47 protein-coding genes are annotated in these 42,260 nt (G+C 59.4%); 24 read left to right on the top strand and 23 right to left on the bottom strand.

What is annotated here, in order from left to right:
* Positions 1-125: 125 nt before the first annotated feature.
* On the bottom strand, positions 126-794 hold the full coding sequence (locus PQU92_RS02980; protein ID WP_272746725.1) for a YqgE/AlgH family protein: 669 nt from the start codon (positions 792-794) through the stop codon (positions 126-128).
* Positions 795-861: 67 nt separating this feature from the next.
* On the opposite strand from PQU92_RS02980, the gene PQU92_RS02975 reads away from it, so the two are divergent.
* The gene (locus tag PQU92_RS02975) at positions 862-1,344 is read left to right on the top strand and encodes a peroxiredoxin (RefSeq protein ID WP_272746724.1); all 483 of its coding nucleotides are present in this window, start codon (positions 862-864) and stop codon (positions 1,342-1,344) included.
* Between the two features lie 133 nt (positions 1,345-1,477).
* Here PQU92_RS02975 and PQU92_RS02970 read toward each other — a convergent pair whose 3' ends face one another.
* Together PQU92_RS02970 and PQU92_RS02965 are read right to left on the bottom strand one after the other, a co-directional pair.
* Positions 1,478-3,262, bottom strand: a complete 1,785-nt coding sequence (locus PQU92_RS02970) for an acyl-CoA dehydrogenase C-terminal domain-containing protein (protein ID WP_272746723.1) — start codon at positions 3,260-3,262, stop codon at positions 1,478-1,480.
* A 49-nt stretch (positions 3,263-3,311) separates the two neighbouring features.
* Positions 3,312-3,725, bottom strand: a complete 414-nt coding sequence (locus PQU92_RS02965) for a MerR family transcriptional regulator (RefSeq protein ID WP_272746722.1) — start codon at positions 3,723-3,725, stop codon at positions 3,312-3,314.
* A gap of 178 nt (positions 3,726-3,903) precedes the next feature.
* Between PQU92_RS02965 and PQU92_RS02960 the strand changes: the two genes are divergently transcribed.
* Entirely contained in the window at positions 3,904-5,574 is a 1,671-nt protein-coding gene (locus tag PQU92_RS02960) for a lysine--tRNA ligase (RefSeq protein ID WP_272746721.1), read from the top strand.
* Positions 5,575-5,692: 118 nt separating this feature from the next.
* Here the strand turns inward: PQU92_RS02960 and PQU92_RS02955 are convergent, their stop codons facing one another.
* Positions 5,693-7,366, bottom strand: coding sequence for a methyl-accepting chemotaxis protein (locus PQU92_RS02955; protein ID WP_272746720.1), 1,674 nt, complete (start codon positions 7,364-7,366; stop codon positions 5,693-5,695).
* A 283-nt stretch (positions 7,367-7,649) separates the two neighbouring features.
* Here PQU92_RS02955 and PQU92_RS02950 point away from each other — a divergent pair, with 283 nt between their 5' ends.
* The 6 genes from PQU92_RS02950 to rpsD all read left to right on the top strand — a co-directional run bounded on the left by PQU92_RS02950 (position 7,650) and on the right by rpsD (position 13,241).
* Positions 7,650-8,759, top strand: a complete 1,110-nt coding sequence (locus tag PQU92_RS02950; protein WP_272746719.1) for an S-(hydroxymethyl)glutathione dehydrogenase/class III alcohol dehydrogenase — start codon at positions 7,650-7,652, stop codon at positions 8,757-8,759.
* On the top strand, positions 8,759-9,298 hold the full coding sequence (locus PQU92_RS02945) for a hypothetical protein (protein WP_272746718.1): 540 nt from the start codon (positions 8,759-8,761) through the stop codon (positions 9,296-9,298). Before PQU92_RS02950 ends, PQU92_RS02945 begins: the two co-directional genes overlap by 1 nt.
* A 37-nt stretch (positions 9,299-9,335) precedes the next feature.
* Positions 9,336-10,097, top strand: a complete 762-nt coding sequence (locus tag PQU92_RS02940; protein ID WP_272746717.1) for a GNAT family N-acetyltransferase — start codon at positions 9,336-9,338, stop codon at positions 10,095-10,097.
* An 11-nt stretch (positions 10,098-10,108) separates the two neighbouring features.
* The gene (gene fghA / locus PQU92_RS02935; RefSeq protein WP_272746716.1) at positions 10,109-10,990 is read left to right on the top strand and encodes an S-formylglutathione hydrolase; all 882 of its coding nucleotides are present in this window, start codon (positions 10,109-10,111) and stop codon (positions 10,988-10,990) included.
* 141 nt (positions 10,991-11,131) lie between these two features.
* Positions 11,132-12,454 (top strand): hemolysin family protein, encoded by a 1,323-nt coding sequence (locus tag PQU92_RS02930; protein WP_272746715.1) that lies wholly within the window; start codon positions 11,132-11,134, stop codon positions 12,452-12,454.
* Positions 12,455-12,623: 169 nt separating this feature from the next.
* Entirely contained in the window at positions 12,624-13,241 is a 618-nt protein-coding gene (rpsD, locus tag PQU92_RS02925; RefSeq protein ID WP_272746714.1) for a 30S ribosomal protein S4, read from the top strand.
* A gap of 182 nt (positions 13,242-13,423) precedes the next feature.
* Here the strand turns inward: rpsD and PQU92_RS02920 are convergent, their stop codons facing one another.
* From PQU92_RS02920 to PQU92_RS02905, 4 genes are all read right to left on the bottom strand, one after another.
* Complete coding sequence (locus PQU92_RS02920) at positions 13,424-15,031, bottom strand: DUF1570 domain-containing protein (RefSeq protein WP_272746713.1); 1,608 nt, start codon at positions 15,029-15,031, stop codon at positions 13,424-13,426.
* Between the two features lie 120 nt (positions 15,032-15,151).
* On the bottom strand, positions 15,152-15,493 hold the full coding sequence (gene grxD / locus PQU92_RS02915; protein ID WP_272746712.1) for a Grx4 family monothiol glutaredoxin: 342 nt from the start codon (positions 15,491-15,493) through the stop codon (positions 15,152-15,154).
* An 85-nt stretch (positions 15,494-15,578) separates the two neighbouring features.
* Complete coding sequence (locus PQU92_RS02910; RefSeq protein WP_272746711.1) at positions 15,579-16,508, bottom strand: aldo/keto reductase; 930 nt, start codon at positions 16,506-16,508, stop codon at positions 15,579-15,581.
* Positions 16,509-16,517: 9 nt separating this feature from the next.
* The gene (locus PQU92_RS02905; protein ID WP_272746710.1) at positions 16,518-16,748 is read right to left on the bottom strand and encodes a BolA/IbaG family iron-sulfur metabolism protein; all 231 of its coding nucleotides are present in this window, start codon (positions 16,746-16,748) and stop codon (positions 16,518-16,520) included.
* 163 nt (positions 16,749-16,911) lie between these two features.
* Between PQU92_RS02905 and PQU92_RS02900 the strand changes: the two genes are divergently transcribed.
* The 3 genes from PQU92_RS02900 to PQU92_RS02890 are packed head-to-tail and all read left to right on the top strand — an operon-like array spanning position 16,912 to position 18,692.
* The gene (locus PQU92_RS02900; RefSeq protein WP_272746709.1) at positions 16,912-17,376 is read left to right on the top strand and encodes a hypothetical protein; all 465 of its coding nucleotides are present in this window, start codon (positions 16,912-16,914) and stop codon (positions 17,374-17,376) included.
* Complete coding sequence (locus PQU92_RS02895) at positions 17,377-18,147, top strand: tetratricopeptide repeat protein (RefSeq protein WP_272746708.1); 771 nt, start codon at positions 17,377-17,379, stop codon at positions 18,145-18,147.
* A gap of 2 nt (positions 18,148-18,149) precedes the next feature.
* On the top strand, positions 18,150-18,692 hold the full coding sequence (locus PQU92_RS02890) for a hypothetical protein (RefSeq protein ID WP_272746707.1): 543 nt from the start codon (positions 18,150-18,152) through the stop codon (positions 18,690-18,692).
* Between the two features lie 255 nt (positions 18,693-18,947).
* Here PQU92_RS02890 and purL read toward each other — a convergent pair whose 3' ends face one another.
* The 4 genes from purL to purC form a co-directional block, all read right to left on the bottom strand.
* Positions 18,948-21,155 carry a phosphoribosylformylglycinamidine synthase subunit PurL gene (gene purL / locus PQU92_RS02885; protein ID WP_272746706.1) on the bottom strand — a complete coding sequence of 736 codons (2,208 nt, stop codon included), beginning with the start codon at positions 21,153-21,155 and terminating at the stop codon, positions 18,948-18,950.
* A 65-nt stretch (positions 21,156-21,220) separates the two neighbouring features.
* Positions 21,221-21,892 (bottom strand): phosphoribosylformylglycinamidine synthase subunit PurQ, encoded by a 672-nt coding sequence (purQ, locus tag PQU92_RS02880; RefSeq protein ID WP_272746705.1) that lies wholly within the window; start codon positions 21,890-21,892, stop codon positions 21,221-21,223.
* 1 nt (position 21,893) lies between these two features.
* Positions 21,894-22,145 (bottom strand): phosphoribosylformylglycinamidine synthase subunit PurS, encoded by a 252-nt coding sequence (gene purS / locus PQU92_RS02875; protein WP_272746704.1) that lies wholly within the window; start codon positions 22,143-22,145, stop codon positions 21,894-21,896.
* A gap of 63 nt (positions 22,146-22,208) precedes the next feature.
* Positions 22,209-22,970 carry a phosphoribosylaminoimidazolesuccinocarboxamide synthase gene (gene purC, locus PQU92_RS02870; protein ID WP_272746703.1) on the bottom strand — a complete coding sequence of 254 codons (762 nt, stop codon included), beginning with the start codon at positions 22,968-22,970 and terminating at the stop codon, positions 22,209-22,211.
* Between the two features lie 236 nt (positions 22,971-23,206).
* Between purC and PQU92_RS02865 the strand changes: the two genes are divergently transcribed.
* Both PQU92_RS02865 and PQU92_RS02860 read left to right on the top strand, forming a co-directional pair.
* Complete coding sequence (locus tag PQU92_RS02865) at positions 23,207-23,530, top strand: DUF1476 domain-containing protein (protein WP_023464069.1); 324 nt, start codon at positions 23,207-23,209, stop codon at positions 23,528-23,530.
* A 51-nt stretch (positions 23,531-23,581) separates the two neighbouring features.
* Positions 23,582-24,058 (top strand): hypothetical protein, encoded by a 477-nt coding sequence (locus PQU92_RS02860; protein WP_272746702.1) that lies wholly within the window; start codon positions 23,582-23,584, stop codon positions 24,056-24,058.
* Here the strand turns inward: PQU92_RS02860 and PQU92_RS02855 are convergent.
* Positions 24,055-24,759 carry a 2OG-Fe(II) oxygenase family protein gene (locus PQU92_RS02855; RefSeq protein ID WP_272746701.1) on the bottom strand — a complete coding sequence of 235 codons (705 nt, stop codon included), beginning with the start codon at positions 24,757-24,759 and terminating at the stop codon, positions 24,055-24,057. The two genes, PQU92_RS02860 and PQU92_RS02855, sit on opposite strands and share 4 nt — an antisense overlap.
* A gap of 178 nt (positions 24,760-24,937) precedes the next feature.
* Positions 24,938-26,242: an adenylosuccinate lyase gene (gene purB / locus PQU92_RS02850; protein WP_272746700.1), complete on the bottom strand. Its 1,305-nt coding sequence runs from the start codon at positions 26,240-26,242 to the stop codon at positions 24,938-24,940.
* Positions 26,243-26,506: 264 nt separating this feature from the next.
* Between purB and PQU92_RS02845 the strand changes: the two genes are divergently transcribed.
* From PQU92_RS02845 to msrQ, 3 genes are all read left to right on the top strand, one after another.
* On the top strand, positions 26,507-27,763 hold the full coding sequence (locus PQU92_RS02845; protein ID WP_272746699.1) for a peptidoglycan-binding domain-containing protein: 1,257 nt from the start codon (positions 26,507-26,509) through the stop codon (positions 27,761-27,763).
* A gap of 138 nt (positions 27,764-27,901) precedes the next feature.
* The gene (msrP, locus tag PQU92_RS02840; protein ID WP_272746698.1) at positions 27,902-28,831 is read left to right on the top strand and encodes a protein-methionine-sulfoxide reductase catalytic subunit MsrP; all 930 of its coding nucleotides are present in this window, start codon (positions 27,902-27,904) and stop codon (positions 28,829-28,831) included.
* A gap of 283 nt (positions 28,832-29,114) precedes the next feature.
* Entirely contained in the window at positions 29,115-29,729 is a 615-nt protein-coding gene (gene msrQ / locus PQU92_RS02835; RefSeq protein ID WP_272746697.1) for a protein-methionine-sulfoxide reductase heme-binding subunit MsrQ, read from the top strand.
* Here the strand turns inward: msrQ and PQU92_RS02830 are convergent.
* A complete protein-coding gene (locus tag PQU92_RS02830) occupies positions 29,726-30,145 on the bottom strand; it encodes a VOC family protein (protein ID WP_272746696.1) in 420 nt (139 codons plus the stop codon). The two genes, msrQ and PQU92_RS02830, sit on opposite strands and share 4 nt — an antisense overlap.
* Positions 30,146-30,198: 53 nt before the next feature.
* Complete coding sequence (locus PQU92_RS02825; protein WP_272746695.1) at positions 30,199-30,363, bottom strand: JAB domain-containing protein; 165 nt, start codon at positions 30,361-30,363, stop codon at positions 30,199-30,201.
* Positions 30,364-30,685: 322 nt separating this feature from the next.
* Here PQU92_RS02825 and PQU92_RS02820 point away from each other — a divergent pair, with 322 nt between their 5' ends.
* From PQU92_RS02820 to PQU92_RS02795, 6 genes are all read left to right on the top strand, one after another.
* Positions 30,686-31,858, top strand: coding sequence for an ABC-three component system protein (locus PQU92_RS02820; protein WP_272746694.1), 1,173 nt, complete (start codon positions 30,686-30,688; stop codon positions 31,856-31,858).
* Positions 31,848-32,342 carry a three component ABC system middle component gene (locus tag PQU92_RS02815; protein WP_272746693.1) on the top strand — a complete coding sequence of 165 codons (495 nt, stop codon included), beginning with the start codon at positions 31,848-31,850 and terminating at the stop codon, positions 32,340-32,342. The genes PQU92_RS02820 and PQU92_RS02815 overlap by 11 nt, the downstream gene beginning before the upstream one ends.
* A gap of 3 nt (positions 32,343-32,345) precedes the next feature.
* Positions 32,346-34,379 (top strand): DUF3732 domain-containing protein, encoded by a 2,034-nt coding sequence (locus tag PQU92_RS02810; protein ID WP_272746692.1) that lies wholly within the window; start codon positions 32,346-32,348, stop codon positions 34,377-34,379.
* Positions 34,380-34,387: 8 nt separating this feature from the next.
* Complete coding sequence (locus tag PQU92_RS02805) at positions 34,388-34,921, top strand: hypothetical protein (RefSeq protein ID WP_272746691.1); 534 nt, start codon at positions 34,388-34,390, stop codon at positions 34,919-34,921.
* A gap of 225 nt (positions 34,922-35,146) precedes the next feature.
* A complete protein-coding gene (locus PQU92_RS02800; RefSeq protein ID WP_272746690.1) occupies positions 35,147-35,380 on the top strand; it encodes a hypothetical protein in 234 nt (77 codons plus the stop codon).
* Between the two features lie 199 nt (positions 35,381-35,579).
* Complete coding sequence (locus tag PQU92_RS02795; RefSeq protein ID WP_272746689.1) at positions 35,580-36,020, top strand: Ros/MucR family transcriptional regulator; 441 nt, start codon at positions 35,580-35,582, stop codon at positions 36,018-36,020.
* 42 nt (positions 36,021-36,062) lie between these two features.
* Here the strand turns inward: PQU92_RS02795 and PQU92_RS02790 are convergent, their stop codons facing one another.
* Together PQU92_RS02790 and PQU92_RS02785 are read right to left on the bottom strand one after the other, a co-directional pair.
* Positions 36,063-36,407, bottom strand: a complete 345-nt coding sequence (locus PQU92_RS02790) for a DUF1810 family protein (protein ID WP_272746688.1) — start codon at positions 36,405-36,407, stop codon at positions 36,063-36,065.
* Positions 36,408-36,558: 151 nt separating this feature from the next.
* On the bottom strand, positions 36,559-36,954 hold the full coding sequence (locus PQU92_RS02785) for a MerR family transcriptional regulator (protein WP_272746687.1): 396 nt from the start codon (positions 36,952-36,954) through the stop codon (positions 36,559-36,561).
* Positions 36,955-37,021: 67 nt separating this feature from the next.
* Between PQU92_RS02785 and PQU92_RS02780 the strand changes: the two genes are divergently transcribed.
* Positions 37,022-37,687 (top strand): cation efflux transmembrane domain-containing protein, encoded by a 666-nt coding sequence (locus tag PQU92_RS02780; protein WP_272746686.1) that lies wholly within the window; start codon positions 37,022-37,024, stop codon positions 37,685-37,687.
* On the opposite strand, the gene PQU92_RS02775 is transcribed toward PQU92_RS02780, so the two are convergent.
* Together PQU92_RS02775 and PQU92_RS02770 are read right to left on the bottom strand one after the other, a co-directional pair.
* The gene (locus PQU92_RS02775) at positions 37,659-39,611 is read right to left on the bottom strand and encodes a TonB-dependent receptor plug domain-containing protein (RefSeq protein WP_272746685.1); all 1,953 of its coding nucleotides are present in this window, start codon (positions 39,609-39,611) and stop codon (positions 37,659-37,661) included. The genes PQU92_RS02780 and PQU92_RS02775 overlap by 29 nt on opposite strands.
* Positions 39,612-39,694: 83 nt before the next feature.
* Complete coding sequence (locus tag PQU92_RS02770) at positions 39,695-40,396, bottom strand: SOS response-associated peptidase (protein WP_272746684.1); 702 nt, start codon at positions 40,394-40,396, stop codon at positions 39,695-39,697.
* Between the two features lie 238 nt (positions 40,397-40,634).
* On the opposite strand from PQU92_RS02770, the gene PQU92_RS02765 reads away from it, so the two are divergent.
* Complete coding sequence (locus PQU92_RS02765; protein ID WP_272746683.1) at positions 40,635-41,006, top strand: hypothetical protein; 372 nt, start codon at positions 40,635-40,637, stop codon at positions 41,004-41,006.
* Between the two features lie 108 nt (positions 41,007-41,114).
* Here PQU92_RS02765 and PQU92_RS02760 read toward each other — a convergent pair whose 3' ends face one another.
* From PQU92_RS02760 to PQU92_RS02750, 3 genes are read right to left on the bottom strand one after another with little or no spacing between them, the layout of a single operon-like run.
* Entirely contained in the window at positions 41,115-41,438 is a 324-nt protein-coding gene (locus tag PQU92_RS02760) for a hypothetical protein (RefSeq protein ID WP_272746682.1), read from the bottom strand.
* Between the two features lie 8 nt (positions 41,439-41,446).
* Positions 41,447-41,860 (bottom strand): hypothetical protein, encoded by a 414-nt coding sequence (locus PQU92_RS02755; protein ID WP_272746681.1) that lies wholly within the window; start codon positions 41,858-41,860, stop codon positions 41,447-41,449.
* Positions 41,857-42,252 (bottom strand): peptidoglycan-binding domain-containing protein, encoded by a 396-nt coding sequence (locus PQU92_RS02750; protein ID WP_272746680.1) that lies wholly within the window; start codon positions 42,250-42,252, stop codon positions 41,857-41,859. Before PQU92_RS02750 ends, PQU92_RS02755 begins: the two co-directional genes overlap by 4 nt.
* Positions 42,253-42,260: the final 8 nt, after the last annotated feature.

Raw genomic sequence — 42,260 nt, 5'->3', positions numbered from 1 at the left:
ATCGAGAAACATCCGCACAGCGCGTTCGCGGACTTCAGGTGAAAACTTGTTCGTCGTTTTGTTCATAGTAGCTCCATCTTCTCAGAAGTTGGAGCCTCCGGCAAAGCCGGGGCGGTTCACGTACTCTAAGCCTTGCCCGATAAATGGCTGAGGTGCTCGGGGGCAATCCCCAGCGTTTTCAACGCGCTTTGCCAGATATGTTCGGGGTCGTGCGAGAAGAGAATCTCATGGCTGGCCGGGGCGACCAACCAGGCATTGTCGCGGATTTCGGCCTCCAGCTGACCTGCCCCCCAGCCGGCATAGCCCAGCGCGATCAGGGATTTCGACGGGCCCGTCCCCCGCGACAGATCGACCAGAATATCACGCGACACGGTCAGGCCGACGCCGCGCCGGACCTCAAGCGCTTCCGGATCGACATTGAGCGGCAGGGTGATGTCATCGATGAAGTAGTCGAGGCTGTGCAGGACAAAGCCGCGGTCGTTCTGCACCGGCCCGCCATTATAGATGCTGTGCTCGGTCTGACGGTCGTCGGTAATCTCGATGCCCAGTTCTTCCATCATGCGTCCGAAACTCAGGCCCGCAATCGGCTGATTGAGGATGATACCCATCGCCGACTCTTCGTCGTGCTGACACAGATAGATGACGGAATGATCGAAATTGGGGTCGTCGAGACCGGGCATGGCCACCAGCAGCCGCCCCTGTAGCGTGGCGGTTTCGGTCGGATCGGAAGGGCTTAGGGCGCTCATAGGCGCAAGATGGGGGGCGACAATCGTTGTGGCAAGAAAAAAGAGCATAAAGGCCCTTGGCGCAAGTCAGAGCGCAGGCTTATAAAGCCAACCTCTTTTGATAAGGAACTGCACCATGACGATCCAACCCGGCGATAAGCTGCCCGAAGTCAAGTTCTCGTCGCCCGCCGAAGAGGGCCTGAAGCCGCTGACCACCTCTGAAGTCTTCGCGGGCAAGCGCGTCGTTCTGTTCGCCGTGCCGGGTGCCTTTACGCCGACCTGCTCGGCCCGTCACCTGCCGGGTTATCGCGATCAGGCCAAGGCCTTCAAATTCAAGAAGATCGACCTCGTCGCCTGCACCAGCGTCAATGATGGATTCGTGATGAAGGCCTGGGCCAAGGATCAGGGCATCACCGACGAAGTGCTGATGCTGGGCGACGGCAATGGCGAATTCGCCGACGGCGTCGGCCTGACCATGGATGCGTCGGGCTTCGGCATGGGCAAGCGCTCGCAACGCTATGCGATGATCGTCAATGACGGCGTCGTCGAGCAGGTCTTCGTCGAAGCGCCGGGCGAGTTCAAGGTCTCGTCGGCGGATTACGTGCTGGAGCAACTCTAAGGATGCAAGGTCGTGGGGTCGCAGACCACACACCCCATAACCGACAAAATGAAAGGCCGGTGTGTAAAGCACCGGCCTTTTTACGTTCTCCAAATTAGGGGTGCAGGGCCTTATGGCCCTGCGGCGAGCCCCTTCAGAACTCTTCGTCTTCCAGTGCGAACAGATCCTCTGCCCCGGCCTTCATCCGTTGCAGGTGCGCGTCGGCTTCGGGTAGGATACGATCGAGGAACACACGCCCGACCTTGAGCTTGGTGGCATAGTAAGGATCGGTCGACCCGGCGTCGATGGCGGCCTGCGCGGACTCGGCCATCATGGCCCACATATAGGCCAGTGACGTCAGGCCGAAGATGTGGAGATAGTCGAGCGAACCGGCGGCGGCGGCGTCCGGATTACCCATGCCGTTCTGCATCAGCCACATGGTGCCGTCCATCAGCTTGGCCTTGGTCTCTTTCAGGCCCTTGACGAAAGCCGGGGCTTTGCCCCCCTCATGTTCGGCGACATAGGCGTCGATCTCGCCGAAGAAGGTCATCACCGAACGCCCGCCCTTGGAGGACAGTTTGCGACCGACGAGGTCGAGCGCCTGCACACCGTTGGTGCCTTCGTAGATGAGGGTGATGCGGATATCGCGCATATATTGCGAGGCGGGGAAGTGTTCGGTGAAGCCAGAACCGCCGTGAACCTGCATTGAATCCTGCGTGACCTTTAGGCCCTTTTCGGTCAGGAAAGCTTTGATAACCGGCGTCAGCAGACCCATGTAATCGCTGGCTTTTTCGCGGGTGGCTTCATCTTCGGAGCCCTTGGCCAGATCGGCCTGCAACGACACCCAGGTCAAGAAGGCACGGCCGCCTTCGAGCAGGGCGCGGCTTTCCAGCAGCATCCGGCGCACGTCGGGATGGACGAGGATCGAGTCGGCAGGTTTGTCCGGCGATTTCGGGCCGGTGAGGGCGCGGCCCTGTAAACGGTCCTTGGCGAATTCGACGGCGGCGACGTGACTGGCGTGACCGATGGCGAGGCCCTGAAGACCGACGCCGAGGCGGGCATTGTTCATCATGTAGAACATGATCTTCAGGCCTTCGTGGGCATTGCCGAGTAGCCAGCCTTTTGCATCCTCATAGACCATGACGCAGGTCGAATTGCCATGGATGCCCATCTTGTGTTCAAGGCCGGCGCATTGAAGGCTGTTGCGTTCGCCGGGATGGCCGTCGGCATCGGGGATGAACTTCGGGACAAGGAACAGCGAGATGCCCTTGACCCCTGCCGGGCCGCCTTCGATGCGCGCCAGGACGAGGTGACAGATATTGCTGGTGAAATCGTGCTCACCCGCCGAAATCCAGATCTTCTGGCCGCTGATCTTATAGGTGCCGTCGGCGTCGGGCACGGCCTTTGAGCGCAGCAGACCGAGATCGGTGCCGCAATGCGGCTCGGTCAGGTTCATGGTGCCCGACCACTCGCCGCTGATCAGCTTCGGCAGGTAGAGATCGCGCAGTTCGTCCGTACCGCCCGCCGTCAGAGCCGCCACGGCGCCGTCGGTGAGGCCCGGATACATGGCAAACGCCGACGAGGCACCGGTGAGCATTTCCGAATAGGCGGTCGATACGACATGCGGAAGACCCTGACCACCGTATTTGGGATCGCCGCCCAGGGCCGGCCAACCGGCCTCGACCATCTGCTGATAGGCTTCCTTGTAGCCCTTCGGCGCGGTAACCGTGTGATCGGCGTTGAGGACGCAGCCTTCCTTGTCGCCGGGACCATTGAGCGGGGCGACGACCTCTTCGGTGAAGCGCGCGCCTTCTTCGAGGATGGCGGCGACCAGATCGGGTGACGCCTCTTCAAAGCCTTTCAGGTTCGAATACTGTTCGATTTTGAACACGTCATTGAACAGGAACTGATAGTCGCGCACGGGGGCCTTATACGGCATGGATGACTCCTGACGATTATTCTTAGTTATTGCGGGGAAGCTGTTGGATTCAGGCGGTTTTCAGATCGCCGTCGGTCTTAGACGACTCATGACGCTCGATTTCGCCTTCCATCCAGGCGCAGCCCTCGGTCATGTCCTTGATCGCCTGATCGATGTCTTCGCGCTGACGTTTCAGGGTCTCGATCTGGGCGTGGTACTTGGCGACGGTGGCGCGCATCTGCTTCACGCCGCGGTCTTCGCGGTTGTAGAGATCGAGGATTTCGTGGATTTCGATCAGCGAAAAACCCATGCGCTTGCCGCGCAAAATGATCTTGAGCCGCGCCCGGTCGCGCGCCGAATAGATGCGCGTCTGGCCCTTGCGTTCGGGATTGATCAGGCCCTTGTCCTCATAGAACCGCAAGGCGCGGGCGGTGACGTCGAATTCCTTCGAAAGCTGACGGATGGTGTAGGTACGCATATCCATGTGTGACCCCCTGTAGGTCGGTTAACTCGATCGCGTTTTCGACAACGCGTAATTTACGTTTACGTAAACGTACACCCGATGCCGGGCCGCCGTCAATAGGGGCCAAATCAATTGACGCGTGAAGACCGAAGCCTTAAAGCCAGCCTGTGTTTTCGTATCCTGAAAGGTGTGCCTCAACGTGTCCTCCGAACTGACTGTCCTCGCGCAAACCGGCCGTGCCTGGCCGTTCGAGCAAGCCCGCAATCTGATTGCGCGCGTGCTGAAAACGCGTCTAAAGGATCAGGCGGAGCAAAAACGGGCGCAGGAGCTGATTTCGGCGGGCAAGACCGATGAGGCTCTGGCCGCCTTCGAGACTTTGAATCGTCCGGTGATCTTCGAGACCGGCTACGGGCCGTCGGGCCTGCCGCACATCGGCACTTTCGGTGAAGTGGCGCGCACGACCATGGTCCGTCAGGCCTTCACCGCCCTGACTGGCGGACACTGGGCGACGCGTCTGATCTCGTTTTCCGACGATATGGACGGCCTGCGCAAGGTGCCGGACGGTATTCCCAATGCCGATATCCTGCGCGAAGACCTCTATAAGCCGCTGACCGTGGTGCGCGATCCGTTCGGAACGCACGACTCGTTCGGTGCGCACAACAATGCCCGCCTGCGCGCCTTCCTCGACTCGTTCGGCTTCGATTACGAGTTCAAGTCGGCGACGGATGCCTACAGGTCGGGTGAGTTCGACGCGACGCTTCTGCGCGCTCTGGAGCGGTTCGACGACATCCAGAAGGTCATGCTGCCGACGCTCGGGCCGGACCGCCGGGCGACCTATTCGCCGTTCCTGCCGATTTCGCCCAAGACCGGCCATGTGCTTCAGGTGCCGACGCTTGAGCGCAATGTCGAAAAAGGCACCATCGTTTTCGAAGAGAACGGTGAAAAGTTCGAAGTCCCCGTCACCGGTGGCCACGTCAAGATGCAGTGGAAGCCCGACTGGGCCATGCGCTGGGCGGCGCTCGGTGTCGATTACGAAATGGCGGGCAAGGATCTGATCGACTCGGTCAAGGTCTCGTCGCAGGTGTGCAAGGTGCTGGGCGGGACGCCGCCGGAAGGCTTCAACTACGAACTGTTCCTCGACGAGGCCGGTCAGAAGATTTCCAAGTCGAAGGGCAATGGCCTGACCATGGAAGACTGGCTGCGTTACGGCGCGCCGGAATCGCTGGCCTACTACATGTTCCAGTCGCCGAAATCGGCCAAGAAGCTCTATTTCGACGTCATTCCGCGCGCGACGGACGAGTTCTTCCAGCAGATGGATGCCTTCCCGAAGCAGGAACTGGCCAAGCAGATCGAAAACCCGGTGTGGTTCGTGCTGCGCGGCGAAACCGGTATCCAAAGCCCGCCGGTCACCTTCGGCCTGATGCTCAACCTCGTCTCGGCGGCCAATGCCTCGGACAAGGAGACCCTGTGGGGCTTCCTGCGCGCCTATATTCCGGGCGCGACGCCGGAATCCGAGCCCGTGCTCGACCGTCTGGCCGGCTATGCGCTGAACTATTTCGAGGACTTCGTGAAGCCGTCGAAGACCTTCCGTCTGCCGGACGATAAGGAAACGGCGGCGCTGATCGACCTGCGCGACCGCTTTGCCGCGCTCGACCCCGAAACGCGCGATGCCGAAGCGATTCAGAACCTCGTCTTCGAAGTCGGAAAGGTCCACGAATTCGAGCCCTTGCGCGCGTGGTTTCAGGCGCTGTACGAAGTCCTTCTGGGCCAGTCGCAAGGCCCGCGCTTCGGGTCGTTCGTGGCCATCTTCGGATTGGAGCGCACGATCGCCCTGCTCGATCAGGGCATCAAGGGCGAACTGGTCGGCTAGAGCGATATGCCAAACAGTGTAAGCGGTTTTTGGCATCAATATCGCGACAAGGCAAAAAACTAAAAAGCCCCCCGGACGCAGGTCTTGGGGGGCTTTTTTTGTTATTGTTATTATCGCGTTACGCGGCGCGCAGGCGTTTCACAAACGCGACGACCTCGCCTTGCAGGTCGGCCGAGCGTTCCTCAAGCTCCGACGACAGCCCCAGCAGTTGCTGAGCGGCATGGCCGGTCATCTGAGCCGCCTGATCGACGCCGGAGATGTGGCCGGTGACGTCGCGGGTGCCGGTGGCGGCGCGGTGGGTATTGGACGCGATTTCCTGCGTCGCGCCCCCCTGTTGCTCGACCGAGGCGGCGATGGAACCGGTCAGGGTGCCGATGGTCTCGATCGTCTTCACGATAGCGTCGATCGAGCCGACGGTGGTGGCGGTCGCCGACTGGATTTCCGAGATCTTGCTGCGGATATCGTCGGTGGCGCGGGCTGTCTGCTGCGCCAGTTGCTTGACCTCGGACGCCACGACCGCAAAGCCCTTGCCCGCCTCACCGGCGCGCGCCGATTCGATCGTGGCATTGAGCGCCAGCAGATTGGTCTGGGCGGCGATGGCCTGGATCAGGTTGATGACTTCACCGATCTGCTGGGCGGCGGTCGACAGGGTGCGGATGGCGTCCTCGGTCTTTTGCGCTTCCATGACGGCGGTGCGGGTGACCTCAGAGGTACGGATGACCTGCTGATTGATTTCGCCGACACTGGCCGACAGTTCCTCGGTCGCGGCGGCGACGTTCTGCACATTGTTGGCGGCGTCCACGGCGGCCTGCGACACCGAGGCGGCGCGGGTCGAGGTGTCTTCGGCGGTCTCGTTCAGGCCGCGGGCAGCTTCGGCCACGGTGCGCGACGAGGAGATAAAGCGCGTGGCGAGGTCGCCCATGTGCTTTTCGAACTCGGACGCGATGCGGTTGCGCTCGGCCATCAGTTCCTGATAGGCGCGCTTCTCATTGTGCTGCTGCTCGATCTTGAGCTGCTCGGCCTCGGCGGCACGGTCGCGCAGGACGCGGATCGAGCGCCACAGGCTGCCGATTTCGTCATTGGCCGTGCGTTCCGGGATCACCGTGTCGAAGGCGCCTTCGGAAATGCGCGTCACGCTGGCGTCGATGTCGGACAGGGGGCGCGAAATGACGCGGATCGCCATCCACAGCGACACGGCCAGCAGCGCCAGAATGCCGGTGACGGCCAGCGCCATGAACAGCCCGGCGCGGGTCTCGTTATAGGCGGTCACGGCGGCCTGAGACGTTTCCAGATCGGTGCGAATGACCTCGACCATGGCGTCGATGTCTTTCTGGAAGCCGGCGCGGTTGGTGCGGTTGGCGTCGTTATTGCCGAGCGCATTGGCTTCCTGCGGGGCGACGTCGCGGCCGACACGGGCGATTTCGCGACGGAAGGTAATGAATTCGGCGGCCTTGGCTTCCACGGCGGCGAAGGTCGGCAGTTCTCCGGGGGCCAGCTTGGCCTTCCATGCGGTCAACAGCGCCTGAATATCGTCGAGACCCTTGTCGACGCCGTCGGCGAACTTCTTGGCCTTGTCGGTGGTTTCAGCCATATAGACCCCGCGCGATTCCATCACCACCTGCGTGACCAACCGGTTCAGCCGCTCGCCTTCGTAGGCGTTTTCGTAGGCGTGACCGTACTGGGTCATCATGCGGTTGTAATCGTGGATGGTGGCCAGGCCCAGGCCGGTAATCGCCGAAGCCACGACCGCAAAAGCAGCGACCAGCGATAGAATCTTGAATCTGATCTTCATAATCTTACCCCGCCCACAGGTATGGGCTTACTCGAACGCGCCTGTCTCACCCCAGGCTGGAAATCTGCGGGTTGATAACCCGGTTACAGGATGTACGCCGTCATCCTTAATAATTTCTGTAGAGGCGGATAAAACCTAAGGGAATACAATAGTGTACAGATCGTTTGTAATATCTGTGTCTTCATTCATTCACTGTAAATTCAACGCTTGTCTGGCTTTTGACTTGCCGTAAGGAGGAGGGACGCCCTAAGTTGCCGGTCATAACGACTTGAGGAGCCCCGCCATGAAAACCCGCGCCGCCGTTGCCTTCGAGGCCAAGAAGCCGCTGGAAATCGTCGAGGTCGATCTGGATGGGCCGCGCCACGGCGAAGTGCTGGTCGAAATCAAGGCGACGGGGGTGTGCCATACCGACGCCTATACGCTGGACGGCCTCGATTCGGAGGGCCTGTTCCCCTCGATCCTCGGTCACGAAGGCGCGGGCGTCGTGCTGGAGGTCGGTCCCGGCGTCACCTCGCTCAAGCCCGGCGATCACGTCATTCCGCTCTATACGCCCGAATGCCGTCAGTGCAAATCGTGCCTCAGCCGCAAGACCAATCTGTGTACGGCCATTCGCGGTACGCAAGGCAAAGGCCTGATGCCCGACGGCACGTCGCGTTTCTCCTATAAAGGGCAGGCGATCCATCACTATATGGGCTGCTCGACCTTCGCCAACCACACGGTCCTGCCGGAAATCGCCCTGGCAAAAATCCGTCCGGACGCGCCGTTCGACAAGGCCTGCTATATAGGCTGCGGCGTGACGACCGGCGTCGGCGCGGTGATCCATACGGCGCAGGTCGAACCCGGCGCCAATGCCGTGGTCTTCGGTCTGGGCGGTATCGGGCTCAACGTCATTCAGGGTCTGAAACTGGTCGGTGCGGACAAGATCATCGGCGTCGACCTCAACGATTCCAAGGCCGAGTGGGGTGCGCGCTTCGGTATGACGCACTTCGTCAACCCCTTGAAAGTGCAGGGTGACATCGTGGCGCATCTGGTCGAGCTGACCGGCGGCGGGGCGGACTATACCTTCGACTGTACCGGCAATGTCGACGTCATGCGTCAGGCGCTTGAAGCCTGTCACCGCGGCTGGGGCGAAAGCATCGTCATCGGCGTGGCCCCGGCGGGCGCGGAGATCAGGACGCGTCCGTTCCAACTGGTCACCGGTCGCGTATGGAAGGGTTCGGCCTTTGGCGGCGCGCGCGGCCGCACCGACGTGCCGAAGATCGTCGACTGGTACATGGACGGCAAGATCGAGATCGACCCGATGATCACCCACACCCTGCCGCTGGAGCGCATCAACGAGGCTTTCGATCTGATGCACGCTGGTGAATCGATCCGCAGTGTGATCGTATTCTGATGCAACGCCGTGCCTTTCTGAGCGGTATGGCGAGTGCAGGTATTTGCGGTGTACCGGAGCTTGCAAAGGCAGCAGAGTCTGATGGTCCTTTGAGACTATCGTCGGCTTTGCTATATCAGCCCTCTCAGGAATTTGAAGCGCGCTTGTCGAGCCCGCAACATCTATCGAATTACATGAAGGCCGTGATAAAAGCTGCGTCAGACGCCATTGGTCAGCAGCCCAAAGGGCCCGGCTTTTCCGGGCAGATTGTGGTTTTGTTCAAACCGGTTCGCAAGGCCCGTTATTGGGTGATGAGTAAGTCGCCTGAACGCCTGAAGCCTTACGAAGAGGCGATGATTCAGGCTCTGCACAAGGTCGATGTCCCGCCCGTATTCGGTGGTCCACTAGCGTTTGCGCTCCTATATGATGTATGGGAAGGCGGCGCCGGATATACTAATGACGGCATGGTTATTCCAGAGCAATGGGTTAAGGCGTTGCCACCCACCGGCGGTTATATCGACGATGCCTTGTTTGGGAAGTTATGGCCGGACGGGCAATAATTTCACCGACTGGACGAAATAAGGTTATATCCTGTTTATGGACGAAGACGACGACATCGAAATCGAGCACATAGAGCCCTATAGCTGCGTCTATTGTTCGGAAATCATCGAGGACGAGACGGCGGCGGTGACGCTGACGGCGACCTGGATGCCGCACTGGCGTGCGCAGAAATTCGCCCCGCTGGCGCAGGATTTCTGGGCGCACTCGGCCTGTCTGCAAAAGAACTGGCACGGGTCATGGCCGTGGGAACCGCACGTCCTTTACGGCGTCGATTCCGGTGACGAGCGCGACTATGCCGAAAGCCTGACCCTCAGTGTGGCCCGGCCCGAAGACCGCGCCGAGATCGAGGACATGCTGGAGCTTGCTTTTGAAGAGGGCTTGCACCGCGCCTATGGTTCCGATCTGGTCGAAGACCTGCTGCCGCTGGTCAGTGTGCTCGAACCGTCGCAACTGACGTCGGGCACCTTCTATGTCATGGCTGATATGGACGGGCAGATCGCCGCCAGCGGCGGGTTCAGCCGCGACATGCCGGGTTCGGGCGAGATCATCGAGGGCGTGGCGCATATCCGTTCGTTCGCGACCCATCCGGATTTTGCCGGATACGGGTTGGGGCGACGTCTGTTCGAGCATTGCCTGAAAGAGGCCAAGGCGCAGGGTTTGCGCGAATTCGTCTGTTTTTCCGGCCTGAATGCCGAGGGCTTTTATGCCAATCTTGGATTCAAGAAGGAAAATGCGATTGAGATTCATATGGGGGAAGGGCTTATACTACCGGCGGTCCTGATGCGCCGGTTGATCTGAGGAGGTTCTCCATGCTCGTACTCGATAATGACGACGTTGCCACCGCGCCGGCAATCAAGGCTGAAATCACCGCGCAACATACCCTGCACGGCGGGACGCTCTATTTCCTCAAGCACGACTCGGCGGCGACCAAAACGCCTATGGCGCTCAGTGTTTTTGTCCCGGAAGGCGAGGGGCCGTTTCCGGTTTTCCTCTGGCTGTCCGGCCTGACCTGCACCGCCAACAACTTCACCGAAAAGGCGGGCGCTTATAAAAAAGCCGCCGAACTGGGCCTGATTGTCGTCGCGCCGGACACCTCGCCGCGCGGTGAAGGCGTGGCGAACGATGACGCCTACGACATGGGGCAGGGGGCGGGCTTCTATGTCAACGCCACGCAGAGCCCGTGGGCGGCGCATTTCCAGATGGAGACCTATGTCACGCGCGACCTGCTGGAGCTGATCGGCGCGCAATTCCCGACCGATATGAGCCGCGTCGGCATTTCCGGCCATTCGATGGGCGGGCATGGGGCTTTGACACTGGCCATGAACCATTCCAACCTGTTCACATCGGTGTCGGCCTTCGCGCCGATCGCCTCGCCGGTCCATTGCCCGTGGGGTCAGAAGGCCATGGCGGGCTATCTGGGGCCGAACCACGACGCCTGGGAAATCTACGACGCCGCCATGCGTCTGGCGCGCGGCAAGGCCCTGTCCTATGATGACATCCTGATCGATCAGGGTCTGGCCGATCCATTCCTCGACACGCAGCTCATGCCGCATCTGCTGGAGCAGGCGGCGAAGGTGGTGGGCCAGAAACTGACCCTGCGACGCCACGAAGGCTACGACCACAGCTATTACTTTATCGCCAGCTTCATCGACGACCATCTGGAATTCCACGCGGCGCGCCTGAAAACCTAAGCCTCCTGATCCTCCGTATCACGCAGAATTTAGCGGCCTGTCATCCAAATATAATACCCTTCGCCGTTGCGAAGCCGCACAATCGCCTTTAGGGTCGATACCGGAGCCGCCATTCTGGCTTCGTCTCGGATTCCTTCCCCCATGTTGCTGATCGCCTGTGTCGTCGTCCTCCTTCTGGTGGTGCTGAACGGCATATTCGCCATGTCCGAACTGGCCGTGGTATCGTCCCGCCGGGCCAAACTTCAGAGCCGGGCGGACAAGGGGGATAAGGGGGCCGCTCAGGCCCTGAAGCTGTCGCAGGACCCGACGCGCTTCCTGTCGGCGGTGCAGGTGGGCATTACCCTGATCGGCATTCTGGCCGGTGCCTACGGTCAGGCGACCATTGCCGCCGAACTCGACAAACTGCTGGAAGCCTATTTCCCCGCCATGGCGGCCTATAGCGAAGCCATTTCGACCGGTATCGTCGTCGTGCTGCTGACCTATCTGTCGCTGATCGTCGGCGAGCTGGTCCCCAAGCGTCTGGCGCTGATCTATCCGGAAACCATAGCCGGTGTCATTTCGCGCCCCTTGTCGCTGCTGGCCATGGCCATGGGACCGTTCGTGACGCTGCTGACCGGCTCGACGACGCTTGTCCTGCGTCTACTGGGCATCCGCGATGAAAAAGGCGAGACGATCACGCAGGAAGAAGTCGAAACGGCGCTGGCCGAAGGCATGGGCGCGGGCCTGATCGAGCCGGCGGAACAGGCCATGATGACCGAGGTCATGCGTCTGGGCGACCGTCCGGCGCGCGTGGCCATGACGCCGCGCACCGAGGTGTTCTGGATTTCGCTCGACGACGAAGAGGCGACCATCCGCAGCGATATCCGCGACTGTCCCTATTCGCGCATCGTCGTCGTGCGCGGTCAGGACATGGATTCGCCCATCGGCGTCCTGCATAAGCGCGACGTCGCCGACGCCCTGCTGGGCGGGCAGCCGCTCGATCTGGAATCGATGGTCGCCGAGCCGATCTATATTCCCGAAACGACGTCGCTCCTGCGCGCACTGGAACTGTTCAAGGCATCCAAGCTGCATATTGCCTTCGTAATCAACGAGTTCGGCACGATCGAAGGGGTCCTGACGCCGACCGACCTGCTGGAAATGATCGCAGGCGATTTCAACGAGGATCACGACGACGACCGCCTGATGATCGTCCATCGCGAAGACGGCTCGTTCCTGGTCGACGGCCGCGCCGACCTGTTCGAACTGTCCGAAGCCATCGGCGAAGCCTACGAGCCGGGGACGGGCTATCACACGGTGGCGGGCCTCGTACTCCAGAAACTGGGACGTTTCCCGAAGGAGGGCGAGGTGCTCACCCTGGGGCATCACCGGGTCGAGGTCGTCGATATGGACGAACGCCGCATCGACAAGCTGTTGTTCGAGCCGATCGACAATAAGAAGGCGAAAGACGACGAGGACGAGGAATAGTCGTCTTGACGCTCCGACGCTTGACTCGGGCGGGCTTATCGACCATAAGGCCCGCTTTCACCGGTATCCGCAAGGGGGCCGGTTATTACGGATTGATCCTGCACCGCCGTTGAAATCGCAGTCTCGCACCTCCGCGGGGCGCCGGCCAGGGTTGTATAAGGTAAAGACTATGTCGAAGCGCCACAGCGCCAAGTACAAGCTCGACCGCGCCATGGGTGAAAACCTGTGGGGCCGTCCCAAGTCCCCCGTCAACAAGCGCTCCTACGGCCCCGGCCAGCATGGCCAGCGCCGCAAGCAAAAGGTTTCGGACTTCGGTCTGCAGCTTCGCGCCAAGCAAAAGCTGAAGGGTTACTACGGCAACATCACCGAGAAGCAATTCTCGAAGATCTACGAAGAAGCCGACCGTCGTAAGGGCAACACCTCGGAAAACCTGATCGCGCTCCTCGAGTCGCGTCTGGACGCCGTCGTGTACCGCGCCAAGTTCGTGCCGACCGTCTGGGCGGCCCGTCAGTTCGTCAACCACGGCCACGTCCTCGTCAACGGCAAGAAGGTGAACATCGCCTCCTACCGCTGCAAGGCCGGTGACGTGATCGAAGTCCGTGAGCGTTCGCGCAACATGGCTCTGGTTCTCGAAGCCCTGCAATCGCCCGAGCGCGACGTGCCGGACTACATCGAAATCGACGCCAAGGCGCAGCGCGCCACGCTCATCCGTCTGCCGGAACTGGCCGAAGTGCCGTATCCGGTCAAGATGGAGCCGAACCTGATCGTCGAATACTACTCGTCTTAAGCGCGTCCTGACGCGCTGCAAATGCCCGTCTTTTTGCGCGCCCTTGCTCATGTACTTAAGTACACTTCGCTTCGGGTGCTTAAAAGCCAGACATTTTGGCTGCGCCGAACTTCGTTTCGCCGCGTCATTACGGCTTAAGGTACATACATTAAACCCCGGAAGGTTTGCCTTCCGGGGTTTTCTTATTTGCTCTTCTTGTCATCTTTGGCGTCGTCGTCCGCGTCTTTCTTCGGGCGGCTGTTGATCAGGCTCTGGACCTCGTCCTTCGACTTGCCCGCATCGATAGCCGCGACGACCGAGGCGACCCATTCCGCGAAGCTGCCGCCGTGCGGATTATTGGCCAGCGGCAGCAGCGTATAGCGTGCGTCCTCCAGTCTGCCCTTCATGATCAGCAGACGCGAAGCGTGCAAAGCGAATTCCGGCACCGACGGCGCCAGATTGTGCGCCTCGATCGCCGCATTGACGGTGTTATCGTCCGGATAGTTCGGCCCCTTCACACCCGCCCGCGACAGGTAATAGAGATTGACCGCATTGAGGGGATCGAGCGCATAGGCCTTGCCCAGCGCCGCGCGGGCCTTTTTCATCTGGCTGTCACGGGTTTCGTTCGGCGCCAGCTTGTCGTGCTCGGCCATCAGGAACCAGGTCTGGCCCAGCCGGAAAAAGCCCTCGGAATCGTTCGGATTGGCCTTGGTGTAGTTGAGGTAATAGTCGAGCGCCAGGGCTTCGTCGCCGAGCAGCAGATCGGCACGCGCCACGACGCCCCTAACGTAGTCGTCGCCAGGATATCTGACAGCCTCGGTCTTGATCCTGGTCAGCACCTCCGGCTTGTAGTCGTTGCCGAGGCAACTGCGCACGCCGCTGTCCCACAGCAGCAGCTTATCGGCGCTGGCCGGTAGCGTCGTCAGCGTCACCCTGGGGTCGGGCATGTCCCTGAGGCGGTAGATGGTCGCCTTGAGCCCGCGCATATAGCTGCTCAGGGTCGAATCCAGCTTCTTTACGGGGACGCCGAAGGCTGCCTCGAACGCCGTAACGGGGTCGCCACCGGCATTGCGCGCTGCCAGATAGCCGGAAAAGGCCTTCGACCGCACCGGGTCGGCCATGATCCAATGTGTCAGCAACCACGACTGCGCGTAAAAGGCACTCATATTGTTCATGTTACGGGTATTGGGCGATCCGCGCAGAATGTCTTCGTAGCGCAGCGAACCGCCGCTCATCAGCTCGCGCACACGGCCCGACGAGGCCATGCCGACGACCGCCTGATCGTCCTGAACGCGGGTCGAGCCGTAATAGTCGGCAAAGCCTTCGACGAACCAGCGCGGATAGGCGACACGCGAGTTCTGGAACATGAACATGTGGGCATATTCGTGGAAGATGATGGTCTGGCTGGAGTTTTCTTCCTGCCGCTCGATCTTCGACGCGTCGCGGATGCTGTCGCCGCCGTAAAGCGAATAGCCTGCCATGCCGTTCGAGCAAATGCGCACGAAACCGCCAATGCGCAGGCTGACATCGGGCCATACCTGTTTGAAATCGCTGTGATTATCGACGAAATAGAGGTTTAGCTTGGGCTCCGGCACCGCGTCTTCGCCCGATCGGCGATAAAAGGCGCCGATCACATAGCGGTATTTTTCGAGATTGCGGACATAGGCCTCGGTCGCCTTGGCGTTGACATTGCTATAGACGACGAAATGATCGCTTTCGGCCCGGATCCATTTCGTGGCGGCGGCCACCGAACCGGCGGCCCCGGACAGGAGCAGGCTGCCGGTCAGTGCGATCGCAGACAAGCGCTTCATGATATCCCCCCTTGAGATGCGCACAACTTAAGCGGGGGCAAGGGATAAGCGCAAGACGCCGGACAAAAAATAACCCGGACCTGTCGATCCGGGTTTTGTCGCTATCGCAAGGCGGTAAGGTCAGGCCTCGATAACGCCTTTTTCGGCCAGAAGCGCCTTGAGTTCGCCCGACTGGAACAGTTCGCGGATGATGTCCGAGCCACCGATAAACTCTTCCTTGATATAGAGCTGCGGGATGGTCGGCCAGTCGGTGTAGGCCTTGATGCCTTCGCGCAGGTCATTGTCCTGAAGCACATCGACCCCGGCGAATTCGACGCCCAGATGGTCGAGAACCTGCACGGCCAGCGACGAGAAGCCGCAGCGCGGGGCATCCGGCGTGCCTTTCATGAACAGGACGACGGGGTTGTTCTTGACGGTGGTGTCGATGAACTGATGGACTTCGGAATTGGGATCGAGGCTCACGGCAGGGCTCCGGCAGAAAAATGAACTTTCCCCGATATAGGCATGCCGTGGCGCTAAATCCAGCGTCTTGGCCCCAAATCCAGCGTCAAGCTTTCTTTTTCATCTCTTCGCGGCGCGCGGCGGCGGCCTGTAACGAAAAGCGCGCCATCTCGATCTGGGCCGGGACTGAGGTCGGCATCAGGCGTTCGGGCACCTCGGTCAGGGCCTCCAGGTGATCGGGCGTGTCCGGACGAATCAGCATGGTCGACAGGGTCGGCTGGGTCAGGGCGAAGGACAGGCACAGCTCCTCGGCCGTCCAGCCGTTGGTCTGGTGCAGGAAGGCATAGGTGCCGCTTCCGGCCAGCGGGTCGGCGGGGCGCGATCCGAAAAAGCCGCGGCGGGCGGCCTTGGGCACGACGTCCGACGCCTTGCGATAGGCTTCGGGATAGAAGTCGTGTCCGAAGATGGTCATGCCACGCGAGATGGCGTAGTCGAGCAGGTGGCGCTTGTCCCACGAGGTATCGATGTCGAACACGGTCTTGAGGATGTTGAAGCGCCCGTCGTCGACCACCGCCTGAATACGGTCGGTATTGGCCGCTGCGCCGGTGAATTTGAGCATATTGGCCCGGCGGAGGCTGTCGATAAAGGCCCAGCTATTGTCGGGGATGCGATCGAACCCCGTGGCGTGGAACATCAGCAGGTCGATCCACTTCAGGCCGGATTCCTTGATGACCAGCTTGAGCCGGTCGCGCAGCGGCGTGAGGGCGTATTGCGCGGCCGGATCGTTGGCGCCTTCTTCGTGGGCATTGACGGAGATGAACAGCAGACGGCGTTCGACGACCGACAGGGCTTCGGCGGCGGTTTTCAACAGGTCGGGATGAGCCGACTCGAAATGGTAGGTGTTGATGCCGTTTTCCAGCGCCGTCATGATCAGACGATGGATCATCTGACGGCTCTGGCGCGCGCCCGACCACGATAAGGTAAGCCCCAGCGTCGAAAGGGCCTGACCGGATCGTCCGAAGGGGCGGTAGCGCATAGTGACCTCTTACGGGACTTTGGTTTCGAGCGCCAGCGCGTGCAGGGGGCCGCTGATCAGGTCTGAAATCGCCGCATAGACCTTCTGGTGCTGGCGCACCTTCGGCATGCCGGCGAACCCGGCGTCGGTGATATAGGCCTTGTAGTGGTCGCCGTCGCCGGCCAGATCCTCGACGACGATCTCGGCCTCGGGGAAGGCCGCCTTGAGACGGGCTTCGAGTTCGGAATGGGCGACGGGCATGCGGGTGGCCTTAAGGAAAACACATCAGGAATTTAAGATGTATGGGGTATCATGGGAAGGTTAACAACTTCATGCCGACAGGGCGGTGTAAGGCCGGTCGGCTATGGCGTTTCGACCTGAATAGGTTAAGATGAAGATGTGCACATTCACAGGGGGGCGGCAGATGACACCAGTGGCGATCCGGGGGGCCGTGCTGGCCTTTGGGCTGTTATTGCCCGCGGCGGCGGGGGCGCAGACCTGCCCCAATCCGGCCGCCGGCCTCGATCAGGCGGTGGCGAAGATGCAAACCGCCGTCAAGGGCAGCGATGCCAACGGCTTTCTCGCCTTGATCGGGACGCAGGGCCTGATGATGGGGGCCGAAGGACCGCAGGCGACGAAAGCCAGCCTGAGCGCCGATTTCAAGGCCAAAAAGGGCGCCTATTGCGAGCTGTTTACCTGCGGCGGCAAGGCCGGGCGGTTGAAGACGCTGCTGAGTGCCCCCAATCCGGCCAAACGGCTCAATACGGCACGCAACGGCAATGTCTTCGGCATTGTGACGCTCAATCGCGGCCATCCGACCAATGAGGCGGAACTGTCCTTCGCCCTGGTCAGTTGTAAGTGGGAACTGACCGCGATAGGCACGCTTTAGATGGCATTGACCGACGAACCGAAGCGCAAGCCTCTGACGCCGCTGGGATGGGTGTTGCGCGTCCTGCTGTTCGCCGTGCCGCTGATCGTGGCCTGCGTCGTCATGTGGCAGACCAATGCCCGCTGGCAGGGCGTCAAGATCTACAAGACCGCCTTCGATTACGAACTGGAATACGCCAAGCTGGGGGTGCTCAATTCTCAGTTCTACGTCGCCGAGGCCTATGACAACGGCTTTCAGACGGACATGAACAAGGCGGAAGCGGTCAATTGGTACCGTAAGGCCGCCTATCAGAGCCATGCCAAATCGCAGTACGAACTGGGGCAGCACTATCTCGACGGTGAGGGGATTGCCCGCGACGACGCCGAGGGCTTCCGCTGGGTGCAGAAGGCGGCGTTCAAGGACTATCCGGAAGGACAGTTGCGGGCCGGACAATTGCTGTGCGAGGGGCGCGGTGTGGCGGCGGATTGCGCCAAGGGCGTGGAACTGATCCAGAAGGCTGTGGCGCAGGGATTACCCGCCGCGCAAGCCGAGATGGCCGCGCGCCATGAACGCGGGGACGGTGTACCGAAGGATGCGGTCAAGGCGTGGGTGCTGTATGCGCTGGCGCACGAAGCCCTGACCTGGGAGCAAAAGGATGCGCCGCCGTCCGCCGACGCGACGCGGGTGGCGGCGACGCTCACCAAGGCACAATTGGCCGTTGCCAAAACGCAATTCGAGACCCAGCGCCCGAAACGCGAAAAACCCGGCAAGGACAAGGTAGCCGCGTTTTGAGCATGATATCGATATGGCAAAAGTGGTTCGGGTCTGGTGCCAAGCCTGAGGTGAAACCGTTCGTACTCGTCGGTGATGAAGCTGAACTGCCTGACGAAGTCTATGTTGCGCTTGCCGAGCTTTATAATTCGAACAACGCATTAGGTGGCGAGTCTATCGGGACCTTGGCTGAAGTGACCATGTCCCGCGTGGCCGTATTTCACCGTTGCTTTCTGAATGGCGCTTTTGGTGCCACTTTGGTGAGTTTTGCAGACGCGCTTCCCGAAATCATTGATGCCTATAATGAATTGAGTCTGAACCTATTTTCCAAGACCATCGAAGAGGCAAATGCTCAAGCACGGGCGGCAATAGAGCAAGGTGTGTCGTCCAACGATATTGAACATTGGTACGCTCTGTTCGAAGAAGCGGGCCGCCGTTATTCGGACCTAACCTATGGCGGCAAATCAGAAGATGCCGAAGCCGACAAATTGGAACAAGCGCTTGTCCGTCTGATACGTCTGGAGCCTGAGGCCTATCGAAACGTTCTTCTGGAAGCTGGGAAGTAGCTGAAAAATGAGAGCCGATTACCTTCAAATCATACCTCCCTGCACTTTAGTGCGGGGAGGGGGACCATTTGCGGAGCAAATGGTGGTGGGGTGTCTTGCGGAGGTTCGACGGCCACTGTCGTAAGGCAGCAAGAAACCCCACCACCACATCTCAATGACCTTCGGTCATCTCGTGCGGTCCCCCTCCCCAACAAGTTGGGGAGGTATAAGAAAGTTCAAAAAACAACCCCCGAAGCGAGGCTTCGGGGGTTGAGCTTAAGCCATATATTCCGGCAGCCAGCGCTCATTGGCGCTGCGTAATTGCTCAAGACTCAGCGACATCGCCCCGGTCAGGCTGAGGTCCGTGCCGCCCGCCACACCGATGGTCGCGGCGGTAACGCCGGCCTCGGCGGCCTTTGCCAGCACGAGGTGCGCCGACGCTTCGCCGACCGCGATCAGGTAACGCGCCTGATCCTCGGCAAAGGCGAAGACGAAATCTTCAAGACCGGTCGTGTTGCGCAGTTCGATCCCAACCTTCGAGGCCGAGGCCATGTCGAAGGCGGCGGGCAGCAGGCCGCCGTCGCTCAGGTCGTGGACGGCCTTGGCGGTCTTCGACTGGATCAGGCCGCGCACGAAGTCGCCGTTCAGTTTTTCCGTGGCCAGATCGACCTTGGGCGGGGCACCGGCTTCGATACCGTGGACTTCGCGCAGATAGATGGACGAGCCCAGTTCACCGACGGTCTCACCGATCAGGATCAGGACGTGCCCGGCCTTCAGCGTGTGGAAGCCCGCGCGCAGGTCGTAGTCTTCGAGCAGGCCGACCGCGCCGACGGTGGGTGTCGGCGGGATGGCGACGCCGTTGGTTTCGTTGTAGAGCGACACATTGCCCGACACGACGGGGAAGTTCAGTTCGCGGCAGGCCTCGGCCATGCCCTCGATGGCGCGGACGATCTGCCCCATGATCTTGGGGCGCTCAGGGTTGCCGAAGTTCAGATTGTCGGTAATGGCGATCGGATCGGCCCCGACGGCGGTCAGGTTGCGCCAGGCTTCGGCGACGGCCTGCTTGCCGCCTTCATAGGGGTTGGCCTTGACGTAGCGCGGGGTGACGTCCGACGTCACGGCCAGCGCCTTCTTGGTGCCGTGGACGCGGACCATGCCCGCGTCGGCACCGGTCGCCGAGTCGGCCAGGGTGTCGGCCATGACGTGACGATCGTACTGTTCCCACAGCCAGCGCTTCGAGGCCATGTCGGGCGAGGCGAGGATAGCCAGCAGGGCGTCGCCGACCGGGGCGGACGGCGCGCTGCCGAGCGGCGCTTCCATATCCGGCTCGACCCACGGACGGTCGTACAGCGGTGCGTCGTCCGAGAGCGGGGCCAGAGGCAGGTCGCAGACGACCTCGCCCTTGTGCGTCAGGACGATGTGGCCCGAGGTGTTGGTTTCGCCGATCACGGCGGCATCCAGCCCCCATTTCTTGAAGATGCGATAACCGTCCTCTTCGCGGCCCGGCTTAAGGATGGCCAGCATGCGCTCCTGCGATTCGGACAGCATCATCTCGTAGGCCGACATATTCTCTTCGCGTTGCGGCACCTTGTCGAGGTCGAGCGTGATGCCGAGCCCGCCCTTGCCGGCCATTTCGACCGACGACGAGGTCAGGCCCGCCGCGCCCATGTCCTGAATGGCGGCGACGGCGCCGGACGCCATCAGTTCCAGCGTTGCCTCGATCAGCAGCTTTTCGGCGAAGGGATCGCCGACCTGCACCGTCGGGCGCTTCTCTTCGGAGTCTTCCGAGAATTCTGCCGACGACATGGTCGCGCCGTGGATGCCGTCGCGGCCGGTCTTGGAGCCGAAATAGACGACCGGCAGGCCGGGTTCCGGGGCGGCGGAATAGAAGATCTTGTCGGCGTCGGCCAGGCCCACGCACATGGCGTTGACAAGGCAGTTGCCGTTATAGCCGCTGTGGAAATTGGTCTCACCGGCCACCGTCGGGACGCCGACGCAGTTGCCGTAACCGCCGATGCCCGCGACCACGCCTTCGACGATGCGCTTGGTCTTCGGGTGGGAGGGCTCACCGAAACGCAGGGCGTTCAGCAAGGCCACCGGGCGCGCGCCCATGGTGAAGACGTCGCGCATGATGCCGCCGACGCCCGTCGCCGCGCCCTGGAAGGGCTCGATATAGGACGGGTGGTTGTGCGATTCCATCTTGAAGATACAGGCGAGCTTTTGCCCGTCCGGGCCATCGCCGATATCGATGACCCCGGCGTTTTCGCCCGGCCCGCAGATGACGCGCTCACCGGTCACCGGGAATTTGCGCAGGTGCATCCGCGAGGACTTGTACGAGCAGTGCTCGGACCACATGACCGAAAAGACGCCCAGTTCGACATAGTTGGGCTCGCGGCCCAGCCGGTCGAGAATGACCTGATATTCGTCGGGCTTCAGGCCGTATTCGGCGGCCAGTTCGGCGGTGGTTTTTTGGGCGGTGGTCATAGGTCTTACGGCCTTTGATAGATAAGCATAGGAAAAAGCCCCCGAAACCGAGGGCTTTGAAACGATTACGCGGCCTGAAGGACACGCATCAGGCTGTGGAACAGCGGCGCGCCGTCGGCGGAGCCCAGCGCGGGCTCGAAGGCGCGGTCCGGGTGCGGCATCATCCCCAGCACGTTACCGGCGCTGTTGACGATCCCGGCGATGTTGTTGGCCGAACCATTGGGGTTTTCGACATAGCGGAAGACGACCTGGCCATTGTCCTCGATGCCTTTCAGCACGTCGGGTTCGGCGAAGAAATTGCCGTCGCCATTGCCCTGCGTCATCCACACCGTCTTTTGCTCGCCATAGGCCGAGGTGAAGCGCGTCTTGCGATTTTCGATGGTCAGTTCAATGGGTTTGCAGACGTATTTGAGGCCGGAATTGCGTAGCAGCGCGCCCGGCAGCAGGCCCGATTCACACAAAATCTGGAAGCCGTTGCAGATGCCCAGCACCGACACGCCTGCGTTCGCCGCCTTGACGACCTCGGCCATGACCGGCGACAGCGACGCCATCGCCCCGCAGCGTAGATAGTCGCCGTAGGAGAAACCACCCGGCACGACGATCAGGTCGAGGTTTGAGGGCAGGGACGTCTCTTCGTGCCACACCATCTCCACCTGAGCACCGGTGGTGGTCTCTACCGCCACCTTGCAGTCGCGGTCGCAGTTGGAGCCCGGAAAAACAAGGACGGCGGCTTTCATGTTACGCGACCTCGATGCGGTAGGATTCGATGACCGTATTGGCCAGCAGCTTGTCGCACATGGCTTTCACCTCGGCTTCGGCGGCGGCCTTGTCGGTGGCGGTCAGGTCGAATTCCAGCACCTTGCCGACGCGGACGTTCGACACGCCGCCCCAGCCCTGAACGGGACCGAGCCCGTTGAGCGCGCCTTCGACGGCCTTGCCCTGTACGTCGAGGACGCCGGCCTTGAGGAAGATATGAACCGTGGCTTTCATCTGTTTCACTTCACATAGGAGATAAGCAAAAAGTCCACCGGGGGCGATGGACTTTGAGGGGTCTTATTGCGCACCGCCTTCAATGACGCGGGGCATGTCTTTCATGATCCCGAGGCGCTTGGCGACCTCGGTATAGGACTCGATCACGTCGCCCATGTCGCGGCGGAAGCGGTCCTTGTCGAGCTTTTCACCGGTGGCGGTATCCCACAGGCGGCACGAGTCGGGGCTGATTTCATCGGCCAGGATGACGCGGGCGAAATCGCCTTCGAACAGGCGGCCGAACTCGATCTTGAAATCGACGAGCGTGATGCCGACGGCGGCGAACATGCCGCACAGGAAGTCGTTGACCCGCAGCGTCATGGCCAGAATATCGTCGATTTCCTGCGTCGAAGCCCAGTTGAAGGCCGTGATGTGCTCTTCGGTGATCATCGGATCGCCCATCTCGTCGTTCTTGTAATAGAACTCGATGATCGAGCGCGGCAGCTGCTGACCTTCAGGCAGGTTGAAGCGCTTGGCCATCGAACCCGCCACGATGTTGCGGCAGACGACTTCGAGCGGGATGATCTCGACTTCGCGGATCAGTTGCTCACGCAGATTGAGGCGCTTGATGAAGTGGTTCTGAACGCCGATCTGCGTCAGCTTGGTCATGACGAACTCGCTGATGCGGTTGTTGACCACGCCCTTGCCTTCGAGCTGGGCCTTCTTCTCGCCGTTGAAGGCCGTCGCATCGTCCTTGAAATACTGAACGAGGGTGCCGGGCTCCGGGCCTTCGTACAGGATCTTGGCCTTGCCTTCGTAGATTTTCTTGCGGTTCTTGGTGGTCATGGCACCATCTCCAGAGGGCGGCGCGTCTGAGGCCATATATACGGACAATCCGGGGCAGCGAAAGCGTAGCGGGTTTTGTCTGAGGATGGCCGGTCAGGCGGCGCGGAAAGAGGCATCCGACGGATGCGAATTGACGCTGCCAATAATCAAAAACTTTTGTGATGTAAATGACGGTTTGTGTTGCGTACGCCCATTGCGCGCATTAAAACCAATATGAGAAGTGAGGTTTTATTCCAATGACGACGTTTGATGACCGGTCCAAGGGTTTCGAGGCGCAATTCGCCCATAGCGAGGATCTGGAATTCAAGGCTGTGGCCCGCCGTAACCGGATGATCGGTATCTGGGCGGGCGAAAAGATGGGCCTGTCGGGGGATAATCTCGAAAACTATGCCAAGGCGGTCATCCGCGCCGATTTCGAGCAGCCGGGCGAAGAGGACGTGATTCGCAAGGTGCTGGGCGATCTGGTCGCCTCGAACATCCCCGTCCGCGAAACCGAGGTGCGGACCAAGGTGGTCGAGTTCCTCGCTCAGGCGCGCGAAGCGCTGAAGTCGGAACAATAGGGATTTTCAAAGGCTCCGGGAACGGAGCCTTTTTTGTTGGGGAGGGGAATGATGAAGGCTTTGATAGCGGGGCTTGTCTTAGCGCTGGTAGCGTCCGGGGCGATGGCGGATGAACGGGTGACCGAGGCCGATGTTGCCGGACATGGCGACATGGCGTATCGCGCCAAAAGCTCGACGCTCTATCTGTCGGCGACCGGCGATCTCAATGGCGACGGGATCGATGACGAGGCCGTCTTTGTAAAACGCAGCGGTAAAGTTAAGGTCAGTGTCACGTTTGGCACCAAGGAACGCCAGCCCATCGTCGTAGTGACGATGCTGCCCATGCGGGCGTTCGACCTCAAAACCGATATGCCGCGCATGGGCGTCGATATCGTCGAGCATGAGCTGGTTGTGGGTACGTGCGACAAGCCGGCCTGTGAACCGGTGGCGGTCAGTAAATACGGCGTGAGCGTTTTTACGTTCGAGAGCGGCGCTCTGCTCTATACGTGGAACGGCAAGCGCTTCGTCGAGACGACCTTAGCCGATTAAACGAACCGCCCGGTGATGGCAAAGCGCGGCGCGCCGGCATAGGCGGCCAGCGAGGCGATCGAGCGCGGCTGATCGCCAGCGTAAAGCGACAGGTCGTTCAGGCGCGGCATGATCCCGCCTTCGATATCGCCCGACGGCGAATGAAACAGGATCTGACCGCCCCAGTCCGAGCGCCAATCATGGGTGAAGTTCCACTCGAACGACAGTTTCGCCGCGGCATCGGTGTGCATGGTGAAGAAGTCGCCCGGACGGTAACCGGTGGCGATCAAGCTTTGCAGCTTGAGGCCCGTCAGGCCGGTGACCTGCTCGCAGAAATCGGCAAAGGCCTGCGACCAGACCAGTTTGGCCAGTTCGAACACCGGATGGTCGTCACCGAGATTTTCCAGCGCCGCCTTCGTCGTCAGGTCGTAACCCAGATGCAGGAAACTCAGGCCTGTTTGCGCGCGCTCGGCGGCGGCAGCGAGGCGGTCCTGAATCTCCGACGGGTTCAGCGATTCCAGTTCCGTGCGTGAAATGATGTCCGGCGCGCCCTCGGCGTTGACGAGGTGCAGTTCCCACAGGGTCTGCTGCTCCAGGGCGTGATGGATGGCGTGGGCGTCGTCGTGCGGCAGCGCGCCTTCGAGGCGGATGCGGCCCTTCTGGGCGAAGCGGTTCTGGAAACCGGCAAAGTCGAAGGCGTCGGTGCGAAGGGCGAGGGACATGGGAGACCTTTGACAAGTAAGAACCCCCAACCACCGCATTTCACATGCTTCGCATGTTCGTGCGGTCCCCCTCCCCAACAAGTTGGGGAGGTATGAAGGTTTCGCATTTCTTATGCCTCCCTGGCTATGCCGGGGAGGGGGACCGTTCGCGAAGCGAAGGGTGGTGGGGTATCTTGCTTTATTCCCCGAACACGCGGGCGAAGATCGTGTCGACGTGTTTGGTGTGATAGCCGAGGTCGAAGAACGGCTCCAGTTCTTCACGCGTGAAGAACTTCGACACGTCCTCGTCCGCGCTCAGGAAGTCGAGGAAGTTGCCTTCGCCGCGCCAGACGCGCATGGCGTTGCGCTGAACCGCCGAGTAGCTGTCTTCGCGCGACATGCCCTTTTGCGTCAGGGCCAGCAGCACGCGCTGCGAGTGGACCAGACCACCCAGACGGTCGAGGTTCTTCTGCATGTTTTCCGGATAGACCAGCAGGTTTTCGACCACCCCGGCCAGACGGCGGAGCGCAAAATCCAGATGCACGCAGGCGTCAGGCGCGATACCGCGTTCGACGGACGAATGCGAGATATCGCGCTCGTGCCACAGGGCGACGTTTTCCATGGCCGGGACGACCGCCGAGCGGACGAGGCGCGCCAGACCGGTCAGGTTCTCGGTCAGGACCGGGTTGCGCTTGTGCGGCATGGCCGACGAGCCCTTCTGGCCCTTCGAGAAAAACTCTTCGGCCTCAAGGACTTCGGTGCGTTGCAGGTGACGGATTTCGACGGCCAGACGCTCGATGGAGGAAGCGACGACGCCCAGCGCCGCGAAGAAGGCGGCGTGGCGGTCCCGCGGGATGACCTGCGTGGACACCGGCTCGACGCTCAAGCCCATCTTCTCAGCGACATAGATCTCGACTTCGGGGGAGACGTTGGCGAAGGTGCCCACGGCGCCGGAAATGGCGCAGGTCGAGATTTCCTCGCGCGCGACCTCAAGGCGCTTACGGGCGCGAACGAATTCGGCGTAGTACCCGGCCAGTTTCAGGCCGAAGGTGACGGGTTCGGCGTGGATGCCGTGCGAACGGCCCACCGTGGCGGTGAACTTGTGCTCCAGCGCGCGCTTTTTCAGAGCGGCCAGCACGAGGTCGGTCCCTTCGAGCAGAAGGTCGGCGGAACGCTGAAGCTGAACCGCGAAACAGGTGTCGAGCACGTCCGAGGAGGTCATGCCCTGATGGAGGAAGCGCGCTTCCGGGCCGACGATTTCCGAGACGTGGGTAAGGAACGCGATGACGTCGTGCTTCACCGTGCGCTCGATTTCGTCGATGCGGTCCGAATCGAACGCCGCATCCTTGCCCTTGGCCCACAGGGTCTCGGCGGCATCTTTGGGGATGACGCCCAGTTCGGCCATCTTGGTTGCGGCGTGGGCCTCGATCTCGAACCAGATCTTGTACTTGGTCGACGGGTCCCAGATGGCGGCGGCGTCCTGACGGGAATAGCGGGGGATCATGGCAAGGCCTTTGTGCAGCGGCAAAAATTTTCCTGCGTGATAGGCGGGTGCCCCTCAAAGTCAAGTCCTAAAACCATGCGCCCGAAGGTGAATACCGGTGGCGATTCGGGGGATTTGCCCATGCAACCGACCCTGTTGAGGTGTTTTTGCACCGCCTGCGGCCTTAATTTGGTTAATTTACGCTATCTGCGCGAGCAGGGTTGGCGAACCGGTTAATGAAGCGTTAAAATCGGCCTCAAGTAAGATTGTGATGAGGTGGCTGAGGTGAACGGTTTCAAGCTGAAAGCGGGTGTGTCCGTACTGGCGCTGGCGGTGCTGGCCTGCGGGATGACGGCTCAGGCCGGGGAAAAGAAGGCGGTCAGGCCGGTCGGCGAAGTGCTGAACGAGCAACCGTCGTCCTATGGCAAGTCGGGCGCTCAGGGCGTCTATTTCAGCCAGAGCGATGTCAAGACGAAGAACCTGCCGGAGCTGAAGGCGAAGGACAAAGACTGCCCCGAGGGTACCGTCGACGGTCAGCATCCCGACCTCCCGGCCTATATCGTCAAGGACGCCCGGCCGAACCAGTGCTTCACCCGCCTGCTGAAAGCGCCGACCTTCGAGACCTATACCGACAAGGTGCTGGTCGCCGAGGCGCGCACCGAAACGCGCACCATTCCCGAAGAATGGCGCTGGGCCGAACGTAAGGTTGTCGTGACGCCCGAACGCGTGGAGCGCAAGGTGATCCCGGCGGTCACCCGCACCGTGGTCGAGGAAAAGGTCATTCAGGAAGCCGGCTGGCGCGAAGAGAGCGTCCCGGCAGTCTATGAAAAGCGCGTCGAACAGGTCATGGTCCGCCCGGCCCGTCAGGAATGGGTGAAATCCGAAGGTGTCGCCACCGGTGCCGCTCTGGTTACGCCCGGCGATCACCAGCCGGTGCGCTACCGCGCCGACGGCATGCTGACCTGGCCCGGCAAGGAACCGGTTCTGGTGCAGGCCGATACGCGCACGACCGAGTACCTGCAAAAGGGTTCGGCCCAGACCGTGTGGTGCCTCAAGGAATATCCGGCGGAATACAAGGCCATGGAGCGTCAGGTCGAGGTCCGCCCGGCCACCGTCAATCGCGTCCGCACTCCGGCCAAGATCAAGAAGGTCGAGCGTCTGGTCATCGACCGCGAAGAGCAGGTGGTCGAAAAGGTGGTGCCCGCGACCTATCGCGTCGAAAAGGTGAAGGAAGTCATCACGCCCGCGCGCACCGAAACCTATACGGTCCCGGCGGTCTATAAGCCGGTCGAGAAGACCCGCGCGTCGAAGGCACCCGAGCCCGTCTGGCGCGAAGTGATCTGCGACAAGAACACCTCGCCCGCCCAGATGAAGGAAATCCAGATCGCGCTCAAGAAGCGCGGCTACGATCCGGGGCCGATCGATGGCAATATGGGGTCGAAGACGGTCGCCGCCATGCAGAAGTTCCAGGCCGACAAGGGCCTGCCGCAGGGTCAGATGTCGGTCGAGGCCGCCGAGGCGCTTGGGGTTCGTATCCACTAGGAGGCGCGATCGGATCGATGTTGGGGGAAGGCCGGTGCGGAGGGGACGCTGCACCGGCCTTTTTATTTTCATAATAATGGGTCAGGATCGTAACCCAACGCCCACGCGGTGCGTATAACTATAAAACGGAGGACGACCATGCTGATCCGACACGCGCCCGACCTGACCGAAAACGATGTGACGCCGAAGGAGACCTATCTCCGGCGGCGCGAGATCATGGCCATGGGCATCGGCGCGGGCCTGTCGGCACTGGCGGGTGGGGCGCAGGCGGCGCAACTGACCGGCAAACTCAGTGGCAAGAAGACCTTCTGGACCAATGAGGCCCAGACCCCGCGCGAAGCCGTGACGACCTACAACAATTTCTACGAATTCGGCACCGACAAGTCCGAGCCCGCCAAATATGCCGCGGCGCTCACCACGCGTCCGTGGACGATCAAACTGGACGGCAAGGCGGCCAAGCCGCAAACGGTCGATATCGAAACCTTGCTCAAAGGCGCATTGGAGGAGCGGATTTATCGGCTGCGTTGCGTCGAAGGCTGGTCGATGGTCATTCCGTGGATCGGCATCCCTCTGGCCGACGTGATCAAACGCGCCGAACCGACGGCGGACGCCAAATATGTGGCGTTTGAGTCGCTGGCGCGGCCCAAGGAGATGCGCGGCGTGCGTTCACCGGTTCTGCACTGGCCCTATGTCGAAGGCCTGCGCATAGACGAGGCAATGAATTCGCTCGCTTTTCTGGCCGTCGGGCTCTACGGCGATCTGCTGCCCAACCAGAACGGCGCGCCGATCCGGCTGGTCGTGCCGTGGAAATACGGCTTCAAGTCGATCAAGTCGATCGTGCGGATATCCTTCACCAATAAACAGCCTTCGACCTCGTGGAACCTGAGTGCGCCGGACGAATACGGCTTCTATTCCAACGTAAATCCAACGGTCGATCATCCGCGCTGGTCGCAGGCGACGGAGCGCCGCATCGGCGAGTTCAGGCGCCGCGACACCCTGATGTTCAACGGCTACGGGGACAATGTCGCGCATCTGTATAAGGGCATGGATTTACAGAAGTATTATTGATGTCTCTTCCCGTTTACGGGGCCAAAGAATCTAAAAATCCTTCCCCGTTTATGGGGCCAAAGAATCTAAAAATCCTTCCCCGTTTACGGGGCCAAAGAATCTAAAAATCCTTCCCCGTTTACGGGGAAGGTGGCTGCGAGGGACGAGCAGACGGAAGGGGGAACCTGTAGAGTTCACAAACTCTGACCGTTCAGATTGAAACGTCGCATCCCCCCTTCCGTCTTTGAGCCTGACGGCTCAAATCCACCTTCCCCGTAAACGGGGAAGGATGAAAGCAAATCTGATGCTGACAAAGCCTGCACATAAACCCAAACGGGGCTTTACGCCCGATATCATTGTCGTTTGCCTGATCTGTCTGCTACCGCTGCTGTGGCTCGTGTGGCGATTTTTACAGAACGACCTCGGGGTCAACCCGGTCGAAACCCTCGTTCGGCAACTGGGTGTCTGGGGGCTCAGGCTGCTGGTTGTCGGGCTTCTGATCACCCCTGTGGCGCGGATTTTCAAGCAACCGCGCCTGATCCGCTGGCGGCGGCCCGTCGGCCTGTTTGCGTTTGCCTATGTGGCGCTGCACCTGACCAGCTATATCGCCGTCGATCAGTTTTTTGACTGGGGCCGCATCTGGGCCGATATCGTCAAGCGGCCTTATATTACCTTCGGTATGATCGCCTTCGTGCTGCTGATTCCGCTGGCCCTGACCTCGTTCAACGCCGCGATCAAACGTCTGGGCGGTGTCGCGTGGCGCAATCTGCACAAGCTGGTCTATGTCATCGTCCCCTTGGGCGTGTTGCACTATTTCCTGTTGGTCAAGGCCGACAAGACCATGCCTCTGGTTTATGGCGGGATCGTTCTGGTGCTGCTCGGCTGGCGACTGTGGAGGTGGATACGACGAAAGGTTTAAACCCCAAACGTCACATGGCCCTGAGCGTCGATGGTCCATACCGGGTTCCACGCGACTTCCCACAGATGCCCGTCCGGGTCGCTGACATAGCCGCGGAAACCGCCATGCAGCGGGGCGTCGGCCTGACCCGTCAGTTTCCCGCCGGCGGCCATAAGCGCCGCCATCACCGGCTCGACATCGGCCTGTTCCGGCACATTGTGCGCCAGTGCAAAGCCGCCGGTGCCGGAGGCGTAAACGCCGCTGTCGCTGGCCAGCCCGGATTTCAGCCAGGTCCCCAGCATCAGGCCGTTCATCTGATAAAACACGATTTCCGCGTTCTCGAACACCGGTGTCCAGCCGAAGCCTTCGGTGTAAAAGCGTCGCGAGCGGCTCAGGTCGTCGATCCCAAGCGTAATGACGGAAATCTGTTGCTGCATATGGGCCTCATAGTTTCCCTATGAGCTACCTGAACAGCGATAAGAATGCGATATCAGATCGCCCCGACCTGTTTCATGCTCAGCACGCCTTCGCGGCCGACGATCAGATGATCGTGAATGGTAATCTTGAGCGGCTTGCCCGCGGCGATGATCGCCTTGGTCGTGTCGATGTCGCCCTGCGACGGCATGGGGTCGCCCGAAGGGTGGTTGTGCATCATCCGATCGCAAAAATATCCGTTTGAATTAATTTAATAAATCGCAGAAAGAAATCCTGCTGGGGTATGGCGGTGGGTAAGGTGTTGCCATCGATAGGCTTCTCCTCGGGGTAAGAATGGTTTAGCCTCGCTGATTTAAGTCATTTTTCTGCAAAGTACACATAGCTATGAATGATGCCCTACGTCAGCCCGTGATAAAGGGTTGGTGGATTAGATAGGAACTATGTGTTGCAACGTTGATCAGATAATTGCGTGATCTGGTGAATAAGGGCATGATGCAACCGTACTTTGATTTGGGGGCGGAAAACCTTTTCGCTAATTTTCTTTGGTTTCGAAAACGAACAATACGGCAGGCGCGCAAGCAGCAGGGTATATTTTGCAGCTTGAAAGGGCGCTGCATCATTTAGCTCACGCATCGTCAATAAAAATAGCAGTTGCTATCGAACACTTTGATGATGTCGCCGTTATGGAAGATGAAAAAGTCCTTGCTCTTGAGCAAGACAAATCGTCGACCAAAGAGCAAAAGAAAATTCTAGCTGATCGCAGCCGGGCACTTTGGCGTACTCTACAAATTTGGTTGGCTCATGACGCATCTGCCGCAGGGGCGGATACCTCTCGCTATCTTTTCTTTGTTAATCAGTGGGTAGAGTCACCTATTGCACAGAAACTGAAAGAGTGTGGCGAAAAAAGCATTACTTCTAGTGAGGTCGTCAGCCTCCTTCGCGCGATTGGTGGCAAGCGCACTCAATCAAAGATTCAGATTATCATAGATGACGTGCTCTCTCGTTCTGACCCTGAGCTTGAGGCATTGATCAATAAGATCGAGATAGTTTTGGCGCCAGCCGGGGAACAGGAGACATCTTCCCTTGCGAATGGTCTCGGTCTCGATCCTCGCGCAGATATAGACGACATACTAACCAGCTTATTAGGTTGGCTGACTGCCCGCGCCCGTGCAGACTGGTCGGCCAAAAATCCTTGCATAGTAACCCGCTCCGAGGTGCTTATTTATTGCAGTACCTCGCAAAGGAAGCAGGCTAACAGCCGACTTTTGCCGCGGGCGTCGGCCGACATTTCGCTTCAGAAAGCCGATCGAGAGAATGCTCTGACCCGAAATTTCGTTGAGCATCTTTCAAAAATAAGCGCCGACGATGAAGACGTATTGGTCGCAGTAGACCATTTCTTGAGGTTCAATATCGAGAAACATCGGTTAGTTCGGACAGGAGAGGTGCCGGATAATGAATGGGGGCATCGTTCCAGTCGTCTGCGTGAGCGATGGGCGGGAATAAGGCGCGTTAAGGGGCGGGAACTGGCGGGCCGCACGAACTCAGAGATTGGTCATGCGATTTTAGCCGAGGCAACCTATCAGTATAAGGAGCCTCTGGATGGTCATCCTTGTGATGAGCTTTACATGACCGCGGGAAACTATCATCGTTTGGCGGACGACGATGAGGTCTGGTGGGACCCCGCATTCACTAAGGGGAGCGGGGATGCAGGGTAACCACGAGGAACTACTAGCAAAAAATCCAATACTATTGGCGCGGCTTTTTTGGCATGTTGCCAGAAAATTCAGTGAGACTTCGGGTGGCAAATCGCCTTCTTTGCCCGTTTTCCTGTTATCCGGGGGTCTGCTTCTGCACCGTGAAACGGTTGAGAAGGTTCATCGGATGAATTTCGATAGCCGTTTTGTGAAAATGGTGGTTGAGCGGCCGGACCTTATTGTCGGCTTGCAGGGGCGGGTTGAAATGAACTCCCGGTTTGCGCTGATGGGCGTTCAACTAGGAGTCAATGTCGCTCTGTTGCAGCGAGACGGTGGTTTGGGATTTCCCACATTTAGGGCGATTGGCGGCGTCGATCTGCCGGCGGAGCTACGCAGTCAAGAAGTGTCCAGCGCAGCATTGATTGGTGCTGCGAAACGCCTCGGGGCTTGGTTTGCCCTTGAGGAGTTGGACAGTGTGCAACGTCAATTAATTGTCGAGTTTTGAAAGATGAAGTTACTAATTCGCTCGGTAATTATCTGGCCGGAAGATCCAAATTTTGAACCACGTGTTGTTCCGTTCGACACTGGCAAGATATCAATTATCTCGGGGTGGAGCAGTACCGGGAAGTCGTCCATTGTCGACATCATCAATTACGTACTTGGTTCAGAGACCTGTTCCATACCGGTCGGCGTTATCAGAAACCTGGCTTCGTGGTATGGTTTAGAAATTGAAACAGATGCCGGTGTCATTCGCGTTGCAAGGCCGAAACCTGCCGAAAGGCAAGTGTCGGATGACATTTGGTGGCAAGAAGGGCGCGAGACAGAAGGACCTTTGCCCCGCCGCCCCGTTGTTACCAACACTGTCGCTCGAATGAAGCGCGTGTTCGACGGTCTTTCGGGATTGTCGAATTTAGGAGTTGTGCCGGAAGGAGCGCAGAACCGGGCAAGTTTCAGAGATATGGTTTCATTTAATTTGCAGCCGCAGCATGTCGTGGCGAACCCATATACGCTGTTGTTCAAGGCAGACTCGTCCGAGCATCGATTAAAGTTGCAGCACATACTGCCACTGGCGTTGGGGATTATCACGAATGAAGACTTGGTTCGCGCTCATCGGCTTCGGTTGATACGGGATGAACTGAGACGAGTTGAAACCGAATTGCGCTCACGTCGGAACGCTATCGATAATTGGCGCGCAACCGCACATGGCGCGTTCTACAGAGCCCAAGAGTTGAGCTTGCTGCCAGTGGGCGAGCCGCCAAGTGAACTTCCCCAGTTGATCAAAGTGCTGCACGAGGTGGTGAAGGCCAGAGGTAAATCAGTTGCCGCTGCGGGACGGGTCACTGCTGCTGTTGACCGGCTCGACGGCATTATTCAACGAGAGCAGGCACTGGATCTCAAAATATCATCACAACGGCGGAAGCTGCGAAAGCTCAAGAGCTTGGCGCGGACAGTGATCGACTATGATGCTGTTTTGCAGGAACAGGCTGGAAGTGTGGTCGGCGCTGGATGGTTCAAGGCCAAAACCCATGACGATTCGTGTATCCTCTGCGGCTCGAATACGTCGGTAGCAATGGAGGCTTTGCTGGAGTTAGAAAGTTCTATTGCTGAGATTTCAGCTTTGTCAGCAAGCGCAGCTTCAACAGCACCAATGGTTGACCGCGACATTGTTGCAATTCAGGAAGACTTGCTCAGAGACGAGCGCGAGCTGATATCCTTACGTCAAACACGTCGAACTTTCGAAGCAGAAGTTGACTCTGAACGAGGCCATAGCCAACGTCTTGAAGATGTTTTCCGCTTCATAGGCTCTACGGAGCAAGCGTTACGAATGTTAGGCGAGGTTGACGGTGAGGGGGGGCTTGTTTCTCGTGTCAACGAATTGCGGTCTGAACTGCGGGAATTGGGGGGCGAGGGTGACGATGATGATAAGATCTTGCGTTCTGCAAGGGTTCACCAGCAAATTTCGACCTACATACCTCGTTTTATCTCCGCACTGGGCGTAGCCGGTGCCGAAGGCGTGCCGGTATTGGACGAGCGGGAACTGAATCTAAAGTTCGAACGTGAAGGCGCAAACAGACCTGATTTTCTTTGGGAGATCGGAAGCGGTGAGAATTGGATGGGTTATCACCTGGCCACGTTACTCGCGCTGCATGGCGTGTTCTTGAATAGGGACAAGAGCAATCCCGTGCCGACCCTTTTGGTAATAGATCAGCCAAGTCAGGTTTATTTTCCCAGTGACACTTTTGATAGTTACGTTCCAGGTGAGGTTGATCAAAAGGGCAAAGGGCGCCGACGCCGGCATTTAACAGATTTCGAGAGCACCGTTAAAATATTTGAAAGCTTGGCGAGGGCGCACCAAAGTTTTGGGGGACGGCTACAGATAATTGTCCTCGATCACGCCGATCAGAAAGCGTGGGGGCACGTTGAAGGCATAAAAGGCGTAGAGGATTGGCGGGGAGACAATGATTTTTTAATCCCCTCAAGTTGGATTCCTCGGGACCAGGATCAGGGTGAGCATGAAAAGCTACCAGATGGGATGAATTGATCTTGCCTATGAAAGAAAACGAAGACGTGGCGGAAAGTTCGGTAGATCTGCACCAGATTTGGCTAGGGTATGTAAACGAACACATGGCTGTAGGTGCAGAGCTATCGCCTTCGCTAGAATTTACGGCGTTCGATGTACTTGAGCGATTTTTCGAACTGCACCCTCTCTTCTCACCGAGGTGGGAGGCGATAATGAGCGTAGTTTATAGCGATGCCTTTGATGAGGATGCTGATGCCGCTCTTATCACCGCTGCCAAAGTGGGAAGCTTTGATAATTGGGCTAGTTTGTCAGCGGGTGTTTGGCGAAACCTTACTGAAAGACTCCTATACTGTGAAGTTGTCATTTATTCGGCTGCTGCTGCCGATCCGTTCGAAATTACAGACCGCTTACCGATAGGGCTGTCGCACGAACAACAATCGATGAGCTTGTTTCTTAAATACTTTTTAGGTCATGGTAGATCGATAGATAGAAGGGTTCTGCCCTTCAAACGGCGAAGGTCGATCTCGTTTCTGTCGCCATCACAATCACTACAGCGGCATTAATATCTGGCAGTGGTTTCGGGCCTCATGCCAAACAAACACAGCCTGCTCAATATCAATAACTGCGGCCACCGACGGCAATCCACACGAAGTTGCCGTCGTTCCCGACGACGACTTTGAGACATCGGGATGCGCCGATTACGGCACGATCCGTGCAACAAAATAGGTGCGAGTGCTGGTGAAAGACGGTGGCATGTGGCACTTTAGGTCTTTAGAGGGATTATCGGCATGAACGCTCAGGCACGTATCAAGGAAGTGACGCTGCAAGAGCTTAGGCAAGCTATCGCCGATGGCACGCGTGGCGATTATAGTTGCGCCCACGATCATCAGGTTTCACTTGACGCCTGGAGTTTCCAGGCGCGTGAACTCGATCAATTCGCGCAGGGACGGGGTTTCGTGTCCCGGGGCCACCCGACGGCTACCGGTGCCAATCTGATCGACCTGCTGGTCGTCCGGATTTAAGTCGGGCGCATCGCCGATCAGCAAACGAATCTAGCAAGTTCGAGCGTTTTTCCACAGCGGACTGGTGTCTGGTTCTCCGTTGTTCGCATGAATTGTAAATGAAAATGCAAGTTTTGACCTGTGCCATCAGTTGGTATAAGGCTCTGATTGCTTGGCAAAGACCTTTTGTTGTTTGCCTTTGCAATAAAAGGAAGCTCGCGTGTCTGAACAATCCGAACTCACCGACATGGTGGTTGAAATCGTCTCGGCCTATGTCGGCCATAACTCGGTGCCAGCCAATGAGGTGCCCCAACTCATTCAGAGCGTTTTTGGTGCGCTAAGCAATTTGTCCACCGCGCCCTCGGTAGAGCCGGAGTCACCCAAAGCACCCGCGGTTTCGATCAAGAAGTCGATCGCCGACGATTACATCGTTTGTCTGGAGGACGGTCGGAAATTCAAGTCGTTGAAACGGCACCTTCGGACGAAGTACAATCTCAGCCCCGAAGAGTATCGCGCCAAGTGGAACCTGCCGAAAGACTACCCAATGGTGGCACCGTCTTATGCGGCCGCGCGCTCTTCGCTCGCTAAGCAAATGGGGCTGGGGCAGGGCGGTCGTCAGGTTGCAAAAACTAAGCCCGCTGTCAAACGCACCAAAGCGTAGTCTCCATCTTGCAGGGGCGTTCAGGCCCCTGCGTTGCTGTCGTCAGCCCATTCTGGCGATCAGTGCGACCGTTTTGGGGTCGGGCTCAGCCCCAAACCGGCGAATAAGCGCTTCTTGAAATATGCCGCTGTAAGGTGCGTCTGGGTTGGCGACTTGAGCGAACAACGTCAACGACGAACGAAACTTCAGGTCGTCGGGCGAGCCGAACAGGTGGAGGAGGTCTGACGGGACCGTATTCCGTTTCTCTACGGCCGATGAGATGGCGGGGGCGACGGCATGACCAGGAGCCGTCGGTTGATAGAGATTTAGGGTTTCGCCTGCTGGCGAAAGGATGTCCGCAAAGACCGGGTTGACGAGATTGCGTTGTAATTTGTGTGTCTTGAGCACGCGGAATAGATGGCAACCTTCGACTGTCGGACCACCATCTGGAAGCGGCCGCGCGCCGACTTCGTAGACAAGAACGAGCCTAGCGAGCGTCAGGTTTAGAATTACAACGCCCTCGGCGCAGGCTTTGGGGCAGGGCAGACTGTTGCTTCAATCAAGCTGGCGACAAGCTTTCGATGATCCGGCAGTCGGCAATAGTGCCGCAACTGCATTGGGTGATCAGGCGCGACAGTTCGGTGTGCAGGGCTGTGAGATCGGCGATCTTGCGCTCGACCTCGATCAGGTGCGCCTTGGCGATCTCATCCACCCCGAGGCACGAGCGATCCTTGTCATCGGACAGGGAGAGCAAGGCCTTGACCTGATCCAGTGAGAAGCCGAGGTCACGTGCGCGCCGAATAAAGCTCAGGCGGTTTAGATGTTCCCGGTCGTAGGTGCGGTAGTTGCCTGCTGTGCGCGCCGGTGCGGGCAGAAGCCCGGACTTCTCATAAAAGCGGATCGTTTCGACCTTGGTGCCAGTGGCCTTGCCGAGATCGCCGATAGAAAATGACATGCGCTTGACCCTATAGTAGCTACAGGGTCTATATATCCTGTCAGTTCGTATTTGACGAGGTGACAGTATGGCTGGTGGATGTTGTTCCGGGTGTAAACCTGAAGCCCCAAAAGAAGATAAGCGCTGGCGGCGCGTCCTGTGGGTAGCGCTCATCATCAATGCTGGCATGTTCGCGTTGGAAATCGTGGCAGGCGTGGCGTCGCACTCGGCATCCCTGAAGGCTGACGCTATGGACTTTCTGGGCGACAGCGCCAACTACGCAATCAGTCTGGGTGTCGCCGGCATGGCGTTGCAGTGGCGGGCGCGTGCCGCACTGGTCAAGGGTCTGTCGCTGTTCGCCCTGGGACTATGGGTACTGGGCAGTACAGTCTGGATGGCGTCGACCGGTACACTGCCGAAGGCCGAAACCATGGGCATTATCGGCGTGCTGGCCCTGGCCGCCAATCTCGTCTGCGCGGTCCTGCTCTGGACGCATCGCCACGGCGATGCCAACCGCCAGTCGGTATGGATATGCTCCCGCAATGACGCCATCGGCAATGTCGCGGTCGTCGCCGCCGCCCTTGGTGTTTTTGGCACAAACGCGGCTTGGCCGGACATTGCTGTCGCTGTCGTCCTTGCCGGTCTCGGCATCAGCGGCGGCTGGCAGATCGTCCGGCAAGCCCTGTCCGAGTTGCGCACCGGACAGGCCGCCACCGAGACTTCGATTAGAAGCGCAGACGGACACCGCCATTGAGCGTAAAGCCCTCGGTCGGTGCCCAGGCGTCGACCGTCCAACGCCCGTCCGCCGCGCGGTGAGGCCGCAAGATTGGGTTATGTTTGGTCTGGCGAACGTTCAGCAAGTTCTCGGCATTGAGGAAGAGGCTGACCTTACCGAAGACCATTTCGCCCATCGCGCCAAGCTCCCAATAGGGCTTGCTCTCGGTTCGATAAAGGTTGTCTTCCAGCATCTGCTTGCCCGTGTAATAGGCCTCAAAGCCGAGGCGGCCCTTGCCGTGCTCCTCCCACATGGCGACGATACCGCCCGTGTGCTTGGGTGTATTGGGCATATCTCGGCGAAGACCATTGGAGGGATCAGTCTCGGTGGCGTCGACATAGACGTAGGACCCCGTGACCGAGAACGCGTCCCACTTATAGCGAAGACGCAGTTCGGAGCCACGCGTGCGGGTGACGCCTTGAGCGTTTATCAGGCGCACGGAGGTCGCGCTCGTTTCCTGCAACTGGACGGCGTCGTCAATATCCGATCCGAAAAGGGTGACATTGGCCTCGATAGGCCCTTCATTATAGCCAAGATCAAACGAGGCGGTCCGCGCCACTTCTGGTTCAAGCTGACCCAGTGGCTCCAGCCGTCCGAGACCGGCGGCCTCGATCTCATCGACGAAAGGCGTAGGGGCAAAGAACCCGCGGCCGACGGACGCTCGCACGGTCCAGGGGCCAGGGCGATAAAGCAATGACACGCGCGGGCTGAACTGCGAGCCGTATTGGCTGTGGTCGTCCAGACGTCCGCTGCCGGCCAGCGTCAGTGCGGTGCCGATCTTCTGCTCGACCTGCGCGAAGAGACCTGGAACGGTGTAATCGTAGTTGAAACCGCTGAAGGCCTTTGAGCGGTAGCGATCACCTTGCCAGGCGATACCGGCCACCCACGAGGTTTGACCAGCTTCCTGATTTATCGCCGCTTCGGCAAAGGTCGTATCATGGTGATCGCGGTCGGTGACAGCACCAAAGCGATGGTCGTGACGCTGGCTCATGGTTGAAGCGCGCAGGCTTAACGTACCCCAATGCTCGACAGGAATGGTGGCGTTCAGCCCGGCATCCAGACGGCGCGTGTCCTGGGATTCAACAAAGGCCGTTCCATCCGGCGCAGTTCGCCCGGGCACGGTACCGCCGTCACGCTGTTCAGTCATCGCACCGACGGTAAGCAGCGCCTTCGCGCCATTGTCCCCGTACCAGAAAAGCCGCGGCCGCAGCGTCCAGCGCTCATATCCGGCCATGTCAGCCCAGCCGTCGCCATCGATGTCGTTCTGGTCCTGCCGGTGATAGCCCACCGTCACCGAGTAACTAAGGGCATCGTTCAACGGGGCTGACGTGTAGCCTGTAGTGTCTTGCCCGCCTCGGCTGGTGACGTTCAGAAGAGCCTCGTTCTCCAACTCGGGGCTGGGGCGGCGCGAAACAAGGTTGATGACGCCACCCAAGGCGGAGGCACCGTAAAGTGCGGAGGCCGATCCCTTGATCACCTCGACCTGTCCCAGATCCGTGGGAGGAATTTGCAGCAGGCCAAGGGCTTGTCCGCCGTATAACGGTAGACCATCGGTCAGAAGCAGGGTGTATCGGCCCAGCATGCCCTGCATACGGATGTTCGCGGAGCCCAATGACGGCGAGGTGACCTGCACCCGAATACCGGGGGTTTCGCTGACCAGCATGGCGATGTTACCGGGGGTCATGAGGAGTTTTTCCTCGATCTCTTCCCGATTGATAACCTCGACGCGGATCGGCTCGTCCTGAAGTTTACGCCCGGCGCGCGTCGCCTGGACGATTACCTCTTCGATCTCTTCATCCTCGTCGTGATGGTCGGCGTGCTCCTGAGCAACGGCGGGCAAGGCAAGAAGCAGTAGCGGCAAGGCAGCGACAGATGACAGGAAATGGGCTCTCAGCGGGCGCACGAATGATACCTCCGACTCGATCAAGGGGATGTATCGGGGTTTGTAGAGCCTGTACCTACTACAGGGTCAAGCGCAGGGACGGATTAAAATAGCTCCGCTTGTGGCGGCAGGGCTTCCGCAATCTGGTCCTCGTTGACATCGTCCTTCTTCGGACCCGTCTTGACGATCTTCAGGCTTCCATCCGGCAAGGGGCGTTGGAGCTTACTGGCTTCCGACCATGGTGCGTTCAGCCACAGATCCAGTTCCTCGTCGGTCGTCAGGATGACCGGCATGGCCTTCGGATGAACCGCATGAACCTCGGCGTTGGCGTCCGTAGTCAGGAAGGCGAACAGATCATTGGTGGTCTCGCCTTCTTTGACTTTGCGCACTGAGGTCCACTGCGGCACCCATACCCCTCCGAAAAAGGCCTGCGGCCGCGTGTCGTCGAAGGCGAACCAGGTGTTGACCTTAGAACCATCGGCCTGGTTGGGCTCGCAGAAGCTGGTGAAAGGGACGAGGCATCGGTTGGCTTCACCCAGCCAGCGGCGCCAGTGCGATGACGTCGTCTTCCGGACATTGGTGACACCGCCATCGGCGTTCTTGCCTTCGAGGGCAAAGGCCGGGGACGGTAGGCCCCAACGCGCCATGACAAGCTCGCGACCGTCCGCTCCGTTACGTACGATCGGTGCCATATAATCGGGGAAGATGCCCGGCAGATAGGGCAAGTTGCCAGTCTTATCGATCATGGCCTTCGCGGCGGCACGTACGCCTTCGGCGGCCTTGGTCTGGCTATACAAATTGCACACGGGCGCCTCCGTTTTAACCGATCATCTCCGATGTTTACCGGGTGCGCAAGCGCACTAAATGTGCCTCGAAAACGAATGTTGAAAGGTGTGGAAAAGGGGCTTGTCGGTTGGATCGCAATCAGACAACAAATTACACATTGGTCGACCTTCCTGTGGGCAGGTGAGTGAAAACCTAAATGCAGGCGTTGCCAAGCCGTCGATTCAGTTTAGGTCGGATGACCAGCCTGCGGAGCAACCGATGAGCCTGAATCCCGAACCCTTCCGCCTTTACCAGCAACGTCTAACTGCGGTGATCGCCGCAGTTCAGGCCTCGCCGGAACCGATTGTTCAGGGACGTGCCTGTGCCGTAGGGACGCTGACCTCTATGGCTAATCGGGTGAACAAGTTGTTGGAGGCGTGGGAAACCAGGGGCATGACGAACGTCGATCGCAACGACGTTGTTCGCGACGATTCGACGCTGCGCTGGCTGAAGGACGACCATTGGGTATATCAGGATTTCGCCGACGCATTTTTCGATCTTCCAGATGCTCCGTCACCGCTGACATTCAGGGAGGCAATGGACGCGCTGATCGCATCTCAGCAAGCGTCCGTAGCCGAATCCGCCGTTTAGCTTAGGCGATAGAGCTTTTCTCAAATCGACAGGCTGCCGCTTGCTTTTTGGCAGCGCGACCCCGAAACAGACTGTTGATGTCATCGCTTAAAGGCGAAAGCGCTTTCGTCAACCAGTCCGACCAAACTCGTTGATGTACGTCCTTAATACATCCGCGCCGCGCCAGGCGCGAAACATACAAGTCACGATGGCGCGTTGGACCGTTTGAACAGTTGTGCTGCCATCTGCGATGCCGGTAAGCAGACGATCGATAAATGTACTCAAACGTGCCTGATCGAGTTCCGGCAGGTCGCGCACGTGGTCGAAAACCATATCGTAGAGTTCGGCGGCCACGGTTCGTCGATCGGCCTCGCCCAGATCATACAGCATCAACCATTCGCTGACCCGAGCCGGGTCGATGCTGCGCGCCTGATTCTCCGGAGTCAGTGCCATCTGCTCTCCTATACGCTTGTCGCTACGGCTTCACGGTGTTCGGCCTCTGCGCCGCGTGTCCGCCGAACCATGATGAAGCTACTGCTAAAGCGCTGACCGCTTTCGAAGAGGGACCAAGCGCCGGTGATTTCGGTATGATCATGCGAAAGTTCACCGTCATACATGACGCTATGACCCCAGCCGCCTGATCCGTCGTAGGTTTTGACGAAGGATACTCTGACACCATGGAGGTTACCTTCCACATAGGCGCCGATATTTGGTTGCAGGGCGAGTTCTGCCTCGACGGTTTCGGTTATCGACCCGAAAAAGCCGACACCGGTCTGGACCAGACGCGCAGTGAACAGGCACGGGGGCTGCCCCCAGTCGTCAGGATAGCTATAGGTGCCATACCAGGTCCCCGTAAGCGAAACCGCTTCGGTCATTTTGCAGGCTCCGCCGCGACCGCGCTGACCAGTGCGCTCAGGATCGCCTCATAGTCCGTCACTTGGAAGGTTCCGTTGCCGTCTACCTTGAATTGCGCGATGGCCAGTTCCGTTCTGGCGCTCAAGACGCCATTGGCGGGGCCGGGGTCGTACCCAAGCCGCGTCAGCAGCTTCTGAATGTTCAGCACGGTGTGGCGATTGGCGCGGGCAGTGGTAGCGGATGACGACGGTGTTTTTCCCGCCTTGGCTTGAACCATTTCCGGCGGTTGAGCGTTGGCCGGGGTTTTCGGCGCTTTCGTTTGCGACGCGCTCCACACGATGATGGCCACCGCTACGGCGAGAATGGCCGCCGTCGTCACCTTCAGTCGTTTGTCACTGCCTAGCGCTGGCATGGGGTAAG

Origin of the sequence: Asticcacaulis aquaticus (assembly GCF_028550415.1) — a bacterium.
Classification (GTDB): domain Bacteria; phylum Pseudomonadota; class Alphaproteobacteria; order Caulobacterales; family Caulobacteraceae; genus Asticcacaulis; species Asticcacaulis aquaticus.
The sequence above is the reverse complement of the archived record's forward strand: the minus strand, read 5'-3'. Positions and strand labels throughout refer to the sequence as shown.

Excerpts from the sequence above, each read along its gene's own strand:
- PQU92_RS02980 (WP_272746725.1), bottom strand. The coding sequence starts at position 794 with ATGCTCTTTTTTCTTGCCACAACGATTGTCGCCCCCCATCTTGCGCCT.
- PQU92_RS02975 (WP_272746724.1), top strand. The coding sequence starts at position 862 with ATGACGATCCAACCCGGCGATAAGCTGCCCGAAGTCAAGTTCTCGTCG.
- PQU92_RS02970 (WP_272746723.1), bottom strand. The coding sequence starts at position 3,262 with ATGCCGTATAAGGCCCCCGTGCGCGACTATCAGTTCCTGTTCAATGAC.
- PQU92_RS02965 (WP_272746722.1), bottom strand. The coding sequence starts at position 3,725 with ATGGATATGCGTACCTACACCATCCGTCAGCTTTCGAAGGAATTCGAC.
- PQU92_RS02955 (WP_272746720.1), bottom strand. The coding sequence starts at position 7,366 with ATGAAGATCAGATTCAAGATTCTATCGCTGGTCGCTGCTTTTGCGGTC.
- PQU92_RS02950 (WP_272746719.1), top strand. The coding sequence starts at position 7,650 with ATGAAAACCCGCGCCGCCGTTGCCTTCGAGGCCAAGAAGCCGCTGGAA.
- PQU92_RS02945 (WP_272746718.1), top strand. The coding sequence starts at position 8,759 with ATGCAACGCCGTGCCTTTCTGAGCGGTATGGCGAGTGCAGGTATTTGC.
- PQU92_RS02940 (WP_272746717.1), top strand. The coding sequence starts at position 9,336 with ATGGACGAAGACGACGACATCGAAATCGAGCACATAGAGCCCTATAGC.
- fghA (WP_272746716.1), top strand. The coding sequence starts at position 10,109 with ATGCTCGTACTCGATAATGACGACGTTGCCACCGCGCCGGCAATCAAG.
- PQU92_RS02930 (WP_272746715.1), top strand. The coding sequence starts at position 11,132 with ATGTTGCTGATCGCCTGTGTCGTCGTCCTCCTTCTGGTGGTGCTGAAC.
- rpsD (WP_272746714.1), top strand. The coding sequence starts at position 12,624 with ATGTCGAAGCGCCACAGCGCCAAGTACAAGCTCGACCGCGCCATGGGT.
- PQU92_RS02920 (WP_272746713.1), bottom strand. The coding sequence starts at position 15,031 with ATGAAGCGCTTGTCTGCGATCGCACTGACCGGCAGCCTGCTCCTGTCC.
- PQU92_RS02910 (WP_272746711.1), bottom strand. The coding sequence starts at position 16,508 with ATGCGCTACCGCCCCTTCGGACGATCCGGTCAGGCCCTTTCGACGCTG.
- PQU92_RS02905 (WP_272746710.1), bottom strand. The coding sequence starts at position 16,748 with ATGCCCGTCGCCCATTCCGAACTCGAAGCCCGTCTCAAGGCGGCCTTC.
- PQU92_RS02900 (WP_272746709.1), top strand. The coding sequence starts at position 16,912 with ATGACACCAGTGGCGATCCGGGGGGCCGTGCTGGCCTTTGGGCTGTTA.
- PQU92_RS02895 (WP_272746708.1), top strand. The coding sequence starts at position 17,377 with ATGGCATTGACCGACGAACCGAAGCGCAAGCCTCTGACGCCGCTGGGA.
- PQU92_RS02890 (WP_272746707.1), top strand. The coding sequence starts at position 18,150 with ATGATATCGATATGGCAAAAGTGGTTCGGGTCTGGTGCCAAGCCTGAG.
- purL (WP_272746706.1), bottom strand. The coding sequence starts at position 21,155 with ATGACCACCGCCCAAAAAACCACCGCCGAACTGGCCGCCGAATACGGC.
- purQ (WP_272746705.1), bottom strand. The coding sequence starts at position 21,892 with ATGAAAGCCGCCGTCCTTGTTTTTCCGGGCTCCAACTGCGACCGCGAC.
- purS (WP_272746704.1), bottom strand. The coding sequence starts at position 22,145 with ATGAAAGCCACGGTTCATATCTTCCTCAAGGCCGGCGTCCTCGACGTA.
- purC (WP_272746703.1), bottom strand. The coding sequence starts at position 22,970 with ATGACCACCAAGAACCGCAAGAAAATCTACGAAGGCAAGGCCAAGATC.
- PQU92_RS02865 (WP_023464069.1), top strand. The coding sequence starts at position 23,207 with ATGACGACGTTTGATGACCGGTCCAAGGGTTTCGAGGCGCAATTCGCC.
- PQU92_RS02860 (WP_272746702.1), top strand. The coding sequence starts at position 23,582 with ATGAAGGCTTTGATAGCGGGGCTTGTCTTAGCGCTGGTAGCGTCCGGG.
- PQU92_RS02855 (WP_272746701.1), bottom strand. The coding sequence starts at position 24,759 with ATGTCCCTCGCCCTTCGCACCGACGCCTTCGACTTTGCCGGTTTCCAG.
- purB (WP_272746700.1), bottom strand. The coding sequence starts at position 26,242 with ATGATCCCCCGCTATTCCCGTCAGGACGCCGCCGCCATCTGGGACCCG.
- msrP (WP_272746698.1), top strand. The coding sequence starts at position 27,902 with ATGCTGATCCGACACGCGCCCGACCTGACCGAAAACGATGTGACGCCG.
- msrQ (WP_272746697.1), top strand. The coding sequence starts at position 29,115 with ATGCTGACAAAGCCTGCACATAAACCCAAACGGGGCTTTACGCCCGAT.
- PQU92_RS02830 (WP_272746696.1), bottom strand. The coding sequence starts at position 30,145 with ATGCAGCAACAGATTTCCGTCATTACGCTTGGGATCGACGACCTGAGC.
- PQU92_RS02825 (WP_272746695.1), bottom strand. The coding sequence starts at position 30,363 with ATGATGCACAACCACCCTTCGGGCGACCCCATGCCGTCGCAGGGCGAC.
- PQU92_RS02815 (WP_272746693.1), top strand. The coding sequence starts at position 31,848 with ATGCAGGGTAACCACGAGGAACTACTAGCAAAAAATCCAATACTATTG.
- PQU92_RS02810 (WP_272746692.1), top strand. The coding sequence starts at position 32,346 with ATGAAGTTACTAATTCGCTCGGTAATTATCTGGCCGGAAGATCCAAAT.
- PQU92_RS02805 (WP_272746691.1), top strand. The coding sequence starts at position 34,388 with ATGAAAGAAAACGAAGACGTGGCGGAAAGTTCGGTAGATCTGCACCAG.
- PQU92_RS02800 (WP_272746690.1), top strand. The coding sequence starts at position 35,147 with ATGAACGCTCAGGCACGTATCAAGGAAGTGACGCTGCAAGAGCTTAGG.
- PQU92_RS02785 (WP_272746687.1), bottom strand. The coding sequence starts at position 36,954 with ATGTCATTTTCTATCGGCGATCTCGGCAAGGCCACTGGCACCAAGGTC.
- PQU92_RS02780 (WP_272746686.1), top strand. The coding sequence starts at position 37,022 with ATGGCTGGTGGATGTTGTTCCGGGTGTAAACCTGAAGCCCCAAAAGAA.
- PQU92_RS02765 (WP_272746683.1), top strand. The coding sequence starts at position 40,635 with ATGAGCCTGAATCCCGAACCCTTCCGCCTTTACCAGCAACGTCTAACT.
- PQU92_RS02760 (WP_272746682.1), bottom strand. The coding sequence starts at position 41,438 with ATGGCACTGACTCCGGAGAATCAGGCGCGCAGCATCGACCCGGCTCGG.
- PQU92_RS02755 (WP_272746681.1), bottom strand. The coding sequence starts at position 41,860 with ATGACCGAAGCGGTTTCGCTTACGGGGACCTGGTATGGCACCTATAGC.
- PQU92_RS02750 (WP_272746680.1), bottom strand. The coding sequence starts at position 42,252 with ATGCCAGCGCTAGGCAGTGACAAACGACTGAAGGTGACGACGGCGGCC.